The sequence below is a fragment of the Streptomyces sp. NPDC033165 genome (assembly GCF_055577965.1).
The window spans coordinates 113,266-156,192 of the sequence record NZ_JBVIPK010000016.1 but is presented as its reverse complement, the minus strand read 5'-3'; the positions used below and the strand labels follow the sequence as shown (position 1 = coordinate 156,192).

The 42,927-nt window shown below is 71.5% G+C and carries 38 protein-coding genes and 1 pseudogene (1 of these 39 only partly in view); 25 read left to right on the top strand and 14 right to left on the bottom strand.

Annotated features, from left to right (window positions below; genetic code table 11):
* Window positions 1–145 precede the first annotated feature (145 nt).
* On the bottom strand, window positions 146–2,401 hold the full coding sequence (gene katG, locus ACZ5WC_RS29150; RefSeq protein WP_468543614.1) for a catalase/peroxidase HPI: 2,256 nt from the start codon (window positions 2,399–2,401) through the stop codon (window positions 146–148).
* A 376-nt stretch (window positions 2,402–2,777) separates the two neighbouring features.
* On the opposite strand from katG, the gene ACZ5WC_RS29145 reads away from it, so the two are divergent.
* Window positions 2,778–3,188, top strand: coding sequence for a Fur family transcriptional regulator (locus ACZ5WC_RS29145; RefSeq protein WP_468543613.1), 411 nt, complete (start codon window positions 2,778–2,780; stop codon window positions 3,186–3,188).
* Window positions 3,189–3,366: 178 nt separating this feature from the next.
* On the opposite strand, the gene ACZ5WC_RS29140 is transcribed toward ACZ5WC_RS29145, so the two are convergent.
* Entirely contained in the window at window positions 3,367–3,951 is a 585-nt protein-coding gene (locus ACZ5WC_RS29140) for a TetR/AcrR family transcriptional regulator (protein ID WP_468543612.1), read from the bottom strand.
* Window positions 3,952–4,035: 84 nt separating this feature from the next.
* Between ACZ5WC_RS29140 and ACZ5WC_RS29135 the strand changes: the two genes are divergently transcribed.
* The 6 genes from ACZ5WC_RS29135 to ACZ5WC_RS29110 all read left to right on the top strand — a co-directional run bounded on the left by ACZ5WC_RS29135 (window position 4,036) and on the right by ACZ5WC_RS29110 (window position 10,319).
* Complete coding sequence (locus ACZ5WC_RS29135; protein ID WP_468543611.1) at window positions 4,036–5,247, top strand: FAD-dependent monooxygenase; 1,212 nt, start codon at window positions 4,036–4,038, stop codon at window positions 5,245–5,247.
* On the top strand, window positions 5,244–5,438 hold the full coding sequence (locus ACZ5WC_RS29130; protein WP_468543610.1) for a hypothetical protein: 195 nt from the start codon (window positions 5,244–5,246) through the stop codon (window positions 5,436–5,438). The genes ACZ5WC_RS29135 and ACZ5WC_RS29130 overlap by 4 nt, the downstream gene beginning before the upstream one ends.
* Before the next feature lie 143 nt (window positions 5,439–5,581).
* The gene (locus ACZ5WC_RS29125) at window positions 5,582–6,865 is read left to right on the top strand and encodes a pyroglutamyl-peptidase I (protein WP_468543609.1); all 1,284 of its coding nucleotides are present in this window, start codon (window positions 5,582–5,584) and stop codon (window positions 6,863–6,865) included.
* A gap of 216 nt (window positions 6,866–7,081) precedes the next feature.
* Window positions 7,082–7,723 carry a class I SAM-dependent methyltransferase gene (locus ACZ5WC_RS29120; protein WP_468543608.1) on the top strand — a complete coding sequence of 214 codons (642 nt, stop codon included), beginning with the start codon at window positions 7,082–7,084 and terminating at the stop codon, window positions 7,721–7,723.
* A 28-nt stretch (window positions 7,724–7,751) separates the two neighbouring features.
* Window positions 7,752–9,713 carry an acyl-CoA dehydrogenase family protein gene (locus ACZ5WC_RS29115; RefSeq protein ID WP_468543607.1) on the top strand — a complete coding sequence of 654 codons (1,962 nt, stop codon included), beginning with the start codon at window positions 7,752–7,754 and terminating at the stop codon, window positions 9,711–9,713.
* Window positions 9,714–9,971: 258 nt separating this feature from the next.
* The gene (locus tag ACZ5WC_RS29110) at window positions 9,972–10,319 is read left to right on the top strand and encodes a hypothetical protein (protein ID WP_468543606.1); all 348 of its coding nucleotides are present in this window, start codon (window positions 9,972–9,974) and stop codon (window positions 10,317–10,319) included.
* Between the two features lie 31 nt (window positions 10,320–10,350).
* On the opposite strand, the gene ACZ5WC_RS29105 is transcribed toward ACZ5WC_RS29110, so the two are convergent.
* The 3 genes from ACZ5WC_RS29105 to ACZ5WC_RS29095 are packed head-to-tail and all read right to left on the bottom strand — an operon-like array spanning window position 10,351 to window position 11,902.
* The gene (locus ACZ5WC_RS29105; protein ID WP_468543605.1) at window positions 10,351–10,656 is read right to left on the bottom strand and encodes a hypothetical protein; all 306 of its coding nucleotides are present in this window, start codon (window positions 10,654–10,656) and stop codon (window positions 10,351–10,353) included.
* Window positions 10,656–11,126: a hypothetical protein gene (locus tag ACZ5WC_RS29100; protein WP_468543604.1), complete on the bottom strand. Its 471-nt coding sequence runs from the start codon at window positions 11,124–11,126 to the stop codon at window positions 10,656–10,658. The genes ACZ5WC_RS29105 and ACZ5WC_RS29100 overlap by 1 nt, the downstream gene beginning before the upstream one ends.
* Window positions 11,123–11,902, bottom strand: a complete 780-nt coding sequence (locus ACZ5WC_RS29095; protein WP_468543603.1) for a class I SAM-dependent methyltransferase — start codon at window positions 11,900–11,902, stop codon at window positions 11,123–11,125. Before ACZ5WC_RS29095 ends, ACZ5WC_RS29100 begins: the two co-directional genes overlap by 4 nt.
* 422 nt (window positions 11,903–12,324) lie before the next feature.
* Here ACZ5WC_RS29095 and ACZ5WC_RS29090 point away from each other — a divergent pair, with 422 nt between their 5' ends.
* The 4 genes from ACZ5WC_RS29090 (at window position 12,325) to ACZ5WC_RS29075 (ending at window position 16,584) form a co-directional block, all read left to right on the top strand.
* Window positions 12,325–14,046, top strand: a complete 1,722-nt coding sequence (locus ACZ5WC_RS29090; protein WP_468543602.1) for a CoA transferase — start codon at window positions 12,325–12,327, stop codon at window positions 14,044–14,046.
* On the top strand, window positions 14,043–14,852 hold the full coding sequence (locus tag ACZ5WC_RS29085; RefSeq protein WP_468543601.1) for a class I SAM-dependent methyltransferase: 810 nt from the start codon (window positions 14,043–14,045) through the stop codon (window positions 14,850–14,852). Before ACZ5WC_RS29090 ends, ACZ5WC_RS29085 begins: the two co-directional genes overlap by 4 nt.
* 92 nt (window positions 14,853–14,944) lie before the next feature.
* Window positions 14,945–15,226, top strand: a complete 282-nt coding sequence (locus tag ACZ5WC_RS29080) for a MoaD/ThiS family protein (protein ID WP_468543600.1) — start codon at window positions 14,945–14,947, stop codon at window positions 15,224–15,226.
* Entirely contained in the window at window positions 15,217–16,584 is a 1,368-nt protein-coding gene (locus ACZ5WC_RS29075; RefSeq protein WP_468543616.1) for an aminotransferase class V-fold PLP-dependent enzyme, read from the top strand. Before ACZ5WC_RS29080 ends, ACZ5WC_RS29075 begins: the two co-directional genes overlap by 10 nt.
* Window positions 16,585–16,841: 257 nt before the next feature.
* Here ACZ5WC_RS29075 and ACZ5WC_RS29070 read toward each other — a convergent pair whose 3' ends face one another.
* Complete coding sequence (locus tag ACZ5WC_RS29070; protein WP_468543599.1) at window positions 16,842–17,516, bottom strand: TetR/AcrR family transcriptional regulator; 675 nt, start codon at window positions 17,514–17,516, stop codon at window positions 16,842–16,844.
* Window positions 17,517–17,640: 124 nt separating this feature from the next.
* Here ACZ5WC_RS29070 and ACZ5WC_RS29065 point away from each other — a divergent pair, with 124 nt between their 5' ends.
* Window positions 17,641–18,612 (top strand): oxygenase MpaB family protein, encoded by a 972-nt coding sequence (locus ACZ5WC_RS29065; protein WP_468543598.1) that lies wholly within the window; start codon window positions 17,641–17,643, stop codon window positions 18,610–18,612.
* A 59-nt stretch (window positions 18,613–18,671) separates the two neighbouring features.
* Here ACZ5WC_RS29065 and ACZ5WC_RS29060 read toward each other — a convergent pair whose 3' ends face one another.
* A complete protein-coding gene (locus ACZ5WC_RS29060; RefSeq protein WP_468543597.1) occupies window positions 18,672–20,447 on the bottom strand; it encodes a siderophore-interacting protein in 1,776 nt (591 codons plus the stop codon).
* A complete protein-coding gene (locus ACZ5WC_RS29055) occupies window positions 20,447–21,433 on the bottom strand; it encodes an ABC transporter substrate-binding protein (RefSeq protein ID WP_468543596.1) in 987 nt (328 codons plus the stop codon). The genes ACZ5WC_RS29060 and ACZ5WC_RS29055 overlap by 1 nt, the downstream gene beginning before the upstream one ends.
* 146 nt (window positions 21,434–21,579) lie before the next feature.
* Here ACZ5WC_RS29055 and ACZ5WC_RS29050 point away from each other — a divergent pair, with 146 nt between their 5' ends.
* From ACZ5WC_RS29050 to ACZ5WC_RS29030, 5 genes are all read left to right on the top strand, one after another.
* Window positions 21,580–22,320, top strand: a complete 741-nt coding sequence (locus ACZ5WC_RS29050) for a helix-turn-helix domain-containing protein (RefSeq protein ID WP_468543615.1) — start codon at window positions 21,580–21,582, stop codon at window positions 22,318–22,320.
* Between the two features lie 112 nt (window positions 22,321–22,432).
* Complete coding sequence (locus ACZ5WC_RS29045; RefSeq protein ID WP_468543595.1) at window positions 22,433–23,494, top strand: iron chelate uptake ABC transporter family permease subunit; 1,062 nt, start codon at window positions 22,433–22,435, stop codon at window positions 23,492–23,494.
* Window positions 23,491–24,525, top strand: a complete 1,035-nt coding sequence (locus ACZ5WC_RS29040; RefSeq protein WP_468543594.1) for a FecCD family ABC transporter permease — start codon at window positions 23,491–23,493, stop codon at window positions 24,523–24,525. The genes ACZ5WC_RS29045 and ACZ5WC_RS29040 overlap by 4 nt, the downstream gene beginning before the upstream one ends.
* Before the next feature lie 175 nt (window positions 24,526–24,700).
* Complete coding sequence (locus ACZ5WC_RS29035; protein WP_468543593.1) at window positions 24,701–26,944, top strand: serine/threonine-protein kinase; 2,244 nt, start codon at window positions 24,701–24,703, stop codon at window positions 26,942–26,944.
* Between the two features lie 190 nt (window positions 26,945–27,134).
* On the top strand, window positions 27,135–27,812 hold the full coding sequence (locus ACZ5WC_RS29030; RefSeq protein WP_468543592.1) for a helix-turn-helix domain-containing protein: 678 nt from the start codon (window positions 27,135–27,137) through the stop codon (window positions 27,810–27,812).
* Window positions 27,813–27,860: 48 nt separating this feature from the next.
* On the opposite strand, the pseudogene ACZ5WC_RS29025 reads toward ACZ5WC_RS29030, so the two are convergent.
* Window positions 27,861–28,328, bottom strand: a pseudogene (locus ACZ5WC_RS29025) (response regulator); the annotation flags it as partial.
* 92 nt (window positions 28,329–28,420) lie between these two features.
* On the opposite strand from ACZ5WC_RS29025, the gene ACZ5WC_RS29020 reads away from it, so the two are divergent.
* From ACZ5WC_RS29020 to ACZ5WC_RS29000, 5 genes are all read left to right on the top strand, one after another.
* The gene (locus ACZ5WC_RS29020) at window positions 28,421–28,993 is read left to right on the top strand and encodes a hypothetical protein (protein WP_468543591.1); all 573 of its coding nucleotides are present in this window, start codon (window positions 28,421–28,423) and stop codon (window positions 28,991–28,993) included.
* Between the two features lie 41 nt (window positions 28,994–29,034).
* Window positions 29,035–29,733, top strand: coding sequence for a HemK2/MTQ2 family protein methyltransferase (locus tag ACZ5WC_RS29015; RefSeq protein WP_468543590.1), 699 nt, complete (start codon window positions 29,035–29,037; stop codon window positions 29,731–29,733).
* Window positions 29,717–30,085 (top strand): CDGSH iron-sulfur domain-containing protein, encoded by a 369-nt coding sequence (locus tag ACZ5WC_RS29010; protein ID WP_468543589.1) that lies wholly within the window; start codon window positions 29,717–29,719, stop codon window positions 30,083–30,085. Before ACZ5WC_RS29015 ends, ACZ5WC_RS29010 begins: the two co-directional genes overlap by 17 nt.
* Window positions 30,082–31,119 carry an iron-containing redox enzyme family protein gene (locus tag ACZ5WC_RS29005; protein ID WP_468543588.1) on the top strand — a complete coding sequence of 346 codons (1,038 nt, stop codon included), beginning with the start codon at window positions 30,082–30,084 and terminating at the stop codon, window positions 31,117–31,119. The genes ACZ5WC_RS29010 and ACZ5WC_RS29005 overlap by 4 nt, the downstream gene beginning before the upstream one ends.
* Window positions 31,120–31,437: 318 nt before the next feature.
* The gene (locus ACZ5WC_RS29000; RefSeq protein ID WP_468543587.1) at window positions 31,438–32,235 is read left to right on the top strand and encodes a SigB/SigF/SigG family RNA polymerase sigma factor; all 798 of its coding nucleotides are present in this window, start codon (window positions 31,438–31,440) and stop codon (window positions 32,233–32,235) included.
* Window positions 32,236–32,388: 153 nt separating this feature from the next.
* On the opposite strand, the gene ACZ5WC_RS28995 is transcribed toward ACZ5WC_RS29000, so the two are convergent.
* Both ACZ5WC_RS28995 and ACZ5WC_RS28990 read right to left on the bottom strand, forming a co-directional pair.
* On the bottom strand, window positions 32,389–32,859 hold the full coding sequence (locus ACZ5WC_RS28995; protein ID WP_468543586.1) for a DUF5709 domain-containing protein: 471 nt from the start codon (window positions 32,857–32,859) through the stop codon (window positions 32,389–32,391).
* Between the two features lie 50 nt (window positions 32,860–32,909).
* Window positions 32,910–33,236 carry a plasmid stabilization protein gene (locus ACZ5WC_RS28990; protein WP_468543585.1) on the bottom strand — a complete coding sequence of 109 codons (327 nt, stop codon included), beginning with the start codon at window positions 33,234–33,236 and terminating at the stop codon, window positions 32,910–32,912.
* Window positions 33,237–33,664: 428 nt separating this feature from the next.
* On the opposite strand from ACZ5WC_RS28990, the gene ACZ5WC_RS28985 reads away from it, so the two are divergent.
* Complete coding sequence (locus tag ACZ5WC_RS28985) at window positions 33,665–34,231, top strand: PadR family transcriptional regulator (protein ID WP_468543584.1); 567 nt, start codon at window positions 33,665–33,667, stop codon at window positions 34,229–34,231.
* Between the two features lie 66 nt (window positions 34,232–34,297).
* Window positions 34,298–36,028, top strand: a complete 1,731-nt coding sequence (locus tag ACZ5WC_RS28980; RefSeq protein WP_468543583.1) for an acyl-CoA dehydrogenase family protein — start codon at window positions 34,298–34,300, stop codon at window positions 36,026–36,028.
* 49 nt (window positions 36,029–36,077) lie between these two features.
* On the opposite strand, the gene ACZ5WC_RS28975 is transcribed toward ACZ5WC_RS28980, so the two are convergent.
* Genes ACZ5WC_RS28975 through ACZ5WC_RS28965 form a run of 3 tightly spaced genes read right to left on the bottom strand, consistent with a single transcriptional unit; the run spans window position 36,078 to window position 38,700 of the window.
* Window positions 36,078–36,260 (bottom strand): hypothetical protein, encoded by a 183-nt coding sequence (locus ACZ5WC_RS28975; RefSeq protein ID WP_468543617.1) that lies wholly within the window; start codon window positions 36,258–36,260, stop codon window positions 36,078–36,080.
* A gap of 47 nt (window positions 36,261–36,307) precedes the next feature.
* Window positions 36,308–37,384, bottom strand: coding sequence for an LLM class flavin-dependent oxidoreductase (locus ACZ5WC_RS28970; RefSeq protein WP_468543582.1), 1,077 nt, complete (start codon window positions 37,382–37,384; stop codon window positions 36,308–36,310).
* A complete protein-coding gene (locus ACZ5WC_RS28965) occupies window positions 37,381–38,700 on the bottom strand; it encodes an LLM class flavin-dependent oxidoreductase (RefSeq protein ID WP_468543581.1) in 1,320 nt (439 codons plus the stop codon). The genes ACZ5WC_RS28970 and ACZ5WC_RS28965 overlap by 4 nt, the downstream gene beginning before the upstream one ends.
* Window positions 38,701–39,463: 763 nt before the next feature.
* Between ACZ5WC_RS28965 and ACZ5WC_RS28960 the strand changes: the two genes are divergently transcribed.
* Window positions 39,464–42,927 carry the beginning of a type I polyketide synthase gene (locus ACZ5WC_RS28960; RefSeq protein ID WP_468543580.1) on the top strand. It continues 10,402 nt past the right edge of the window, so the window shows 3,464 of its 13,866 coding nt (coding positions 1–3,464); it begins with the start codon at window positions 39,464–39,466; the stop codon falls past the right edge of the window.

Here is a 42,927-nt window from a genome sequence, read left to right as displayed (position 1 = left end):
TTTTTTTTTTTGTGGGGGGAAAGGTTGTTAATGGCTCCACCCCCAAAAGCCACTCCCCTCCCCCCCCCCCTTTTTTTTTTTTTTTGGTGGTTTTTTTTTTCTCCCCCCCCCCCCCCCCACAGCCGGAGTGTGCAGGTTGAGCAGGTCAGTTCAGGTCGAACCGGTCGAGGTCCATGACCTTGGCCCAGGCGGCGACGAAGTCCGTCACGAACTTCTGCCGCGCGTCGTCGCTCGCGTAGACCTCGGCGAGGGCACGGAGTTCGGAGTTGGAGCCGAAGACCAGGTCGGCGCGGGTGCCGGTCCACTTGACCTTGCCGGTCGCGTCGCGGGCCTCGAACTCGTCCTGCGCCGACGACGTCGACTTCCAGGTGATGCCCAGGTCGAGCAGGTTCACGAAGAAGTCGTTGGTCAGCGTGCCCGGGCGGTCGGTGAGGACGCCGTGCTTCGAGCCGCCGGTGTTGGCGCCCAGCACGCGCAGACCGCCGACCAGGACGGTGGTCTCCGGGGCGCTCAGCGTCAGCAGGTTGGCCCGGTCGAGCAGCAGGTACTCGGCAGGCAGGCGGGTGCCCTTGCCGACGTAGTTGCGGAAGCCGTCGTACGCGGGTTCCAGGGCGGAGAAGGACTCGATGTCCGTCTGCTCCTGCGTGGCGTCGACCCGGCCCGCGGTGAACGGCACCTGTACGTCGACTCCGGCGTCCTTGGCCGCCTGCTCGACGGCCGCGTTGCCCGCGAGGACGATCAGGTCGGCCAGCGAGACCTGCTTTCCGCCCTTGGCGTTGAAGGACTCCTGGAGACCTTCCAGGACACGCAGGACCTGGGCCAGCTCGTCCGGGTCGTTCGCCTCCCAGCCACGCTGCGGCTCCAGACGGACCCGTGCGCCGTTGGCGCCGCCGCGCTTGTCGCTGCCGCGGAAGGACGCGGCCGAGGCCCAGGCCGCCGAGACCAGCTGCGCCACAGTCAGGTCCGTGGCGAGCACCTGCTCCTTGAGCGCGGTGATCTCCGTGGCGTCCAGCGGCTCCTCGGTGCGCGCGGGCAGGGGGTCCTGCCACAGCAGCACCTCGGAAGGCACCTCCGCGCCCAGGTAGCGCTGGATCGGGCCCATGTCGCGGTGCGTCAGCTTGTACCAGGCGCGGGCGAAGGCGTCCGCGAACTCGTCCGGGTTCTCGTGGAAGCGGCGCGAGATCTGCTCGTAGGCCGGGTCGAAGCGCAGCGACAGGTCGGTGGTGAGCATCTGCGGCTTGTGCTTCTTCGACGCGTCGTGCGCGTCCGGGATGGTCGCCTCCGCGTCCTTGGCGACCCACTGGTGCGCACCGGCCGGGGACTTGGTCAGCTCGTACTCGTAGGCGAAGAGGTTGTGGAAGAACTCGTTGCCCCACTTCGTCGGGGTGCTGGTCCAGGTCACCTCCAGACCGCTGGTGATGGCGTCCCCGCCCTTGCCCGACTTGTACGAGCTGCGCCAGCCCAGGCCCTGCTCCTCCATCGGAGCGCCCTCGGGGTCCGCGCCGACGCTCTCGGCCGGGCCCGCGCCGTGCGTCTTGCCGAAGGTGTGGCCACCGGCGATGAGGGCGACGGTCTCCTCGTCGTTCATCGCCATCCGGCGGAAGGTCTCGCGGATGTCGCGGGCGGCCGCGATCGGGTCCGGGTTTCCGTTGGGGCCTTCGGGGTTGACGTAGATCAGGCCCATCTGGACCGCCCCGAGCGGGTTCTCCAGCTCACGGTCGCCGGTGTAGCGCTCGTCGTCGAGCCAGGTGGTCTCCGGGCCCCAGTAGACGTCCTCCTCCGACTCCCAGACGTCCTCGCGGCCACCGGCGAAGCCGAAGGTCTTGAAGCCCATGGTCTCCAGGGCGACGTTGCCGGTGAGGATCAGCAGGTCGGCCCAGGACAGCGCCTGGCCGTACTTCTTCTTGACCGGCCACAGCAGACGGCGGGCCTTGTCGAGGTTGCCGTTGTCCGGCCAGCTGTTCAGCGGGGCGAAGCGCTGCTGACCGGCGCCCGCGCCGCCGCGGCCGTCGCTGATGCGGTACGTGCCCGCGCTGTGCCAGGCCATCCGGATCATCAGCGGTCCGTAGTTGCCGAAGTCGGCCGGCCACCAGTCCTGCGACGTGGTGAGCACCTCGGCGATGTCCCGCTTCACCGCGGGCAGGTCGAGCGCCTGGAACGCGGCCGCGTAGTCGAAGTCCGCACCGAGCGGGTTCGCCACGGCGGGGTTCTTGGCAAGGATCTTCAGATTGAGGCGGTCCGGCCACCACTGGCGGTTCCCCCCGCCCTGAGTGGGGTGCGCCGCACGGCCGTGGGCCACGGGGCAGCCGACGGCCTGCGCCTCGGGCACCTCCGGGATGGCCGTCTCGGGCGAATCCGGGGTGACGGGATCGAAGACATGCGACTCGTGATTGTCGGTCATGGGAAATCCTTCCGGACCCGGCGGGTCGTGGGGGCGCTGAACGGGGGAGGAGGATTCGGGCCGTGCAGGTGGGGCACGCTTTCCAGGATCTCGCGCGGGCCGTCAGAGTGCCTCGCGGACCACCGGACCGGACGGTCGCGGCCGTGCGACGAGGGCGGTGCTCGACCGGCGGTCTCCCGTCACGTGTCTCTGCTGCCGTACCGGAGTCTTCCTGTCTCTATCTCTTGGATGTCGCCGAGATCGATCCTACAATGGACTTCGTCCAAGTCAAGAAGTGCGCTAAAACCATAGCGACTGGAGCGTGGCGTCACCGGATCCTTCCGGCGGGCGGGCGTGTCTCCAGGCGTCTCCAGCGAAGCGAAGCAGGTGAAACGAGATGAGCGACCTCCTCCAGCGGCTGCGCGGCCGTGGCTGGCGGCTGACCTCGCAGCGGCGTGTCGTCGCGGAGGTCCTCGACGGCGACCACGTACACCTGACGGCGGACGAGGTGCACCTGCGGGCCGCCGCGCGACTGCCCGAGATCTCCCGCGCGACCGTCTACAACACGCTGGGGGAGCTCGTCGCGCTCGGTGAGGTGCTGGAGGTCTCCACCGTGGGCCGGGCCAAGCGCTACGACCCGAACGCGCGCCGCCCCCACCAGCACCTGGTGTGCTCCGGCTGCGGCACGGTGCGCGATGTCCACCCGTCCGGCGATGCCATCGGTGACCTGCCCGAGGCCGAGCGGTTCGGGTTCGCCGTCGGCTCGGTGGAGATCACCTATCGCGGCTTGTGCCCGGCCTGCGCCTGACCGCGGCGGGGTCAGGCCCCCAGGAGGGCCCGGCTGCGCTCCGGCATCGACAGCGTGGCAGTGCTGACAGCCGAAAGTGCCGACAGTATTCGGGCGCTCGGGCAGCTCTCGGGTGGCCGCCGGGCGGCCTGCATTGCACCCGCCCACTCGGTCCTCGCGTCCCCGTAGTCCTTGCGTTTCAAGGGGAGAGTACGGCGGCCAGCATCCGTCGGACGACCAGGGTCAGTTCGGCCATGTCGGGCGCCGGGCGGCTCGCGGCCCGTGCGCCGGCGAGTCGGTCGTACAGCAGGCCGTCGGTCCAGGCGACGAGCAGGTCTGCCGCCTCCGCGGGACGGGGTGCGCCGAGTGCCGCCAGCAGGGTGGTGGCCCTGGAGCGGGCGGTGAGGCCGGCGGTTTCCAGGTCGGCGCGCAGCTCCGGGCGGCGGGTCGCCTCCAGGCTGAGCTCGAAGCGGGCGAGCTGGCGGCCCCGCTCCACGGTCAGCCAGTGGTGCAGCAGCGCGGCCAGCGCCTCGGCGGCGGAGTCCGGGTCAGGGGTCCCGTGCTGGGCTTCCCACCGGTCCACGTCGGCGGCCGACAGTTCGGCCAGGCGGTGGAAGCAGGCGCCGATCAGGGCGCTCCGGGTGCGGAAGTAGTACGACGTGCTGCCTGCGGGCAGCCCGGCGGCGGTGTCCACCGCGCGATGGGTCAGGCCGCGCAGGCCGGCGGAGCTCACGGTGGCGATGGCGGCGTCGGCGATCAGGGCTCGGCGGTCAGGGAGGGGCACACCTCGAACTCTACAGGTGTAGAGTGCGGAGCGTCGGCCTCTACAGGTGTAGAGGCCAGGGGGTTCGTGAGGGAGGCGGTCGATATGGGTGTTCGTCATGCTGTCGTAGCCGGAGGTGGGATCGGGGGCCTGGCCGCGGCGGTGGCCCTGAGCCGCCGTGGGTGGCGCGTGACCGTGTGCGAACGGGCTCCCGTCCTCTCGGCTGTCGGCGCCGGCATCGTCCTCGCCCCCAACGCCCTGCGCGCCCTGGACTCGATCGGCCTGGGCCCCGAGGTGCGGGCGGGTGAAGCCCTCGCCGGTCAGGTCGGGCTGCGTACCCCCGACGGCACATGGCTGAGCCGAACCGGCACCGGCGCCGCGTCCTCCCGCTACGGGCTTCCCGCTCGCGCCGTACACCGCGCCTTCCTCATCGACGCCCTCGCCGCCGCCCTGCCGCCCGGCGCCCTGCGCCTCGGCGTGTCGGTGAGCGGTGTGGACGATGCCGGGAGCGCGGTGGTCGCGCGTACGTCATCGGGCGATCTGCGCGCCGACGTCGTCGTGGCGGCCGACGGTATGCGCAGCGTGCTCCGTGGGCAGCTCTTCCCCCGGCACTCCGGTCTGCGTCACGCCGGTGAGGCCGGATGGCGGGCGGTGCTGTCCGGCGCCGACCTGCCTGCGCAGTCGGCGGCCGAGACCTGGGGGAGGGGGGAACGGTTCGGCGTCGTCCCCCTCGCCGACGGGCGGATCTATGTCTACGCCACCGCCGCCACCGGCCCCGGTACGAAGCCTGCCGACCATCATGCGGAGCTGACCCGGCGCTTCGGCGCGTGGCACGATCCGATACCCGCACTGCTGGACCGGCTGGACCGGCGGAACCGCGAGCCCTTCGGCGTACTGCACCACCACTTTCACGAACTGGCCTCACCTCTTCCCCGATTCCACTCGGGCCGGGTGGCTCTGCTCGGTGACGCCGCCCACGCGATGACGCCCAACATGGGCCAGGGCGGCTGCCAGGCCATCGAGGACGCGGTCGTCGTGGCGCACACCCTGGCCGACGACGCCGACGTACCGACCGCGCTCGCCGCCTACACGAAGGCCAGGCACCGGCGCACCACCCGTATCAGCCGCCGCTCCCGACGCATCGGTGGACTCGTCCGACTCTCCCACCCCCTTGCCGTGTCCGTCCGGAACCTCGCCGTACGTGCCACGCCGGGGGCGGTCACGGCGAGGGCTCTGGACACGGTCCTCGGCTGGCAGCCCCCCGCCGATCCCGGCTCCGCCACGCACCCACCCGCCGACACCAAGGAGCAACCATGAACAGTGTGGTGGCATCCCGCCCCTCCGCCCGGGCAGACCCCGTGCGGCCCCTCGAAGCGGGCGCCTACGGATTCGCCCTCCTGGGGCTCGGCCACCTCGCCCTCTCCGCAGTCACCAGCCGCGCCTTCGTCCTGTCGTTGCGGAGGGCCGCCGCTCCCGCTCCCCCCGCCCGCGCGGCCGGGGGTGCATGACGCAGGCTGTCACGCACGCCCGGGCGTGCGCGAGGTGTCGGCCCTGGCCGACGTGCCGGGAGTCCTGCCCCATGGCGTCACCTCCGGCAGTGCCGCGATACTGCGGGCCCAATCGTTCTGTCGAATCTCTCGAAAGGGCCCACGTGACGCACCGGATTCCCGCAATCACCCGGCTCGGCCTCGGCGGCGTGACGCTCCTGCTCGTTCTCGCCGGCTCCGCCCTGCCTGCCACGGCGTCGCCCGCCACGGCGAACCCCGCCGGCACCGCCCGCAGCACCGCGCAGCCCACCGTCGAGGAGCAGCGCCTCGACCGGGCCGCCCCGCAGGAGATCCTGCGGCGCAGCGGATTCGACGTCCTCGCCCCGCGTTTCGCCCGTGCTCTGGAGGGCGCCCGCAGTTACGCGCGGACGGAGCGGCTGGTGGCGCGCCACGCATCGGCGCTGTGGCGGCGGGCCGTGGACCGGGCCCAGGGCCGCGGGCCCGCCACGGGCGACCTGAGCCGCGGCGATGACCGCCCGTTGTACTGGGCACGACTCGCCCTCAGCCGCGAACTGCGTACATGGACGCCTCGGTTCGGGCTGGACGACCAGCAGCGCAAGGCCCTGCTCACCGTGCTGGAGACCTCTTCGCGCGGCGAGGAGGACATCCGCCATCCGGGCCGTCAGGTGAAGCGGGTCCTCATCACCGGCTTCGATCCGTTCACGTTGGACAGGGACGTCCGGATCGGCAATCCCTCGGGCGCGAGCGCACTGGCGCTGGACGGCACCCTGGTGCACACCGCCAAGGGCCCGGCCCGGATAGAGGCTGTCGTCTTCCCGGTGCGCTGGACGGACTTCGCCGAAGGGGCGGTCGAACGGGCCCTCGCCCGGCACCTGCCGCACCTGGACGCCTTCACCACCATCAGCCAGGGCCGCCCGGGCCGATTCGACGTGGAGCGCACCAACGGCGCCTGGCGCGGTGGCTTCCCGGACAACGAGAACCTCGCCCGCACCGGGACCGTCCCCGTCACCGACCCGGCGTCGCAGCCGCAGTGGACCTCCACCACCCTCCCGTACCGCCGGCTCACCGAGGCGGACACGGGCCGGTTCCCGGTGTACGACAATACCGAGGTCACCGAGATCCCGGCGGGCGCGACCCAGCCGGTGACCAGGCGGGAAGGGCCCACTCCCGGTTCCACCGCGCGGGCCGGGGGCGGGGGCGACTACCTTTCCAACGAGATCGCCTACCGGGCCACCCTGCTGCGCGACCGGATGGGGCTCTCGAAGCTGCCCGGCGGTCATCTGCACACGCCGGTCCTGACCTTCGGAGTGGGGAACGAGAACCCGGCGACGGGCGGTGTCACCGACCCGGACTTCGAGCGCAACCGCTCGGACATCGTGCGCCAGATACGGGCACTGGTGAAGACGGCGGTGAGCGCGGCCCCTTGAGCCCGCGCCCGCTGCCGTCCAGCCGTAGCGCAGTGGCACCGGCAGCGGTAGCCGTCCAGCCGGTCCCAAACCCGTACCCCTGCCCGTCGACGTGGCCATCGCTGGGAGGGTGGCGTGCCGGTGGGGCCGACAACTGCGATGATCCAGGGGTCCACACATTCCCCCTGAAGCACGTTCCCGCCCTCGTGGGGCGGGGCTGACCGGAGGCACGCTGACATGACCGGGAAACGCGACCGCTGGGCGGAACTGACCGGGGGACAGGCCGGAGAGGAGTACGCCCGGCGTTTCGCGCGGCTTGCCGAATCGGGGCACGACATCCACGGCGAGGCCGCGTTCTGCGACGCGTTGCTGGAGCCTGCCGCCCGGGTGCTCGACGCCGGCTGCGGCACCGGAAGGGTGGCGATCCGGCTCGCCGAACTGGGCCACCGCTGCACCGGCGTGGACGTCGACTCCTCGATGCTCGCCGTCGCCCGCCGCGAGGCTCCCGCGCAGGAGTGGCTGCTCGGGGACCTGGCCCGCACGGACTCCCTCGGGCTGGAGCCGGACTTCGACCTGGTGCTCGCCGCCGGGAACGTCATCCCTCTCCTGGCCGCAGGCACCGAAGCGGCTGTCATCGGGCAGCTGTCCGCCCTGCTGCGGCCCGGCGGGCTGCTGGTCACGGGCATGGGACTGGACGCCGCCCACCTGCCGCTTGCCGAAGCGCCCTTCGCTCTCGCGGACTTCGACGAGTGGTGTGGGCGGGCCGGGCTGACCCTGCGGCAGCGCTACGCGACCTGGAGCGGCGACCCCTACGTCCCGGGCTGCGGTTACGCCGTCAGTGTGCACGTCCGCCCTGCCCACGAGGGTGGTGTCGCTTGATCGTTCCCGGACGGGGTAGCGAAGCGGTATGACCACTGACGAAACCTCTCCCGCTCCCGGCGGCTACACCCGGCCGGAGCTCGACGTCCGGGCGCTGACCGAGCTACTCGACGGCGAGTACGCCGAGGTCCGCGACCTGGTCCGGAGCAACCTGGTGACGCACGCCTCGGTTCTCGACGAGGCCGACGAGCTCGGCATCGACGCGTACCGCGAGCGGGTGCGCGAACTCGTGGTCGAGATGGCGGCGACGGGGCAGACCGGTATGGGCTTCCCGAGGCAGTACGGCGGGGGCGGCGACGTCGGGGCCTCGATCGCCGCGTTCGAGACGCTCGCCTTCGGCGATCTGTCGGTGCTGGTGAAGGTCGGTGTGCAGTTCGGGCTCTTCGGCGGCGCGATCCTCCATCTGGGCACCGAACGCCACCACGACGCCTATCTGCCGGACCTGATCACCGGGAAGCTGATGGGATGCTTCGCGATGACCGAGACCGGGCACGGCTCGAACGTGCAGGCGCTCGGCACGGTCGCGCGGTACGACGCCGCCGCGCAGGAGTTCGTCATCACCACCGAGGGCGACCAGGCGCGCAAGGACTACATCGGCAACGCGGCCCGCCACGGCGAACTGGCGGTCGTCTTCGCCCAGCTGGAGGTGGGCGGGGCGGCCGAGGGCGTGCACGCGTTCGTCGTGCCGATCCGGGTCGGCGGCGAGGTGGCGCCCGGCGTCGGCATCGAGGACGACGGCCGCAAGATGGGCCTCAACGGCGTGGACAACGGGCGCATCCGGTTCGACGGTGTGCGGGTGCCCCGCGAGGCGCTGCTCAACCGGTTCGCCGACGTCACTCCGGAAGGCGTCTACCGGAGCACGATCGACAACCCGGACCGCCGCTTCTTCACCATGCTCGGAACCCTGGTCCAGGGGCGGGTCAGCGTCGGCGGCGCCGGGGTCGGCACCGCGAAGGTCGCCCTGGCGGTCGCCACGAAGTACGCCCTGCGGCGCCGCCAGTTCGCGACGAGCTCACAGGGGGAGGAGCAGCTGCTGCTCGACTACGGCCTGCATCAGCGCCGCCTGCTGCCGCTCGTCGCGCGTACGTACGCACTGCACTTCGCGCAGGACGTCGTACGTACGCAGCTGCACGACGTCTTCTCCGGCATCGAGGACGACCCGCAGGCGCGGCGCCGCCTGGAGTCACGGGCCGCCGGAACCAAGGCGCTCGGCACCTGGCACGCCACCCGGGTGATCCAGGAGTGCCGCGAGGCGTGCGGCGGCGCCGGCTATCTCGCCGTCAACCGGTTCGCCGCTCTCAAGGCCGACAGCGACATCTTCACCACCTTCGAGGGCGACAACCACGTCCTGCTCCAGCTCGTCGCCAAGGGCCTGCTCACCGACTACGCGAGCGAGTTCGAGGACCTGGACCAGCTCGGCATGGTCCGCTACGTCACCAACCTCGCCGTCGAGACGGTCATCGAGAAGACGTCGGCCCACAAACTGCTCGAACGGGTACGTGATCTGCTGCCCGGCGGCGACGCGTGGGACCAGGAAGCGGGCCTGCTCGACTCGGAGTACCAGCTCGCCATGGTCCGCTACCGCGAGGAGCACCTGCTCGCGGGAGTGGCCCGCAGGCTCAAGAGCGGGATCGACCGGAAGCGCGATGCGGGCGCTGTCTTCTCCGAGGTGCAGGACCATGTCATCGCCGTCGCCCACGCCCATGTCGAGCGGCTGGTGCTGGAGGCCTTCGTCGAGAAGGTGCGTACGCTGCCCGAGGGCGGCAACAAGGTCGCGCTGGGCCTGCTGTGCGACCTGTTCGCCCTGTCGACGATCGAGGCGGACCGGGCGTGGTTCATGGAACACGGCCGGCTGACCGTCCAGCGCTCCAAGGCGATCACCCGTGAGGTGAACGACCTCTGCCGCAAGGTCCGGCCCCTCGCGGGCGCCCTCGTCGACGCCTGGGGTGTCCCGGCCGTCATGCTGCGGGCTCCGGACCTGGTGGGCTGACCCGGAACACGGCGGCGGCCGTGGCCCCGGGCCCGGGAGGGCGGTACGAGCGGCACCACCAGCCGGCGGCTCCGGCGCGCGCGGGCGGCGGGGACTCATGGGCCGCCAACCGTGCTGAGAGTGCGGTACGTGACCTGATGTCCGGTTGGTGCTTGGGATCGGGTGAGGAGTGCTGGTCGGCGGGGCGGACTGGTACTCAGGTGCGGGGCTGAGCGAGCAGGCCGGGTTCGGGTTCGGTGAGAATGCCCGTGTGACCAGGTGTTTCAGCTTGGACCGGGTGCCTTCGGTGTTCTTCGGGAGGATCGGCAGGTCGAGTGCCTCGCACAGGTCGCGGGCCCGCATCGGCTGACCGGTGTCGGTGAAGGCCGCGAGGATCTGCTGGTAGGCGTGGCGGTCCGGGGCCTCGGGCCGCGGCGGATCGTCGGCGGGCTCGGGCGCCGGGATGTTCAGGATGGTCTTGCGGGTGATGCGCAGGTTCTCGGTCTCCGCGTCGAGTTCGCCGAGGCGGGCGGTGAGGTCCTCGATGGTGGTGTCACTCATCAGCGTCTCCTTGATCACCGGATCCGCCGATCATTGAACCCTCCCCTCCGTTACCACCGGATGTGAGACAGAGCCGAACGTCTTCCCGTCCCGTGGATCACGCAGCCGGGTGCCAGTCCACCCTGGCCGTGGGATGTGTCGAGCGCGTCGACGACGAGTGCGGCGCGGTGGTGGCCCTGGCGTAGCCGACGACCTCGCGGGCGGCCAGGTCCGGCCAGCAGGCGAGGTAGAGCCAGCCCTCGGTGGTGGGCAGGTAGGTGATGTTGCCGACCAGCCTGGTCCCGGGCCGCTCGGAGTGGAAGTCGCGGCCGATTAGGCACGGGGCCGGCTTCGCCTTCGCATCCGGTCGGGCCGGCGAACGCCTCTTGCGCGGGGTGACGTCGCGGATGTCGCGCTCACGCATCACGGGAGCGGTTCCGGTTCCAGTTCATCGCAGCCGTGGGCGCGGCAGATCTGAAGCCGGCCGTAGGAGACGACGTACCACGGGGCGGGGTGGGGTCCTGTGCTCTCGGTGAGGAAGCGCAGGTCGACGACGGTGCCGGTCAGTGGGGCGCCCAGGACACGTACACGGCAGCCCTTGGTGAGGGCGTAGGCGCGCGCCTGCGCGACCTGTAGGGGGTCCGGCTGCCACAGGCGCCATCGCTGCTGGTGGCGGCGGTAGTCGTGGTAGGTGTCCCCGCTGTAGCGGGCGGCGCAGAGGGCGTCGACGGCTATCTGCCATGCCTTCCCGTGGGGGCCTTCGGCGGTGTAGAGGTAATAGGAGCGTCGTTGCAGCTGCTGGAGCGTGAGAGAGCCGAACAGTCCGAGGTCCAGCGCGCGCACGGCGGATGCGGTGGCCGCCCGCGTCTGTGCGTCCGGGGGCTGTCCTTTCACCGCAGGGTTATCTTGGCGTACAGGTAGTCGACGCAGACCCAGGTTCCGTCGGGTCCGGCCACGGTGTGGCGGGCGAACAGGGTGGTCAGCTTTTCACGGATCAGTTCGCGTGCCGGTTCGCCGAGTTGTTCTACTACGCACAAGGCCGGCCCGAAGTGGTCGGCGAAAACCGAGGCCAGTTCGGCGGCCGTTGCCGGGACGTGGTGGTGGCTGATGCTGCTGTGGATGCGCGGGGCCGGCCCGAAGAGGCGGCGCAGTCCGGCGGCGGTGCCCCACTGCTGGGCGATGCCCTGGATCGACTCTGCCACGGGGTGGAGGTCGTGGAGCGTCTGGAACATGGCGGTGATCACGCCGCCGGGGTTCCAGTTCGCCATCTGGATCGCGCCGGTGGGGCGGCACACCCGGAGCATCTCCTGGGCGGCGGCTTCGGCGTCGGGGGCGAACATCGACCCGTAGGTCGACAGGACGCAGTCGAACGAGGCGTCGGCGAAGGGCATCTTGGCCGCGTCGCCGATACGGAAGTCCACCGACATGCGCAGGTCGCTCTGCCGTCTGCGGGCGGCTTCGATCATGACGGGGTCGAAGTCCAGTCCGGTCACGGAAGCGCTGCGGCGGGCCGCGTAAAGCGCCGCGTTTCCGGTGGCGCATGCCACGTCAAGGACGCGGTGGGCCGGCTTGATGCCCGCTTCCTGCACGAGTCGGAGGCTGATGCCCGACAGTTTGCCGGCGACGGCCTGGTATCGGTGGGCGGACCAGTAGGCTTCCTGGTCGATCAACGGAACCTCCACAGGGCTACGGGAATGGTCACACATCTGTGGCGCGATTGATTTGCGGGAAGGTTGAGCCCGTGGTGCGGCCGGTGCGCCCGGAATGCCGTGGAAGGGGAGATGGCTGCGGCGCTTGTGTCTGACCTGCTGACAGGGAACCACCGGTGGGGTTCCGCTACGAGGGAGCGAACAGCCTGGCCGGGCTCTTTCCCGGTGCTCCGGTCGATGTGCTGCGCGCCGGTGGCGTGCCGCACGGGAGATGGAGCTACTTCGCGCTGTCTGCGAGCTCTTGTGCCTTGTGCTTTCCCAGGTGGAATGTGCAAACAGCTGGATCGAACTGCGGAGCGTTCGTCTCCCCCTTTTTCGCGGTTCTCGCGAGCATAGAGTTTCCGCCGGGTCACGGCAGTGCGCATGAGGTGTGAGGGCTGATTATGGAGTTGTCGTTCGTCGCTCGCGACTGGAAAAGACATTTCGCGCATCTGGGTGTGAATTTGGTGCCGGTGAAAGGCTCTCCGGGTAAGTGGCAGGTCAATTCCATCGCCTATCGGCATCCGCCGCTGATCCTGAGTCTGAAGGCGCCGTTCGGGCAGTTCATGCTCGGTGAGCCGACCTTGCAGGCGGCGTGTGGGCTGATGAGTCTGTTCGGTCGCCGCGAGGGAGAGGGGCCCCGTCGTACGTCGGTTCCCTTCGCCTCGGTGTGTGGTGCTGTGGCCGCCGGTCAGGGCATCATGGCGGCTTTGGTCGCGCAGGCCCGCGGCAGTGCGGATGTGACGCAGGTGGAGGTCAACGTCGGCTCTGCTCTGCTGTTCTCGCAGTCGCATCATGTGGAACTGACCGCGCTCGGTCCGGTGCCGGAGACGCTCGGCGCGGGCAAGCCGCCGCCCTTCCTGACCTCCGACGGGCACTGGGTCGAGGTGGAGACGTTCCGGGCCGATCGGTGGGCCGCCTTCTGGAAGCGGCTCGGTGTCGACGGCCACGATGCGATGGTCTCGTGGCGGTCGCACGAGGCACGGCAGTGGACGGCTTGCTTCCGGGTGCCGAAGTCCGTCCACCAGGCAGCGCACATCCCGCTGAAGGCCATCATGGCCGCCGCGCACGCGGAGAACGTCTGCGTGTCCGACGTCTCCAACCCGATCGATGACGACCTGATCGAACCCTGGCTGTTGTCACCGTCTCCGTGGAGTGGGCCTCCCCCTGTGGAGAACCTCGACGAAGGAGCGCTGCCCCCGCGCTGGCTCCCCCTGGCTGGGATGCAGGTCGTCGAGGCGACGCACTACCTGCAGGGGTCCTACGCGGGGCGGATCCTCGCGTGCTTGGGTGCTCAGGTGTGGCGGGTCGAGCCGCCGGAGGGTGATCCTGCACGCGGCGTGGAGCCGGTACGCGCTGGCTGCTCGGTGTCCTTCCGTGCTCTGCACCGCGGCAAGGAAGCGCTGTGTGTCGACCTCGGCAGTCCACGGGGCCGTCGCCGTGTGCACGAGGTGGTGTCGAGGGCGTCGGTGTTCCTGACGAACTGGTCACCGGGCAAGCTGGGGCCCGCGCACCTGGACTACACGACCCTGCGTCGCGTCAACCCGTCCCTGGTCTACGCGCATGCGACAGGCAGCCCCCCGGACGACGAGAGATGGCCGCACACGGCGTCGGACTGGTCGATCCAGGCTGCGACCGGCATGGGACGTGCTGTGCGCTGTGACGGCGAGCAGCCTGCCGTCAGCCAGATGACCATGCTCGATCCGTTGGGTGGCCTGCTCTGTGCGGAAGGCATTCTGACGGGGCTGATGCAGCGGCAGCACACCGGTTTCGGATGTTACGTGGAATCGTCCCTGCGGCATGCGGCGCACGTCCTGATGACGTTCACCCGGCCGCAGATGGGCCCCGCGTTCCATCCGCTGCCCACGCAGTCCGGCTATCTCGCCGTGGATGACACCCGCTTCCTGAGGAAGCGGCTGGGTCTGTCCTTCGATGCCGAAAGGGAGGACTTCGTGCGAGTGCTGCGTGCCAGGACGGACCAGGACTGGGAGGAGCAGTTGCGGGTGGAGGGGCTGGCCGCCACCCGCGTACGCACCATGGACGACGTCATCGAGGACCCGCTCGACCCGTCGTGGCTGCGCTACGACCACGGAATCCACGTCGCACCCCCTTGGAGGATCTCGTGACGGCGGTCAACCCTCCCCTCCAGGAGCGCTACTGGGCCGCCGACCGCTATCAGCAGGTGGCCAACCGGCTGTTCCCGCTGAGCACCGCCCTGTGCGACCGTGCGGCCCTGCGGGCGCGGGAACGCGTGCTCGACGTGGCCACCGCGACCGGCAACGCCGCGCTGGCAGCGGCCGCACGCGGGTGCCAGGTGACGGCGATCGACACCGATCTGCACATGCTGGGCGTCGCGCAGCGGCGGGCGCTGGAGAAGAACCTCCACCTGACCTTGCGGAACTACGACGCCCAGAACATGCCATTCCCCGCCGGTCTGTTCGATGCCGTGATCTCGGCGGGAGGCGTGCAGTTCGCGCCGGACCCGGAGGCGTGCGCAGCCGAACTGCTGCGAGTGTGCCGGCCGACAGGACGGATCGTGGTCGGCAGTTGGGGGCCCGCGTCCCCGATCACGATCATGTTCGAGATCCTGCACGCGGTGTGCCCGCTGGTGGACAGCATCGTCCCCCGCTCGACCGCGTGGGGAACGGCAGCCGGGATTCGCCAGCTGTTCGAGGGCAGAGCGGCCATCGAGGCAGAGGAATCGTACGTGTACGTCGACGTTCCCTCCGTGGGGAAGTGGACGGACATCCTGTGCCAGAACTTCGGGCCGGTACGACTGGCCATGGAGGAGGTCGACGTCGCGGCCGCCGAGGAGATTCGACAGTCGCTGTTCACTCTCTTCTCACAGTTCAGCGAGGCCGGTAGCGGCACCGGATCCACTCGGATCCGGATGGAGTGCCTGCAGGCGGTGCTGACGCCGCTCGGCCCCTGAGACCCGGCCCCTCCGGCCCGGCAGAGCGGGACACACTCCCTGCCGACCACCGACCGCACCACCCACCAGCACGTCAACCTGGAGGAAGATCCATGACCATCTCCGTCCGCGTTCCCAACATCCTGCGTCCTTACACCGACGACCAGGCACGGGTGACGGCCGAGGGGAGCACTGTCGCCGAGGTCGTCGCCCACCTGGAGGAGAACCATCCCGGCATCTCCCAGCGCATCCTGGACGAGAGCGGCGTCATGCGCCGCTACGTCAACATCTACGTCAACGACAACGACATCCGCTTCAAGGACAACCTCGATACGCTCGTCCCGGACGGCGCCGAGGTGTCCATCGTCCCGGGGGTGGCGGGAGGCTGTCGTTGAACCCCTACCCCGGGCCGGCGTTTCCCGGCTGCGCACCGCTCCTTGCGGTACTCAGCCGGGACGTAACCGTCCCCACCGCGCGCGGCGAGATGACCTATGCCGCACTGGACTACGCGGCCTCCACTCCCGTTCTGTCCCAGGTCTGGCGGGAGGTGGCAGCATTCGTACCGCAGTACGGAAGCGTCCACCGCGGATCGGGCCAGCTGTCGCGATACTCGACGTCGGTGTTCGAATCCTCCCGCGAGGAGGTGGCGCGCTTCCTCGATCTGCGGGCCGACGACCGCGTGGTGTTCACGCGGTCCACCACCGATTCGCTGAACATGCTCGCCCAGTGGCTGCCGGAACGCGGTTCGGTGTATGCGTTCGACACCGACCACCACGCGGTGCTGCTCCCGTGGCGCCGCCACGACATGGTCCTGCTCGACGCCCCGGACTCGCCGCGGTGCGCGGTGGAGCTCCTGGACGAGGCACTGCGCAAGCACGCCCCACTCACGGACGCCCTGGTGTGCGTCACCGGCGCGTCCAACGTGACGGGCGAGCTGTGGCCTGTGCGGGAACTCGCCGCCGTGGCACACACGCACGGCGCGAGGATCGTGTTGGACGCGGCCCAACTGGTCGCGCACCGGCCGGTTTCCGTGCGCGACCTCGGCGTGGACTGGGTGGCGTTCTCCGGGCACAAGCTCTATGCCCCGTTCGGCGCGGGCGTCCTGGCCGGACGGTGGGACTGGCCCCTACGGGCGGAGCCCTACCTGGCAGGCGGCGGCGCCTCACGCTCCGTGCGACGCGTCCGCGGAGACCGCCTGGAGGTGGAGTGGGACCTGGGGGCCGCCCGGCACGAGGCGGGTACACCGAACGTCATCGGGGCCCACGCGATCGCGGCGGCGTGCCGGGCTCTGAACGGCGTCGGCTTCGCCGCGCTGCGCGCACACGAGGAACAGCTGATGCACCGGCTGCACGCGGGTCTCGACGCCGTGCCCGGACTCAGGCGGCTGAGCCTGTTCCCCGGCGGGGCTGACCGCGCGCCCGTGACGTCGTTCACCGCGGACGGGATCCACGGCCTCACCCTCGCCGACCGCCTGTCATGGGAGTACGGCATCGGAGTCCGGGCCGGTCTGTTCTGCGCCCACCCCCTGATGCACCAGCTGCTGAACGCCCTCGGAACAGCGACGTACCCGGCACCTGACGACGGCGGCACCACGCCGACCGGCAACGGAACGGCACCGGGCAACTGCCGCACGGCGCCGCTGAACGCCGTGCGGGCAAGCTTCGGCGCGGGCACCACCAGGGAACACATAGACCGGTTAGTGCGCGGGGTGCGAGAGCTGACGCACAGGCACGGAGCTGCCGGACACGCATGATTCTCCAGGCCGAGCTCGGCCACCAGGCACTCGACCTGCCGATCCTCGCGAAGAATCACCGAAGGCATGCGGTCCAATCTGAAACGCCTGGTCACACGGGCATTCTCACCGAACCCGAACCCGGCCTGCTCGCTCAGCCCCGCACCTGAGTACCAGTCCGCCCCGCCGACCAGCACTCCTCACCCGATCCCAAGCACCAACCGGACATCAGGTCACGTACCGCACTCGATGAGGAAACCGGTCGAGAGGGTCGTCGATCAGTCTTTCACCGTGTTCGCTTCCGGTGAGGGCGAGGCGCCCGCGCTGTCCGCACCGCCTGCCGGGGAGGGCTCCTCCGGGGACGCCGTCGTCCTGAGCACCAGTGCCACGCAGTACGCCTCCAGCCGTTCGCGCGGCACGTCGAGCGTGCCGTGCAGCCACCCCGCGAAGAGATTCGCCAGGCCGCCGACCAGGGCGTGCGCGGCCATACGGCGTTCTATGCCGTCCCCCGTACCGGAGAGCTGACCGCCGACGAGGTCGGTGAACACCGGCACGAGCCGATGGCTGCGGGCCCCGAGGACCGGGTCGGCGAAGGGTTCCAGGAGCAGCAGGCGGCCCTTGTGCGGCGCGTCCAGGACCAGGGCGACGAAGGCGGAGACAGCGGCCCGGGCCCGGACGTCGCGCCGTGGCCCACTGAGCGCCACGGCTTCCTCCAGGGCTCGCCTGGCCTCCTCGGCGACCCGCTCGAAGGCGGCGAGGAGCAAGTCGTCGCGTCCGGTGAAGCTCTCGTAGAAGTAGCGGTCCGTCAGGCGTGCCCGCCTGCACACGGACCGGACCGTGACGGCCGCGCAGCCCTCCTCGCCGGCCAGGCGCTCGGCGGTGTCCAGCAGGATCTGGCGGCGGGCCGCGCGACGATCGGCGAGTTTCGTCCCGCCCCAGCTCCGTTCCGTCAACTCCGGCCCTCCCGCTCTCCGTCGCCCGATTTCCGGTGACCCTTCCCGCCGGCCGATTGACGACAGCCGTCCGCGGATTTTAACCTGATGACAGGTGTCCTCAGTATTGGAGGTGCACGGGACAGTGCCAGCTCACGGACCGGACCCGACCTACCCGACCGAACCAGCCGAACCGAACGGCCCGGGAGCCGTCGAACCCCTCGGCCCCGACTCCCTCACCTGGCGCTGGTTCGGCGACTGGAGGGGCCTCCTCCTCGCCCCCTGGGCCGGATCGATGCAGAACATGCACCCCGAGCTCGGCGCGGGCGTCGCCGAGCACTCGCGGTTCTTCGAGGAGCGCTGGGAACGCCTCTTCCGCTCGCTGTACCCGATCGGCGGAGTGGTCTACGACGGCCCGCTCGCCGCCCGTACGGCCCGTGAAGTGCGCGGCTACCACGCCTCGATCAGCGGGGTCGACGAGCGCGGCCGCCCGTATCACGCGCTCAACCCGGGCACGTTCTACTGGGCGCACGCCACGTTCTTCATGCTGACCGTGCAGGTGGCCGAGCGCTTCGGCGGCGGGCTCACCGAGGCGCAGCGGCACACGCTCTTCGACGAGCACGTCCGCTGGTACGCGCTGTACGGCCTCTCCATGAAGCCCGTTCCTCGAAGCTGGGAGGAGTTCCAGCGGTACTGGGACCACATGTGCGCCGACGTCCTGGAGGACAACCGGCCCGCCCGCGACGTCCTGAACATGCGCCGCATCTCCCGGCCGCCCCTCCTGCGGTGGCTGCCGTCGCCGTTGTGGGCCCTCGTCCGCGTCCCGACGGTCCGGCTGGCGCTGTGGATGACGATCGGCATGTATCCGCAAGCCGTACGGGAACGCCTCGGGCTCCGCTGGACGCCCCTGGACGAACGGCTGCTGCGCGCGCTGGGCCGGCTGGTGCATCACGCCTGGCGATGCGTTCCCGAGCGTCGCCGCTTCCACCCGCGCGCCCGTGCGGGCTGGGACCGCGAGCGGGGCCGACCGGCGACGGGCCCTGTGGAGACGCCCGCCCGGAACCTGCCGCCCGAAGGGCGGCGCGGGCTGGGGCAGCACTACGTACCGAAGAGCTGACCGCCCGCGCCCCCGTCGGACTGCCCCCCCCCCGGCGGGTTCCGGGCCGCCCGTCCGGGTCAGCCCCGCCTCAGCACCGTGGCCTCCGTGCCCCAGCCGAGTGCGACGGTCCGCTCGACCTCCCAGCCCGACCGTTCCGCGAGGGCGGCGATCGCGGCCGAGTCGCGCAGCGGGCTGCCGGTCGCGGCGTACGCGAGCAGCGCCGCCTCGGCCGCGTGCGGGCTCAGGCCGTCGGGGCGGGAGGCCTCGACGAGGACCACCGTCCGGGTCCAGTCGGCGAGCCGGGTGAGGAGTTGTGCGGCCTCCTCGTCGGTGCGGTGGGCCAGCGCCTTCGCGGCGACGGCGACATCGGCGGGCCCTGCCGTCCAGTCGATCCGTTCCGGCGCGGAGACGTGTCCGCGCAGCACCGCCGCCGGTGTGCCGTCCTCCACGACGCGCAGCCGAGGCCGCAGTCCGGCGTCGTCGAGAGCGGCGACCACCGAGGCGCTGCCGGGACCGGTCAGGAGGCAGCTCCCGACGCCCTCCCAGAGCGGGTCCGCCGTGAGGCCGTTCAGCAGGAAGACCAACTGTTCGCACTCCCCGACCAGTTCGCCGTAGCGCTCCGCGTCGCGGGTCACCGCGTCGTGCAGGGTGGCGCCCGAGGCGAGCCGCCAGGGGGACGTGGCGTTCCGGAGCGAGGGGGCGAGGTGGGTGAGGGCGAGCAGCAGCTCGGCCTCGTGGCCGGTGTACTCCTCGCGCTCGTGGTCGTCGAGCAGTTCCTCACCCGCCGCGCCGAGGCGCAGCCCCGTCTCGTCGTCGGCGCCGACGACCACGTCGTACGAGGCGAGCAGCGGAAGCAGTACGTCGACCCCCGCTTCCGGCACGCCCAGGCGGGTCGCGAGTACGGCGGGCGAAAGGCCCGGCGTGTCGGCCACCGCGTCGACGAGACCGATGTGCAGGGCGGTCCGAGCGACCAGCCACGGCAGCGGCGAGGGGATCGGACCGGCGGCGGCGACCTGCGTGCCCGCGTCGGCCGCGCCCTCCGCCTCCGGCGTGGTCGCCTCCTCGCGGTGCCAGTAACCCGTGATGTTCAGGCGGTCCTTCGGGAGCTTCCGTTCGCGCTGGAGGTACCGGCGTACGGGAAGCAGCGCCCGGCTCTCCGCCGCGGCCCAGGCGTACCCCTCACCCGCCGGCACCGGCAGCGCGCGGACCGCGGCGTCCAGTGCCGCCGCGTCCCCCGGCTCCGCGACCACCCAGGTGACCGTGTCGCCGTCGCGCAGGGCCAGCTCCTGGCGGGCCGAGTCGTCCGAGACGGTGACCAGGACGTGGGCCGGGGCGTCGAGCGGACGCTCGTCGAGGAAGCGGCCGATCGCGGGCAGTGCCGTCTCGTCCCCGATGAGGAGAATCCAGTCCAGCCGTTCCGGCAGCCGGAGCGACGACTTGGGCCCCACGAACCACAGCTCGTCGCCCTCCCGCGCCGACGCGGCCCAGGCCTCCGCGGGCCCTTCGCCGTGCACCACGAAGTCGAGGTGCAGCTCTCCGGCCCGCTGGTCCACCCGCCGGGGCGTGTAGTCGCGGGTCAGCCGGTGTTCGGCCGGGGTCCACTCGATGCCGTGCGGCAACTGGGCGGGGAGCGCCGCGTGGACGTTCCCGTCGGCAGCGAGGATCAGCTTGATGTGGTCGTCGAACCCGGGCGCGGCGAAGGCGGGGTGGTCGGTTCCGTCGCGGGTGAAGGCGGCGAGGTCATCGCCGCCGAGGACGACGCGCCGCATTCGGGGGGTCACCTCGTGGACACGGCGGACGGTGACCCGGCGCAGGACGAGAGGGTGCGTCGTGTACGCACGCTGGGCGGCCATCAGGAGAACTTCTTCTCGATGACGTCGAGCAGGGCCATCGACTCGTCGTAGTCGCCGCGCAGCACCCAGTACGGCAGGTCATGGGCGTGGTTCGTCTTGAAGGCGGGCAGCGCGCTGTAGACGGGGTTCTTCCTCAGCGTGGCGACGTCGGTCGTGTCGGCGTTGAAGCCCATGACGAACACGGACGGCTGGGTGATCGTCTGACCCACCTTCTCCGTCGACAGTTCGAACATGTCACCGCCCTGCCCGTACACCTTGAAACCGCCCTTCGCGAAGACGGGCGCCGGCTCGATGCCGACCTTCTTCAACTCGGTGGGCAGGCCCACGCTCTCCACCAGGCCGTAGGCGGTGCCGTCGCCGGTGAGGGCGAGGAACGACACGGGACCGGGCGGCGGGGTGATCGACTCCTTCACCTCGGTGATCCGCTTGTCGTACGCGGCCAGGTGCTTCTCGTAGACGTCGGCCTTGCCGAACACGTCGTCGGCGAGGAAGGAGAACTGGCTCCGCCAGTCGCCGAGCTTCTTGCCCACGAGCACGGTGGGAGCGATGCCGGAGAGGTCGTCGTACACCTTCTCCGCCTGGAACAGCGGGAAGCCGATGCCGCCGCCGACGATGAGGTCGGGCTCCAGGGCGAGGATCGCCTCCAGGTCGAAGCCGTCGACGCTCCACGGCAGGAAGGTCGTGCCGTCCTCCTTCGCCTCCTTCTCCCAGTACGGGGAGAACTCGCCCTTCCCGTCGGCGTCCTCGGGGATCGTGGCGCGCACCGGCACGTCGAGGTCGTAGAGATACCCGGCGAGAGCGTGGTTCAGCACGACCACGCGCTTGGGCGCGGTCGGCACCTTCACCTTGCCGTAGTCGGTCGTGACGGTACGGGTCTTGGCGGCGGACCCCTTGTCCCCGTCGTCCGACGGGCCGGAGGCCGAGCATCCGGTGAGGGCGAGCGTGGCGACGAGCGCGACGGCGAGAAGACGGGCAGGAGCAGACATGGGACCTCATGTGACTGGGCAGGCTCGACGTTCGAGCTGTATTGGTAAGGTGAGGCTAACCTCGCTGGTTCCGCTGTGTTCATCCGAGTGCGACATCACCGGTGACGGACACGACGCATCGCACACAACGGGAGGCAGGCTTGCCGATGACATCCCTCGGCACCGTGGTCGCCGAGAACGCCATCCGCTTCCTCGGCCACGACACACATCAGCACGACGAGCCGCACCTCGTCTACGTGGTCAGCGGCAACGCGCGCCTGTCCGCCGACGGTGAGGAGTGGCGGCTCGGACGCCACGAGGCCCTCTGGCTGGCTCCCCGGGTGCCGCACGCGCTGCGGATCGAGCCGGGCGGTATGGCGCTCGGCCCCTTGCTCAACGCCTCTGACCAGCCACGACGCCGGGTGCAGCCGCTCGGGGCGGTCCCCGCGATCGTCGAGGTCATGACCACCACACTCGGGGCCGCGCCGACCACGGCGGAGCAGGTCGGGCCGTTCCGCCAGGCGCTGGGGCGTGTGCTGAGGGGCATCTCCCGGCAGTACTTCCCCGTCGTGCTGCCCGCCCATCCCGCCGTGCGCGCACTCGCCCGCGAGGCCCTGCGCACCCCCGCCGTGACACTGGAGGAGCTCGCCGCACAGCACCGGATGAGCGCCCGCCAGGTGCAGCGCGTCTTCCTCGACGAGACCGGACTGCCCTTCACACGGTGGCGCAACCGGGCCAGGATGAACGCCGCCGTCGAACACCTCCGCGGCGGAGGTGAGCTGACGGCGGCGGCCAGAGCGGCCGGATACGCGACCCGGGCCGGACTGCTGCGCGCGCTGAGCCGCGAGTCCGGGGTGCCGGTGAGCGCGCTCACCACGGACGCGGTGGGGGCGCTCGGCGGCCGCTGAACCGGCGGCCGGGCAGTCGGTCCGAGCCGCCCAGGCAGTTCAAGCAGTTCATGTACGTCGATCACGCACGGCACTTCCGGCTGTCCGGTGGCGGATCGCTCAGGGAGGTTCGATGCCACAGGCGCTCGCGACGACGACCGCGCCCCCACCGCCCACCGCGTCGTCGTGGTCGTCGCGTCGCAGGACGCACCGGCTCCTCGGCCTGGGCATCGCCGTCGGCGCGCTCCTGGTGGCGGTGGTGCTCAGCGTCGCGATCGGCTCGGCGATGCTTCCCCTCGACGTGGTGTGGCAGGCGCTGACCGCCCCCGACGGCTCCGCCTCGCACGCCACGGTCAGCGAAGCCCGCGTGGACCGTACGCTGCTCGGCATCGTCGTCGGCGTCTCCCTGGGTGTGGCGGGAGCGCTCATGCAGGCCCTGACCCGCAACCCGTTGGCCGACCCGGGTGTCCTCGGCGTCAACGCGGGCGCGGGATTCGCCGTCACTCTGGGCGTGGCCGTCTTCGGCCTCACCCGCATCGAGCAGTACCTGCCCTTCGCCTTCGTCGGCGCTGTCGCCGGTTCGGCGGTGGTCTACCTCGCCGCCAGCGGCGGACGCGGCGGGCCCTCCCCGCTGCGGCTCACTCTCGTCGGGGTGGCCTTCACGGCGGTGCTGGCCGGGGTTTCCCACACCCTCGCCCTGATCGACACGGAGACCTTCGACCGGATGAGGTTCTGGGGAGCGGGCACCATCACCGACCGTCCGACAGGCACCGCCGGTGACATCGTGCCCTTCGTGCTGGCGGGCCTGCTGGCCGCTGCGTGCTGTGCGCGCCCGCTCAACGCGATCGCGCTCGGCGACGACGCCGCGCGGGCGGTCGGGCTGCGGGTCGGCGCCACCCGGTGCGGTGTGGTGATCGCGGTGGCCCTGCTGTGCGGTGCGGCGACGGCCGCCGCGGGCCCGCTGATGTTCGTCGGCCTCATGGTGCCGCACGCCGTGCGCTGGCTCACCGGGCCCGACTGGCGCTGGATCGTCGCCTACTCCGCCGTCCTCGCCCCGGTGATCGTGCTGGTCGCCGATGTGCTGGGCCGGCTGATCGTGAACCCCGCCGAGCTGCCGGTCGGCGTCATGATGCCCCTCATCGGCGCGCCCGTGCTGATCCTGCTGGTGCGCGGAAGCCGGGTGAGGTCGCTGTGAACGGGGTGTTCGTCCTCAGGGCGGGGCCCCTGAGCCTGAGAGTGACGCGCCGCGCGGTCGTCGTGTGCGGGCTGCTGGGGATCACGCTGGTCGCGCTGGCCCTGTGGGCCTTCACCCTCGGCAGCTACCCACTGAGTCTCGGCGACCTGACCGCGGTGATGTCGGGCACGGCCAGGAACAGTGTCCGCACCGTCGTCCTGGAGTGGCGTGCGCCGCGCATCGTCGCGGCCGTACTGTTCGGCGCCGCCCTCGCCGTCGGCGGCGCGATCTTCCAGTCGCTGACCCGCAACCCGCTCGGCAGTCCGGACGTCATCGGCTTCACCACCGGCTCCTACACCGGTGTCGTCGTCATGCTGCTCGTGGGCGCGAGCAGTTACCCGGCGCTCGCGGCGGGCGCGCTCGCCGGCGGACTCGTCACGGCCCTCGTCGTGTATCTGCTGGCGTTCCGCCGGGGTGTCCGCGGCTTCCGGCTCATCATCGTGGGCATCGCGGTCGGTGCGCTGCTGTCCTCCGTCAATACGTGGTTCTCGGTGAAGGCCGATGTGGACACCGCCCTGAGGGCCGCGGTCTGGGGCGCCGGCTCCCTGAGCGCCATCGGGTGGCCCGCCGTCATGATGGCCGCCGCCCTGACCACGGGCGTCGCCCTGGCGGCTCCGGTGGCCCAACGCCGGATGCGCCGGCTCGAACTGGGCGACGACACGGCGACGATGCTGGGAGTGCCCGTCGAGCGCACCAAGCTGCTGCTGGTCGTCCTCGGCGTGACGGCGACGGCGGCGGTGACCGCGGCGGCGGGCCCCATCGCCTTCGTCGCCCTGGCGGCGCCGCAGATCGCCCGCCGCCTCACCGGGCGCGGCACCTCCGTCGACCTCGTCGGCTCGGCGCTCGTCGGCGCGGTCCTGCTGCTCGGCGCCGACATCGCGGCACAGCACGCGATTCCGGGCGTGATACTGCCGACCGGCGCGGTCACGGTGTGCGTCGGCGGGGCGTATCTGCTGGTACTGCTGGTGCGGGAGTCCCGTCGGGGCCTGTAAGGGGGTGTGCCCGGTTGAGCTCCCCGTGCGGCACCCGCCTGGCTCCGCCGTACCGACCTGCGGCTAGTTTGTGTGCAGGCCAGGAGGGCCAGGCCAGGCAGGCCAGGCCAGGCAGGCAGGACGGGCAGGCAGGCGAGTGATGGCGCAGGAGCACGGGGAACGGGAGGTCGGAAGAGTGTCGCTGCGCGGAGGTGATCCGGCCGAGATCGGCGGCTATCCCCTGGAAGCACGGCTCGGCTCGGGCGGCATGGGCACGGTCTACCTGGCCCGTACGAGTTCGGGGCGGGCTGTCGCGATCAAGCTGATCCACCAGCAGTTCGCGGGGGACGACGAGTTCCGTATCCGTTTCCGGCAGGAGGTTGCGGCCGCGAGGCGGGTGAGCGGCGCGTTCACCGCCGCCGTGGTCGACGCCGCTCCCGAGGCCGAACAGCCGTGGATGGCGACGACCTATATCGAGGGGCACACGCTCGCCCAGCGCATCACCGTGCGGGGCCCGCTGGACGGAGCGGAGCTGAGGCGGCTCGCCATCGGGCTCGCGGAGGCGTTGCGCGACATCCACCGAGCGGGGGTCGTCCACCGTGACCTGAAGCCCTCGAACGTCGTGCTCTCGCCCGAGGGGCCACGCGTCATCGATTTCGGCATCTCGCGCGCCGTGGACCAGCAGACGCTGACGATGACCGGGCGGATCATCGGTACGCCGCCGTTCATGTCGCCGGAGCAGTTGCAGGCGCCGCGCGGTGTGGGACCGGCGTCCGATGTCTTCTCGCTGGGGACGCTGCTGGTGTACGCGGCGACGGGCCGTGGTCCCTTCGACGCGGACAGCCCGTACCTGACGGCTTACCAGGTGGTGCACGAGGAACCCTCGCTGGGCGCCGTACCGGAGGCTCTGCGCGCGGTCGTCGAGCCGTGCCTGGACAAGGAGCCCGGGGGACGCCCCTCGGCGGACGAACTCCTCGTACTGCTGCGGGACCTGCCGACCGAACTCGGCGGGACGGGCGCCGACGGGGCCGGAGCGGGCCGTACCCGCGACATGGTCACCGAGCATGACCTCGCGGCGCGGGCCGCCTCCGAGCCGACCGCCCCGGCCGGTACCGGGACGGGGAGCTCCGGCTCTCCCGTCGGCCGCCGTCTGCGCAGCCGGTGGCGGCCCGTGCTCGCGGCGGCGGTCGCGGTGGTCGCGATCGGCGGCGGGGTCGCCGTGCTGAAGACGGGCGGCTCCGGGGGGCACAGCGGCGGCGACGAGGGGAACGGCAGGGGAAACAGCGTCGCGGCGCCGGGGCCCGCGCTTCCGGACGGCTTCGAGCCGTGGCGCCGGACCGTGCGGGGCGGTCGTGCGGACATTCCCGACGAGCTGCGGTGCGTCACGCGTGGCGACGCGCTGTTCTGCGGGGGCGGCGGTGTCGTCGCGACCCGTATCAGGGCCCAGGACGGCTCGCGGGTGTGGACGGTGAAGAGCCCGGGCGTCCCCGTCCAGGGCATGCACCTGGTGGGCGCCACCGACGACACGGTGCTCGGCTACCGCTTCGCCGCCCAGGACGCCCCGCGGGACCCCCACAGCGAGGTGGTGGCCATCGACGCGAAGACCGGCCGGGAGCTGTGGTCCGTACCGTCCGGCGCCCAGTCGACCGCTGTCACCGGCCGGAGCCAGGACGCCGTCGTGGCCGGCACCGCCGTGGTGACGGTCGACGCCTCCAACTCCCGCTTCGAGGCCCGGGACGCGCATGGCGGTGAGGTCGCCTGGACAGCGTCGTTCCCAGCCGGCACCCAGTGTGCGCCCGTCCCGGTGGGCCGGCAGCTCCTCGCGATGTGCGCGACGGAGGCGGAGTTGGACGCCACGGAGGTGCGCCACCTCACCCTGCACACCGTGGACCTCGCGTCCGGGGCACTGGGCAGGCCCATCGCGGTCAACGGCCCCGCCGTGCCGACGGGTGCGGCAGGCGGCAGGCTCGTACTCCTCTCCAGGCACCTGGAGGGGGCGGCACGGGCCGGGTACGACGGAGTGGTCCTGGTCGACCCGGTCTCACGGAAGGTCACGTACTCACGGCTCGGCAAGACGTACGAGGGGACGCCCGGCATGGCGGACGGCACCGTCTACGTGAGCGGGCAGGCCGGAGTCGTCACCGCGCTCGACCCCGCTACCGGTCGGGAGAAGTGGTCGCGGCAGACGGGTGTGGAGGGAGCGTCGGGTCCGGCGGCGGATGAGGGCGCGCTGTACTTCAGCTCGGCCACCGGCCGGGTGGTCGCGCTGTCGCCGGACGACGGCGAATCGCTGTGGACAACAGATCCGCAGGCCGACGGGCTGACGGGCGAACAGGGGGCGAGCCCGCGCGTGACCGTCGCAGGGCGTGTGCTGTTCGTGGCCGCGGACGCGAACACGCTCTTCGCCTTCGACACCCGGAGGCCTCCGAAGTCGGGCTGACCCCGGCGGGGCGCACGGACAGCCGGCGGCATGCTCCGTGCGCGGGCGTCACGCGGCCGAGGGCCGCCCGGTAGCCCCCGTCTCGTAAGGCCCCAGCAGCTCCCACGGGTGCCGCTTCCGCGCTGCGCCCGTTCCCGGCGCTGGTTAGCGTGGGTCGTAGGACCCGCCTCGATGAGCAAGGAGCACAGCGATGCCCGCATCACCGAAACCGGCCAGAGGCGACATGGGCCGGCGCATCGTGGCGCGGCGCTTGCAGCTCGGGCTGTCCCGGCAGGACGTGGCGCTGCGGGCGGGCGCCGCACCCGGCTATATCGAGTACGTGGAGGAGCAGTCCGCGACGCCGGGCATCGGCTTCCTGCTCCGGCTGGCCGACGCGCTCGAAACCACGGTCCAGGAGCTGTCGGGAGGAACGGGCGAGCTGCCGCCGGGCCTCGGTCGGGGAGCGCGCCGAGCCCGGCTGGTCGAACTCGACGTCGCCATGTGCTGGGTGCTGCTGGGTGACCACGGCGTCGGACGGGTGGCGCTGACCCACGAGGGCGGGCCGGTCGTACTGCCCGTGAACTACCAGGTGCTCGACGGCGAGGTCGTTTTCAGCACGGGTGAGGACTCCCCGCTGGCCACAGCCGTCGGCACGGAGATCGCCCTTGAGACCGACCACATCGACGACGCCTTCAGCAAGGGGTGGAGCGTGCTGCTCGTCGGCCCCGTCCGTGCCGTGGCGGACGAAGAGGACGCGCGGGGGCTCAGGGAGGCGGCGTACGCGACTCCGTGGGCCGGGGAGGGGCGCGAACACGTCATGATCCTCACGCCTCGGCGGGTCACCGGACGCAAGATCATCGTGCCCGACGCCCCGGGCGACACCGACTGAGCCCGCTGCGCGGCCCGGCCTGAGGGGGGCTGAGTTCTCTGCGCGCGCTCAGCAATGGATTGATGCACGTGCTTGACCACCCCTGTATGCGGGTGACGCGTCACCGTCCTGCCGGTGTTCCCGTACCTCCTCCGCAAGGACGGCCGCCTGCATCCGCCGCTCCATCCCGAGCTTCGCGGGCCCGTCGGCCCCGGAGGCCCGCAGTGAGCGCATGAGCCGGGAGGCGGTCGCGGGATCGAGCGTCGACCGGACCGTCGCCACGGTTCTCACGGCGGACACCAGGTCCGAACCGTTGACCCGCTTGAGCACATACCCGGTCGCCCCGGCCATGACCGCATCGAGCAGCGCGCCCTCGTCGTCGGACGACGTCGGCAGCAGACAGGCCGGCCCCGGCATCCGGGAACGCAGCTCACGGCGGACGGTGACGCCGTCCCCGTCGGACAGTCGGGTGCCGAGCACCGCGACATCGGGCCGCAGCGCCGGCCCGCGAGCCAGTGCCTGTTCCGCCGTGGCGGCTGCACTGTCTCGATGTTCGTGTGAAAAGTCCGTAATGCTGGGTATCTCCAATGATGTCGGAAAATCCTTCCCGACCGGAAAGGAGACGGGCCGTGACGGACGGCATCTGGACCTACCCTCCGGCTGCGGGCCACGAAACGGGCGTCGACCTGGTCGTCCACCAAGTCGATGCGGCAGGCGGCCGTACCGGCAAGACCGTCAAGGGCTCGGACGAGCCCCGGCTCCGTACGGACGCCCGTGACGCGGCGTCGGCGTACGACGCTCTCGGTCACCGCTGCCCGCAGCGCACGCCTTCTCCGAGGGCCCGCAACCGCTGGACCAGAGCCGAGGTGGGGGCCACGCAGACCCCGGTCGAACGGCAGCCGGGGAGCCCTTCCGGACGAGGAGAGATGAACCGCTCAACCGTGGAACAACTGATGACCGCACAGGAGGACACGATGCGTGACGTAGGCAGGCTCTTGCGCGCCAAGGTCCTCAAGGTCCGGGGGCTGGTCAAGGAGTCCGACGGCAAGGCACTGGACGACCCGGTCCGCAAGGACGACGGCCGCCGCCAGCAGGCTGAAGCGCGTCGGCAGGAGCAGGAGCAGGAGCAGGAGAGCCGGAACGAGCAGCAGAGCCGCCAGGAGCAGGAGCATGGGCGGCCCGACGCGTCCTCCGGCCGTTGAGCGAGCCAGGGGCGCGGCTGCCCGGGGACGAAGGCGGCCCCATGACGCGGCAGGCGCCGCCGGACACACTCGGTGAAGCCCCACGGCCTCGCAGACTGGTGTGCCTGCCCGGGGTGTACCGCCCCCAGGCCGACACACTTCTGCTGGCCACCGCCATGCGACGCGAGGGAATCCGCGCGGGGATGGACGTGCTGGACCTGTGCACCGGAAGCGGCGCGCTGGCCCTGCACGCCGCCCGGCTGGGCGCCCGCGTCACGGCCGTCGACATCAGCCGCCGTGCTGTGGTGTCGACGCGGCTGAACACCGCGCTCGCCGGGCTGCCCGTGACGGTGCGCCGGGGCGACCTGCTCCGTGCGCTGCCGGGGCGTACGTTCGACGCCGTCGTCAGCAACCCCCCGTACGTGCCCGCCCCCGGTCTCGCGGTGCCCCGGCACCGGGCGGGCCGCTCCTGGGACGCGGGCCTCGACGGCCGGCTGATCCTCGACCGCATCTGCGCCGACGCCGGCGCCGCGCTGCGCCCCGGTGGCCTGCTTCTGCTGGTCCAGTCGGGGCTGAGCCGCCCCGGGGAGACCGTGAACCGGTTGTCCGGTGCCGGACTCCATGTCTCGGTGACCGACCGGGTGATGATTCCGCTCGGTCCTGTCACCCGGGGCCGCTCGGCCTGGCTGCGGGCCCGCGGACTGCTGCCGGCCCGCCTGGACAGGGAGGAGCTGGTGGTGATCCGTGCCCGGAAGGAATGAGAGGCCTCGGCGGGTGGTGGCGGGCCGGGACGGCCCGATCCTGGTCGAGGGGCCGGTCGTCGTGGTGAACGACGACGGTACGACGACCAGGTCCGACCGTTTCGTCGCCGCGATCTGCACCTGCCGTCGCAGCCGCACTTACCCCTGGTGCGACACCAGCCACCGCCGTCGCCGGCCCGCCGGGCCGCCCAGGCCCCACCCGGACGACGGAAACTCCGGCGCGGAGGACCGCGACCCCCAAGAGGGCGACCGGGACCCCGGAGAGGGTGACCGAGACCCCCGGGAAGGCAGCCGCGACCCCCGGGAAAGCGACCGAGATCCCCAGGAGGGCGAGGAGGAAACCCGACCATGACGACCCCGGCCACCACCACCCCCGCCCAACGGAGTCCCGCCGCGCCCCCGCCGCTCCCGCAGGCGCGCGGGCCCCTGAGCGGGAGCGTCCTCGCCGTGCTGGCAGGCCGCGGAGCCCGGCTGCCCGACGCGGGGACGGTACGCCGCGCCGACCCGTACGGCGACGACCTGCACCTGCTCCTGTACGTCCTCTACGAGCTCCACTACCGGGGGTTCGCCGGTACGGACGAGCGCCTGGAGTGGGACCCCGCCCTCCTCGCCGTACGCGCCGCCGCCGAGGACGTCTTCATGGACGCCCTGCGCCGTGGCAGCGAGACGGGCGGGCAGGGCGTGGCGGAAGCGGTCGACGCGCTGCTGGTGGAGCCCGTGGGCGACGACGGGCGCAGCGTCAGCCACCACCTCCAGCGGGAAGGGCAGCTGTGGCACCTGCGCGAGTACGCCGCCGTGCGCTCTCTGTACCACCTCAAGGAGGCCGATCCGCATCTGTGGGTGGTCCCCCGGCTCCGCGGGCGGGCGAAGGCGGCGATGGTGGCGGTGGAGTTCGACGAGTTCGGGGCGGGGCGGGCCGAGGACATCCACGCACAGCTCTACGCCGACCTCATGGCCGACCTCGGCCTCGATCCGCAGTACGGGCGCTACCTCGATGCCGCGCCCGCCCAGGCCCTGGCGACGGTGAACGTGATGTCCCTCTTCGGGCTCCACCGGAGGCTGCGGGGCGCGCTGGTCGGGCACTTCGCCGCCGTGGAGATCACCTCGTCCCCCGGCTCCCGGAGGATGGCGGCGGCGCTGCGCCGGGCGGGCGCGGGCCCCGCAGCGCAGCGGTTCTACGACGAGCACGTGGAAGCCGACGCGGTCCACGAACAGGTGGTGCGACGTGACGTGATCGGCGGGCTGCTGGCGGACGAACCCGAGCTCGCGGCTGACATCGTCCTGGGCGTCGCGGCCACCGGGCATCTGGAGGACCGCCTCGCCGACCACTTGCTGTCGGCGTGGCGCGAGGGGCGTACGGCACTGCGCACACCGCTGAAGGGCTGAGGGTCCGAGGGCGCGGGTCGGCCGGTCGGCGCCTTCAGGCCCCCCAGGCCCCCAGGCCCCCGGCCCCCCCCAGGCCCCCAGGCCCTAAGACCCTCAGCCGCGCAGCTCGGCCTCCCCGCCCCCTGTCGGCCGGTCGTATGGTCGCGCCGCATCCCGGGTTTCACCGCTGCTCCCGCACGGAAAGGCCAGGGGGTGCTTCGGAGGTGAGCCACGCCCCGGCGACGGAGGCGTCGCGGGTCATCACGGACACTCGGCGCGCCCCGCCGCGCCACCCTCCCGGCGACAGAGACCCCGTACGGCGAGGAGCTGAACGCCCCCATGGCCCTGGAAAGCCGTTGTGCCGACGACACCGACACCGCGGCACTCTTCCGCCGGCTCGTCGAGCTGCCCGAGGGGCCCGGGCGGGAGCGCCTGCGCGGGGAGATCATCTGCGCCTGGCTCCCCATGGCCCACCGGCTGGCCGCCCGCTACCGCGACCGCGGTGAGACGCTGGAGGACCTGCGGCAGGTCGCGGCCGTCGGTCTCGTCAACGCCGTCGACCGCTACGACCCCGAGCGCACCCGGGCCTTCGCGTCCTTCGCCGTACCCACCATCACCGGCGAGATCAAACGTCACTTCCGGGATCGCATGTGGTCCGTGCACGTCCCCCGCCGCGTCCAGGACCTCCGTAACGTCGTACGCCGCGCCACCGCCGAACTGGCCGCCGCGGGCACCCAGCCGTCACTGGCCCGGATCGCCGAGCACACCGGACTGACCGAGGCGGAGGTGCGGCAGGGGAGCGAGGCGCTCCACGGCTTCAGCGCCCTGTCCATCGACGCCGAGGCGTCCGTCGGCGGCAGCGACGTGCTGCTCTGCGACAGTCTGGGCACCGTGGACGGGGCCTACGACCTGGTGCTCGACCGCGAGGCGGTCAGGCCGGGGATCCGGAACCTGGCGGAGCGTGAGAAACGGGTGCTCTACCTGCGCTTCTTCGCCGGGATGACGCAGAGCGCCATCGCCGCCGAACTCGGTGTCTCCCAGATGCATGTGTCCCGTCTGATCAGAGAGTCCTGTCGCCGGATCCGTGAGGACGCGGCCCGCGAGCCCTCCCGCCGAACGTCGGGGGCCGGGCTCTGAGGGCGACGAGGGAGTCGCCGTCTCGCCGTCTCGCCGTACGGGCTCGACCGGTTCCGCCCTCCCGTCCTCCCGCCCGACACCAGCCCCACCGCACGGACACCGGCCGGCCGCAGAGCCGGCCGTACGGTTTCCGGCGCCGTGCGCACCGGACCCTCAAGCGCGCCGCCCCCGGCCGTCCCCCTCGTCCGTGACATGGACGGCGGCCTCCTCGGCGGAAGCGGCGCCCCCGTCGATGCCCACGTCGTCGGCGAAGACGTCGCTCTGTCGCCCGGTCGCGTCGTCCGCCGCGCTGAGCCGGCCGGCGCGAGGCTCGCGGCCGGTACGCTCCAGCGGTTCGCCCTCGCCGTCGGCTAGGTCGCCGATGCCGTCGCCGTCGGGCGGCTCCACGTCGTCTGCCTCCTGGGCGAGCCGTTGGTCCAGGGACTCTCCCCGGCGTTCCTCCGCTCCCGTCGTACCGAACTTGTTCACGCCCAGCGGACGTTCGGGAGGGGAGTAGCCCTCGTCCAGTTGATCGTCCAGATCCTGTTCGTCCAGCGTGTTCTCCAGGTCGAGATTGTCGTCGGGTGGGTCCTGGCCGTCGACCTGCGGCTGGTAGACGTCGTCGCCGCGTGCGTCTGCGGGCATGCCGTGCTCCTCTCTGCTGCCGTGGGCGGCCGGGGCGGACACGCCGGGTGTCAGCGCCCCAGAGCCTTCTTGAGCTCGTCCTTGTTCATCGAGGAACGGCCGTCGATGTTCTTCTTCTTGGCCTCTTCGTAGAGCTGGTCCTTCGTGGGGCCCTGCGCGCCTCGGTGGGAGCGTTCGCCGCCCCGCTGATAGGCGGACTTCTTGTCCTGCGTCGAGGTCTTGCTCGCCGTCTTCGACTCGCCGGACCGGGCGCGCTCCTTGTTCACGGTCCTGGCGGCGATCTCCTTCGCCCGACGCTCGGAGGCGCCCCGCTCCTCCTGGCTCTCCTTGATGTGCTCGTACTGCCGCTCGCGCTTCTTGTTCGATCCAGTCGGCATGTGGTGCTCCTTGGCTCTGGTCCGAGGGGGATGGGGGTGAGGGAGGGAAGGGGTGCGGCGCCGATGGCTGTTCTCCCAACCGGTCGGCGCCCGAGTTTCCGCGTAGGCCGGATACCTGCCACCAGGAGTACCCAGGGAGCAGCCGCTAAACATGCCGAACCGCCTCAGGCCGTCGGGGTGCATCGCGCACACACGATGGTGCCCGGGTGCATTGCGTACACGCGATGTATCTGTGTGTACCGGGTACACGTGCTGTCATCTGCGCATCGAGTGCACATGGTTGCCCTGTGGGGCACGTCGGAGCCGAGAAGGGCCCCCGAGGTCCAGCCGGGATGCTCATGCCCCTGCGGTGGGAGCCCGGGTGAGCCGTGTCTCACCCGGGCTCCACGACTTGTCTATGAAACGAGTTGCATAGAAGGATTCACGGTATGGCCCTCGACCACGCGATCCTCGTCTCCCTGCTGGAGAAGCCGGGCTCCGGCTATGAGCTGGCCCGGCGCTTCGAGCGGTCCATCGGGTACTTCTGGACCGCCACCCACCAGCAGATCTACCGGGTCCTGGGGCGCATGGAATCCGATGGTCTGCTCCTCGTCCGCGAGGTGCCGCAACAGGGCAGGCCGGACAAGAAGGAGTACTCGGTCACCGGCCCCGGCCGCGCCGTGCTCGCCGAGTGGCTGCACAAGCCGATCGAACCGGAGAGCCTCCGGCACGACCTCGCCGTGAAGATCCGGGGCGCCGCCTTCGACGATCCGGCCGCCCTGATCGACGAGGTCGGGCGGCACCGACAGGTGCACCGGGACCGGCTCGCGCACTACCTCGCGGGGGAGTCGCGTGACTTCACCGGGCCCGAGGCGCCCGCACCGCGGGACGCCGGTCAGGAACTCCAGCACGTCGTACTGCGCGGCGGCATCGCGTACGAGCGCATGACGATCGCCTGGCTCGACGACGTACTCGACACCCTGCACCGCCTCGGAGCCGCGGGCCCGGGCGCCTGAACGGCGCGCCGCCCGCCACCTCCGTACCACCGAAGAAGACCCTCACCCTCCCGGAAGGCATCCTCCATGGCTGAGTCCGCGTCCTTGCTGTTCAACCCGCGCACCTACGACCCGCAGCACTTCGACCCGGAGACCCGCAGGCTGCTGCGCGCCACCGTCGACTGGTTCGAGGAGCGGGGCAAGCGCCGGCTGATCGAGGACTACCGCTCCCGCGCCTGGCTGGGCGACTTCCTGGCCTTCTCGGCCAAGGAGGGGCTGTTCGCCACCTTCCTCACCCCGCTCTCCGCTGCGGGCGACAAGGAGCAGCGCTGGGACACCGCCCGGATCGCCGCCCTCAACGAGATCTTCGGCTTCTACGGGCTCGATTACTGGTACGCCTGGCAGGTCACCATCCTCGGCCTCGGGCCGGTGTGGCAGAGCGACAACGAGGAGGCGCGCGCCCGGGCGGCCGAACTCCTCTCCCAGGGCGAGGTGTTCGCGTTCGGCCTGTCCGAGAAGACGCACGGCGCCGACATCTACTCCACCGACATGCTGCTGACGCCGGACAGCGACGGCGGCGGCGGCTTCCTGGCCTCCGGCTCCAAGTACTACATCGGCAACGGCAACGCCGCAGGGCTCGTCTCCGTCTTCGGCCGACGCACCGACGTCGAGGGCCCCGACGGTTACGTCTTCTTCGCGGCCGACAGCCGCCACGAGGCGTACCACCTGGTGAAGAACGTCGTCGACTCCTCCAAGTTCGTCAGCGAATTCCGCCTGGACGACTATCCGGTGGCCCCCGCCGACATCCTGCACACCGGTCGCGCCGCCTTCGACGCCGCGCTCAACACCGTCAACGTCGGCAAGTTCAACCTCTGCACCGCCTCGATCGGCATCTGCGAGCACGCGATGTACGAGGCCGTCACCCACGCCAGCAACCGCATCCTCTACGGCCGCCCCGTCACCGCCTTCCCGCACGTGCGCCGAGAGCTGACCGACGCGTACGTCCGGCTCGTCGGGATGAAGCTGTTCAGCGACCGCGCCGTCGACTACTTCCGCTCCGCCGGTCCCGACGACCGCCGCTACCTCCTCTTCAACCCGATGACGAAGATGAAGGTGACCACGGAGGGCGAGAAGGTCATCGACCTGATGTGGGACGTCATCGCAGCCAAGGGCTTCGAGAAGGACAACTACTTCGCCCAGGCCGCCATCGAGATCCGGAGTCTGCCCAAGCTGGAGGGGACGGTCCACGTCAACCTCGCGCTGATCCTGAAGTTCATGCGGAACCACCTGCTGAACCCGGTCGACTACCCCGCCGTCCCCACCCGCCTCGACGCGGCCGACGACGACTTCCTGTTCCGGCAGGGGCCGGCGCGCGGCCTCGGCTCCGTACGCTTCCACGACTGGCGCACCGCCTTCGACGCCTACGCCGAGGTGCCCAACGTCGCCCGCTTCCGTGAGCAGGCGGACGCCCTGTGCACGTTCGTCGAGACGGCCGCCCCCGACGAGGAGCAGAGCCGTGACCTGGACCTCCTCCTCGCCGTCGGGCAGCTGTTCGCCCTCGTCGTCCACGGCCAGCTGATCCTGGAGCAGGCCCGGCTGACCGGCCTGGACCAGGACCTGCTGGACGAGCTGTTCGCCGTCCTCGTACGTGATTTCTCCGCGCACGCCGTCGAGCTGCACGGCAAGGACTCCGCCACCGAGGACCAGCAGAACTGGGCGCTGGGCGCGGTGCGCCGCCCCGTCGTCGACGCAGCCCGCTCGGCGCGGATCTGGGAGCGCGTGGAGTCGCTGTCCGGGGCCTACGAGATGGCGCAGTAACCAGCAACCCCCTTACGTATCGACCCTCCTGACGGTTCGCCAGTAGCCGTCAGGAGGAGTGCTCGGCCGGTTCGGGCTCCGGTGCGTCCACCTGTTCCGGGTCGCCGGTCGGGTCGCTGGGGGTCTTCACGGACTCCAGGAGGAGCTGGGAGACGTCCACGACCTGGATGGACTCCTTGGCCCGGCCGCCCACGGCGGAGCCGCTCGCTGACTCAGCCGCCTTGCGATGCACCGCATCTGCCGCCGCGCGCTGATCCACCAGGGATCGCGGGACAGCCCTCAGGGATTGCCGGACGTTTCCTGCGCTTCCAGCACTGCCTGAGGCGTCGTCCCGTAGCGGCTTGCCGGGCGGGGCAGGTTCAGGCGCTCGCGCAGGGTGGCGCCGGGCCGGACCCCCGGCCGGGTGGGGGCCTCCTTCGCCCGGACGTCGGCCGCGAGAGCCAGGACGGCCTTGTGCGCCGGGCCCGCCGCACCGGCCGGGGCGATGAGGGTGAAGCCGTCGGTCGCGCCCGCGTCGTACAGGCGCGTCAGCCGTGCGGCCTCCTCCGGCCCGCCCTCGACCGGCCAGTCGAGCAGTACGGCGATGCCGCCGGTGCTCCGTCCGGCCGCCCGGGCCCGCTCGCGCACGGCCTCGCGGACCCGGGCGGCCTCCTGGACGTTCTGTGCCGGGAGGAGGACGACATCGGCGAAGCGTGCGGCGAGCGCGAGGTCGTCGCTGTCGGAGGTGTCCGTCACGCGGTGGACCAGGAGGGGGTGTCCCTGCGGCGGCCGGGCGATGTTCAAGGGGCCTGCGACGTCGAAATGCTCGCCCCGGTGGTCGAGCGGGTGCAGCTTCTCGGGGGTGAAGTAGACGGCCGAGTCCCGGTCCCTGACGAACGCGTCGTCGTCGAAGCTGTCCCACAGGCCCGTCAGTACGGTGGTGAACTCCGCGGCTCGCGATCGCCGCGCCGACGCCGAACCGCTGCCGTTCCCGTGGTAGTTGGCCGCCGCGTCCGGATCGCCTCCGGTCATCGGCTGCCAGCCGGCGCGCCCCGCGGTGAGGTGGTCGACCGTGGCCAGGACGCGGGCCACGTGGTAGGGGAGCGCGTGCTCCGTGGAGATGGCGGCGACGAGCCCCACGGTCCGGGTGCAGACCGCCAGGGCGCTCGCCAGTGTGCCCGCCTCGAAGTGCGTCCGCCCGCCCGACTGGCTGTCGTGGAGCAGCAGGGCGTCGATCCCGGCGGCCTCCGCCTTCCCGGCGCGGCCGCGTACCTCCGTGAACGAGCTGTCCGCGGTGTCCCGCCGGTCGGTGTCTCCCGTGTCCGTGGCAGTGATGAGCGGGGCGAACAGGGTGATGCGGCCATCGTGCTGGGTCATGCGGCACCTGCCTCGTGTGCCGTCGCGTCGGTCGTCGTCGCGTCGGTCGTTGTGTCGTAGCGGGACGGGGCGGGCAGCCCCAGCTTCTCGCGGAGCGTGCCCTCGGCGTACTCCTCGTCCACCAGCCCGCGGCGCCGCAGCTCCGGTACGACATGGTCGACGAAGGCGTCCAGGGAGCTCGGGAGGTGCGGGAAGTCCACGATGTAGCCGTCGGCCGCGCGCTCGGTGAACCCGCGCTCCATGTGGTCCGCCACCTGCTCGGGCGTCCCCGCGAAGAAGTCGGCGACCTGCCGCAGAGCAAGCTGGCGTAGCGTCAGATTTTCCCGGTGGGCGAGTGACGTCCACATGGCGGCCGTGCTGGACGAGCGGTTGGACGACGGGATGTCCGGAACGGGCCCGTCGAGCGGGTAGCGCGTCAGGTCCAGATCGCCCAGCTGCTCCTGAAGCGCCCTGACAGCGACGATGTCGGGCACCAGCTCGTGCAGCTCACCGATGAGCCGGCGCGCCTCCTCCTCGGTGCTCGCCACCAGCGGCTGGACTCCCGGCCAGATCTGGGTCCCCTCCGGGTCCCTGCCGTGCGCGGCCACCCGCCGCTTCAGGTCGGCGTAGGTCTCCTGACCGTCCGACAGCCGGGTGTGCCGGGTGAAGATCACCTCGGCGTGCCGTGCCGCGAACTCCCGGCCCACCGGGGAGGCCCCGGCCTGGAAGATCACGGGACGCCCCTGAGGGGAGCGCGGCAGGTTCAACGGGCCCCGGACGTCGAAGAACTCGCCGCGCGCGGACTCCTTCAGTCCCTTGCCGCCCGCCTCCCAGAGGCGTTTGGTCACGCCGATGAACTCCTCGGCGCGAACATAGCGCCGGTCGTGCTCCATGTGATCGGGGAAGCCGAAGTTGCGGGACTCCCACGGCGCGGCGGAGGTGACGACGTTCCACCCCGCCCGGCCGCCGCTGATCCGGTCCAGGGAGGTGAACCGGCGGGCGATGTCGTACGGCTCGTTGTAGGTCGTGGTCGCCGTCGACGCGAGTCCGATGTGCTCGGTCCCGGTGGCGTAGGCGGCCAGCAGGCCCAGCGGTTCGAGGTGCTCGTTGCGTGCGGTCCGGCTGATGTGCTGGACGTCGGTGCCCCAGACGGCCACCACGTCGGGCACGAAGAGACAGTCGAACCGGCCCCGTTCGAGCGTGCGGGCGCAGGCGAGGTGGAAGGCGAAGTCGAGCTGGGCGTCGAGCGGGGTGGACGGGTGCCGCCAGGCGGCTATGTGCGACCCCGGGCCGTCGATGATGGCCCCGAGTTTCATGGTGCGTTTCCGATGAGCCATGCGGTCTTCCCTCGGCTGAGATTCCCGGATCGGGAGGATATCGGGAGGATTTCGCTGGGAACGCACTTCCGTCGACGTTCCGAGCGGGTCATTGCGGACCGACCGTACTATCTGATCGCTCTCCTGTCCGGCCCATAATCGCCCGGAGTTGCCCTTTCCGCTGCCCGGGGCGAGCTGATCCGGCTGCTGAAACCGTGCTGAAACCGCACCGTGCCATACTTGCCGGTAACCGAGGGGATCGGCTGGAAGTCGCGTGTTATCGCGAGGTCTGCCGGATGCTCTCTCCTCGCGACGAACGTGATCGATTGCAACGGGGGAATGGGTATGCGTGTGGTGATGCGGAGAGCGGTGCGGAGCAGATGCCGCCCTGGCCCGTGGCTCCCCTGGAGATGCGCTTCCTGAGTCTCCATCGGCTGGGGTGGCGTCCCTGGCGGGGCTGGAGTTGCGTCCCTGCTTTCCCGAGCTTCACCGGTGGCGCGATGCGCCGTTCGCCCGATTTTTTCACGCCTTGACGGATTTTCATCCGAAGGTGTTCCCTGTTGCTTCCCGTCGGTATTCACTGCTCTTTTGGCAGGCGCCGACGGCGACATTCGGTGCGTGGTATTCGACGCGTGCCTTCCCTGTTCTTCCGAAGGCTGTTCCGGCCTGCCATCCCGTCGTGTTCGTGCACGTTGTTCTGGCTGCTTATTGGAAAGGTTTCGCCGTGAGTGGGACGAGTATTTCTGGGCGCAACGGCCAGGACTCCGGTGCGCGGGTTGCGATCGTGGGATTCTCCTGCCGGTTTCCCGGAGCGGCGAGCCCCGAGGAATTGTGGGAAATGCTCAGCAACGGCCGGTCCGGGCTCGGGGAGTTTCCCGCCGGGCGGCCCGGCCGCGCGTCGGGTCTGCCCGGCGGCTACCTGGATACGGTGGACGGCTTCGACGCGGACTTCTTCGAGGTGTCGCCCGCCGAAGCGGCCGCGATGGACCCCCAGCAGCGGCTGGCGCTGGAGCTGAGCTGGGAGGCGCTGGAGAACGGCCAGGTCGCCCCCGACTCCCTGCGCTCCACCAGGACCGGCGTCTTCATCGGCGCGATCAACGACGACTACGCGTCCCTCCTGCGCCGCGGCGGCGACGACGCGATCACCCGGCACACCCTGACCGGCACGCAGCGCAGCTTCATCGCCAACCGCATCTCCTACCGCCTGGGCCTGCGCGGGCCCAGCGTCCTGGTGGACAGCGGGCAGTCCTCCTCGCTCGTCGCCGTGCACCTCGGCGTACAGAGCCTGCTGCGCGGCGAGTCCGACCTCGTGCTCGCGGGCGGGGTCAACCTCATCCTCTCCGAGGACAGCACCAGCCGCCTGGAGCGCTTCGGTGCGCTCTCGCCCGACGGCCGCTGCTACACCTTCGACACCCGCGCCAACGGGTACGCGCGCGGCGAGGGCGGCGGCCTCGTCCTCCTGAAGCCCCTGGAGCGGGCCCTCGCCGACGGCGACCGCGTGCTCGCCGTGATCGAGGGCAGCGCTGTCAACAACGACGGCGGGGGTGACGGACTGACCGTCCCGAGCGCCGACGCCCAGAGCGAACTGATCCATTCGGCGTGTGCCTCGGCCGGTATCGCGCCCTCCGCCGTCCAGTGCGTAGAACTGCACGGCACCGGCACCCGCGTCGGCGACCCCCTGGAGGCCGAAGCCCTCGGCCGCGCCCTCGGTGCGCAGCGCCCCGGCGCCAGCCCCGTACGCGTCGGCTCCGTGAAGACCAACATCGGCCACCTGGAAGGGGCGGCCGGCATCGCCGGACTGCTGAAGGTCGTCTCGTGCGTCAGCCGCCGTGCGCTCGTACCGACGCTCCACCAGCAGGAGCCGCACCCGGACATCCCCCTCGACCGGTGGAACCTGAGCGTGCAGACCGAGCACGAGCCCTGGGAGGGGGAGAACGGGCGGCTGCTCGCCGGGGTCTCCTCCTTCGGCCTCGGCGGCACCAACTGTCACGTCATCATCGGCGACGCCCCCGCCCCGCCGAAGGCCGCCGGACCGGGACCGAGGCCGGGTCGCGGCGCGCACGCCTGGCCCCTCTCGGCCCGTGGCGCGGCGGCGGTGCGCGCCCAGGCGGAACGGCTGGAGACGTACGCGGACCGGCACCCGGAGGCCGAACCCGCCGCCGTAGCCCGCGCGTTGGCCACAGGCCGGGCGTCCCTGGAACACCGTGCCGTCGCCGTCGGCAAGGACGCCAGTGCCCTGCGCACCGGACTCGGGATGCTCGCCGCGGGCACGGGCGCGGCCCAGGTGGTCCGCGGCACCGTCCGCGGTGACGCGTCGCCCGAAGCGGTCTTCATCTTCCCCGGGCAGGGCTCGCAGTGGCAGGGCATGGCTGCCCGGCTCCTGGACGGCTCCACGGTGTTCGCCGAGCGGATGGCGCAGTGCGAACAGGCCCTCGCTCCCTACGTCGACTGGTCGCTCACCGACGTCGTCCGCGACACGGCCGACGACAACCCGCTGGACCGCGTCGATGTGGTCCAGCCCGCGCTGTGGGCCGTCATGGTGTCCCTCGCCGAGGTGTGGCGTGCGGCGGGCGTGCGGCCGTCGGCGGTGCTGGGGCACTCGCAGGGCGAGATCGCGGCCGCGGTGGTCGCCGGAGCCCTGACCCTGGAGGACGGGGCGCGCGTCGTGGCCCTGCGCAGCGCGGTGATCCGCGACGGGCTGTCGCGGCGCGGAGGCATGGTCGCCCTCGCGCTGGGCGAGGCGGCGGCCGGGCGGCTGATCGACGGATTCGGCGGCCGGCTCTCCGTCGCCGCGGTCAACAGCCCCTCGGCGACCGTGGTGTCCGGCGCCCCCGCCGCACTGGACGAGCTGACGGCCCACTGCGAGGCCGAGGGGATACGGGCCCGCCGGGTCCCGGTGGACTACGCCTCGCACTGCGCCGAGGTCGAGGCGGTCCGGGACGAGGTGCTGACCGCCCTGGCCGGTGTCCGGCCCGGCGCGGCCCACGTGCCGTTCCACTCGGGCGTCACCGGCACCACTCTGACCGGACACGAGCTGGACGCCGCCTACTGGTACGAGAACCTGCGCCGCACCGTGCGCTTCGAGCAGAACGTGCGGGCCGCCGTCGCGGACGGGCACACCCGCTTTGTCGAGGTCAGCCCCCACCCGGTCCTGGTCGCCGGGGTTGAGGAGACCCTGGAAGCGGCGGGCGCGGACGAACACGGACTGGCCGTCGGCACACTCCGCCGGGGCGAGGGCGGCTGGGACCGCTTCCTGCTGTCGGCCGCCGAGGCCTGGACCCACGGCGTCGACATCGACTGGACCGCGCTGGCCGGCCCCGGACCGAGGGCCGACGGGCTGCCGACGTACGCGTTCCAGCGGCGCGGCCACTGGCTGGACGCGGTGACCGCACCGGCCCCGCAGACCGCATCCGCCGCCACCGGGCGGGCCGAGGACGACGAACCGCTCCCCGCCGGCGTACGCGCCTCCACCCAGGGCATACAGCCGCCCGCCCCCGGCGAGCGGCCCCCGGCCCCCGGCGGCCGGCTCCCCGACGACGTGCCCCTCCTGGATGTCGTACGCGATGAGGTGGCCGCCGTCCTCGGCCACCCCGCGCCCCACGACATCGACATGGACCGCACGTTCAAGGCCCTCGGCTTCGACTCCGTCGCCATGGTCGATCTGCGCGGCCGCCTGCGGACGGCGACCGCCGTCAACCTCACCACCACGGCCCTCTTCGACCACCCGACGCCCGCCGCGACGGCCGCGCACCTGGAGAGCAGGCTGCGCGGCGGTGACGGGACGCCCGTGCGGGCGGCGGACGCCGCACCCGTGCGGACGACGGCCGACGACGAGCCGATCGCGATCGTCTCCATGGCCTGCCGCTTCCCCGGCGGCGTGACGAGCCCCGAGGACCTGTGGGACCTGATCGCCGCCGAGCGGGACGTGATCGGTGACTTCCCGGACAACCGCGGCTGGGACCTGGAGAAGCTGTACGACCCGCAGTCGGAGCGGCGCGGTACCAGCTATGTGCGGCACGGCGGCTTCCTCCGTGACGCCGTCGACTTCGACCCGGACTTCTTCGGGATCTCGCCGCGCGAGGCGCTGGCGATGGACCCGCAGCAGAGGCTGCTCCTGGAGACCTCCTGGGAGGCCGTGGAACGCGCGGGCCTGGACCCGGCGTCGGTGCGCGGCAGCAGGACGGGTGTGTTCTTCGGCGCGATGTACCAGGAGTACGGGCCCCTCCTTCAGGACGGTGCCGAGGGCGT

Excerpts from the sequence above, each read along its gene's own strand:
- katG (WP_468543614.1), bottom strand. The coding sequence starts at position 2,401 with ATGACCGACAATCACGAGTCGCATGTCTTCGATCCCGTCACCCCGGAT.
- ACZ5WC_RS29145 (WP_468543613.1), top strand. The coding sequence starts at position 2,778 with ATGAGCGACCTCCTCCAGCGGCTGCGCGGCCGTGGCTGGCGGCTGACC.
- ACZ5WC_RS29135 (WP_468543611.1), top strand. The coding sequence starts at position 4,036 with ATGGGTGTTCGTCATGCTGTCGTAGCCGGAGGTGGGATCGGGGGCCTG.
- ACZ5WC_RS29130 (WP_468543610.1), top strand. The coding sequence starts at position 5,244 with ATGAACAGTGTGGTGGCATCCCGCCCCTCCGCCCGGGCAGACCCCGTG.
- ACZ5WC_RS29120 (WP_468543608.1), top strand. The coding sequence starts at position 7,082 with ATGACCGGGAAACGCGACCGCTGGGCGGAACTGACCGGGGGACAGGCC.
- ACZ5WC_RS29115 (WP_468543607.1), top strand. The coding sequence starts at position 7,752 with ATGACCACTGACGAAACCTCTCCCGCTCCCGGCGGCTACACCCGGCCG.
- ACZ5WC_RS29105 (WP_468543605.1), bottom strand. The coding sequence starts at position 10,656 with ATGCGTGAGCGCGACATCCGCGACGTCACCCCGCGCAAGAGGCGTTCG.
- ACZ5WC_RS29090 (WP_468543602.1), top strand. The coding sequence starts at position 12,325 with ATGGAGTTGTCGTTCGTCGCTCGCGACTGGAAAAGACATTTCGCGCAT.
- ACZ5WC_RS29080 (WP_468543600.1), top strand. The coding sequence starts at position 14,945 with ATGACCATCTCCGTCCGCGTTCCCAACATCCTGCGTCCTTACACCGAC.
- ACZ5WC_RS29060 (WP_468543597.1), bottom strand. The coding sequence starts at position 20,447 with ATGGCCGCCCAGCGTGCGTACACGACGCACCCTCTCGTCCTGCGCCGG.
- ACZ5WC_RS29055 (WP_468543596.1), bottom strand. The coding sequence starts at position 21,433 with ATGTCTGCTCCTGCCCGTCTTCTCGCCGTCGCGCTCGTCGCCACGCTC.
- ACZ5WC_RS29050 (WP_468543615.1), top strand. The coding sequence starts at position 21,580 with ATGACATCCCTCGGCACCGTGGTCGCCGAGAACGCCATCCGCTTCCTC.
- ACZ5WC_RS29045 (WP_468543595.1), top strand. The coding sequence starts at position 22,433 with ATGCCACAGGCGCTCGCGACGACGACCGCGCCCCCACCGCCCACCGCG.
- ACZ5WC_RS29030 (WP_468543592.1), top strand. The coding sequence starts at position 27,135 with ATGCCCGCATCACCGAAACCGGCCAGAGGCGACATGGGCCGGCGCATC.
- ACZ5WC_RS29015 (WP_468543590.1), top strand. The coding sequence starts at position 29,035 with ATGACGCGGCAGGCGCCGCCGGACACACTCGGTGAAGCCCCACGGCCT.
- ACZ5WC_RS29005 (WP_468543588.1), top strand. The coding sequence starts at position 30,082 with ATGACGACCCCGGCCACCACCACCCCCGCCCAACGGAGTCCCGCCGCG.
- ACZ5WC_RS29000 (WP_468543587.1), top strand. The coding sequence starts at position 31,438 with ATGGCCCTGGAAAGCCGTTGTGCCGACGACACCGACACCGCGGCACTC.
- ACZ5WC_RS28995 (WP_468543586.1), bottom strand. The coding sequence starts at position 32,859 with ATGCCCGCAGACGCACGCGGCGACGACGTCTACCAGCCGCAGGTCGAC.
- ACZ5WC_RS28990 (WP_468543585.1), bottom strand. The coding sequence starts at position 33,236 with ATGCCGACTGGATCGAACAAGAAGCGCGAGCGGCAGTACGAGCACATC.
- ACZ5WC_RS28985 (WP_468543584.1), top strand. The coding sequence starts at position 33,665 with ATGGCCCTCGACCACGCGATCCTCGTCTCCCTGCTGGAGAAGCCGGGC.
- ACZ5WC_RS28980 (WP_468543583.1), top strand. The coding sequence starts at position 34,298 with ATGGCTGAGTCCGCGTCCTTGCTGTTCAACCCGCGCACCTACGACCCG.
- ACZ5WC_RS28970 (WP_468543582.1), bottom strand. The coding sequence starts at position 37,384 with ATGACCCAGCACGATGGCCGCATCACCCTGTTCGCCCCGCTCATCACT.
- ACZ5WC_RS28965 (WP_468543581.1), bottom strand. The coding sequence starts at position 38,700 with ATGGCTCATCGGAAACGCACCATGAAACTCGGGGCCATCATCGACGGC.